General features: G+C 68.7%; 41 protein-coding genes and 2 tRNA genes (2 of these 43 cut by a window edge). 13 read left to right on the top strand and 30 right to left on the bottom strand.

Features of this window, described 5'->3' with window-relative positions:
- From ACFHWU_RS03445 to ACFHWU_RS03425, 5 genes are all read right to left on the bottom strand, one after another.
- Positions 1-413, bottom strand: partial view of a RiPP maturation radical SAM C-methyltransferase gene (locus ACFHWU_RS03445; RefSeq protein WP_416550939.1) — the 5' portion only. 1,540 nt of this gene lie to the left of the window's left edge; only the first 413 of its 1,953 coding nucleotides appear in the window; the start codon lies at positions 411-413; its stop codon lies beyond the left edge, outside the window.
- A 324-nt stretch (positions 414-737) separates the two neighbouring features.
- The gene (locus ACFHWU_RS03440) at positions 738-2,564 is read right to left on the bottom strand and encodes a prolyl oligopeptidase family serine peptidase (RefSeq protein WP_416589789.1); all 1,827 of its coding nucleotides are present in this window, start codon (positions 2,562-2,564) and stop codon (positions 738-740) included.
- Positions 2,561-3,859 (bottom strand): MFS transporter, encoded by a 1,299-nt coding sequence (locus tag ACFHWU_RS03435; RefSeq protein ID WP_416569147.1) that lies wholly within the window; start codon positions 3,857-3,859, stop codon positions 2,561-2,563. The genes ACFHWU_RS03440 and ACFHWU_RS03435 overlap by 4 nt, the downstream gene beginning before the upstream one ends.
- A 438-nt stretch (positions 3,860-4,297) precedes the next feature.
- Positions 4,298-5,494: an McrC family protein gene (locus ACFHWU_RS03430; protein ID WP_416569148.1), complete on the bottom strand. Its 1,197-nt coding sequence runs from the start codon at positions 5,492-5,494 to the stop codon at positions 4,298-4,300.
- Positions 5,495-5,499: 5 nt separating this feature from the next.
- Positions 5,500-7,647, bottom strand: a complete 2,148-nt coding sequence (locus tag ACFHWU_RS03425) for an AAA family ATPase (RefSeq protein WP_416589788.1) — start codon at positions 7,645-7,647, stop codon at positions 5,500-5,502.
- A gap of 117 nt (positions 7,648-7,764) precedes the next feature.
- Here ACFHWU_RS03425 and ACFHWU_RS03420 point away from each other — a divergent pair, with 117 nt between their 5' ends.
- Positions 7,765-8,607 (top strand): endonuclease/exonuclease/phosphatase family protein, encoded by an 843-nt coding sequence (locus ACFHWU_RS03420; RefSeq protein WP_416589787.1) that lies wholly within the window; start codon positions 7,765-7,767, stop codon positions 8,605-8,607.
- A 91-nt stretch (positions 8,608-8,698) separates the two neighbouring features.
- Complete coding sequence (locus tag ACFHWU_RS03415; RefSeq protein WP_416589786.1) at positions 8,699-9,358, top strand: GNAT family N-acetyltransferase; 660 nt, start codon at positions 8,699-8,701, stop codon at positions 9,356-9,358.
- On the opposite strand, the gene ACFHWU_RS03410 is transcribed toward ACFHWU_RS03415, so the two are convergent.
- From ACFHWU_RS03410 to ACFHWU_RS03390, 5 genes are all read right to left on the bottom strand, one after another.
- Entirely contained in the window at positions 9,334-13,386 is a 4,053-nt protein-coding gene (locus tag ACFHWU_RS03410; RefSeq protein ID WP_416589785.1) for an Eco57I restriction-modification methylase domain-containing protein, read from the bottom strand. The genes ACFHWU_RS03415 and ACFHWU_RS03410 overlap by 25 nt on opposite strands.
- A gap of 100 nt (positions 13,387-13,486) precedes the next feature.
- Entirely contained in the window at positions 13,487-14,071 is a 585-nt protein-coding gene (locus ACFHWU_RS03405) for a DUF234 domain-containing protein (protein WP_416589784.1), read from the bottom strand.
- A complete protein-coding gene (locus tag ACFHWU_RS03400) occupies positions 14,007-14,798 on the bottom strand; it encodes an AAA family ATPase (RefSeq protein ID WP_416589783.1) in 792 nt (263 codons plus the stop codon). The genes ACFHWU_RS03405 and ACFHWU_RS03400 overlap by 65 nt, the downstream gene beginning before the upstream one ends.
- 243 nt (positions 14,799-15,041) lie before the next feature.
- The gene (locus ACFHWU_RS03395; protein ID WP_416550929.1) at positions 15,042-15,482 is read right to left on the bottom strand and encodes a PIN domain-containing protein; all 441 of its coding nucleotides are present in this window, start codon (positions 15,480-15,482) and stop codon (positions 15,042-15,044) included.
- Complete coding sequence (locus ACFHWU_RS03390) at positions 15,479-16,393, bottom strand: hypothetical protein (RefSeq protein WP_416569154.1); 915 nt, start codon at positions 16,391-16,393, stop codon at positions 15,479-15,481. Before ACFHWU_RS03390 ends, ACFHWU_RS03395 begins: the two co-directional genes overlap by 4 nt.
- Positions 16,394-16,546: 153 nt before the next feature.
- Here ACFHWU_RS03390 and ACFHWU_RS03385 point away from each other — a divergent pair, with 153 nt between their 5' ends.
- The gene (locus tag ACFHWU_RS03385) at positions 16,547-16,696 is read left to right on the top strand and encodes a hypothetical protein (RefSeq protein ID WP_416589782.1); all 150 of its coding nucleotides are present in this window, start codon (positions 16,547-16,549) and stop codon (positions 16,694-16,696) included.
- Here ACFHWU_RS03385 and ACFHWU_RS03380 read toward each other — a convergent pair.
- The gene (locus ACFHWU_RS03380) at positions 16,689-17,024 is read right to left on the bottom strand and encodes a hypothetical protein (protein ID WP_416589781.1); all 336 of its coding nucleotides are present in this window, start codon (positions 17,022-17,024) and stop codon (positions 16,689-16,691) included. The two genes, ACFHWU_RS03385 and ACFHWU_RS03380, sit on opposite strands and share 8 nt — an antisense overlap.
- Positions 17,021-17,383 carry a hypothetical protein gene (locus tag ACFHWU_RS03375; protein WP_416589779.1) on the bottom strand — a complete coding sequence of 121 codons (363 nt, stop codon included), beginning with the start codon at positions 17,381-17,383 and terminating at the stop codon, positions 17,021-17,023. Before ACFHWU_RS03375 ends, ACFHWU_RS03380 begins: the two co-directional genes overlap by 4 nt.
- A gap of 332 nt (positions 17,384-17,715) precedes the next feature.
- Here ACFHWU_RS03375 and ACFHWU_RS03370 point away from each other — a divergent pair, with 332 nt between their 5' ends.
- The 3 genes from ACFHWU_RS03370 to ACFHWU_RS03360 are packed head-to-tail and all read left to right on the top strand — an operon-like array spanning position 17,716 to position 20,090.
- Positions 17,716-19,035, top strand: coding sequence for a helix-turn-helix domain-containing protein (locus ACFHWU_RS03370; RefSeq protein WP_416589778.1), 1,320 nt, complete (start codon positions 17,716-17,718; stop codon positions 19,033-19,035).
- A complete protein-coding gene (locus ACFHWU_RS03365) occupies positions 19,035-19,571 on the top strand; it encodes a GNAT family N-acetyltransferase (protein WP_416589777.1) in 537 nt (178 codons plus the stop codon). Before ACFHWU_RS03370 ends, ACFHWU_RS03365 begins: the two co-directional genes overlap by 1 nt.
- Positions 19,572-19,601: 30 nt before the next feature.
- Positions 19,602-20,090 carry an Imm1 family immunity protein gene (locus tag ACFHWU_RS03360; protein WP_416589776.1) on the top strand — a complete coding sequence of 163 codons (489 nt, stop codon included), beginning with the start codon at positions 19,602-19,604 and terminating at the stop codon, positions 20,088-20,090.
- A gap of 433 nt (positions 20,091-20,523) precedes the next feature.
- On the opposite strand, the gene ACFHWU_RS03355 is transcribed toward ACFHWU_RS03360, so the two are convergent.
- The 4 genes from ACFHWU_RS03355 to ACFHWU_RS03340 are packed head-to-tail and all read right to left on the bottom strand — an operon-like array spanning position 20,524 to position 33,764.
- A complete protein-coding gene (locus ACFHWU_RS03355) occupies positions 20,524-21,495 on the bottom strand; it encodes a hypothetical protein (protein WP_416589775.1) in 972 nt (323 codons plus the stop codon).
- A gap of 25 nt (positions 21,496-21,520) precedes the next feature.
- Positions 21,521-25,534: an Eco57I restriction-modification methylase domain-containing protein gene (locus ACFHWU_RS03350; RefSeq protein WP_416589774.1), complete on the bottom strand. Its 4,014-nt coding sequence runs from the start codon at positions 25,532-25,534 to the stop codon at positions 21,521-21,523.
- A complete protein-coding gene (locus ACFHWU_RS03345) occupies positions 25,534-28,428 on the bottom strand; it encodes a helicase-related protein (RefSeq protein ID WP_416589773.1) in 2,895 nt (964 codons plus the stop codon). Before ACFHWU_RS03345 ends, ACFHWU_RS03350 begins: the two co-directional genes overlap by 1 nt.
- Positions 28,425-33,764, bottom strand: coding sequence for a DEAD/DEAH box helicase (locus ACFHWU_RS03340; protein WP_416589772.1), 5,340 nt, complete (start codon positions 33,762-33,764; stop codon positions 28,425-28,427). Before ACFHWU_RS03340 ends, ACFHWU_RS03345 begins: the two co-directional genes overlap by 4 nt.
- Before the next feature lie 189 nt (positions 33,765-33,953).
- Here ACFHWU_RS03340 and ACFHWU_RS03335 point away from each other — a divergent pair, with 189 nt between their 5' ends.
- Positions 33,954-34,157, top strand: coding sequence for a CopG family ribbon-helix-helix protein (locus ACFHWU_RS03335; RefSeq protein ID WP_416550916.1), 204 nt, complete (start codon positions 33,954-33,956; stop codon positions 34,155-34,157).
- Positions 34,154-34,552 (top strand): type II toxin-antitoxin system death-on-curing family toxin, encoded by a 399-nt coding sequence (locus ACFHWU_RS03330; protein ID WP_416550915.1) that lies wholly within the window; start codon positions 34,154-34,156, stop codon positions 34,550-34,552. Before ACFHWU_RS03335 ends, ACFHWU_RS03330 begins: the two co-directional genes overlap by 4 nt.
- Here the strand turns inward: ACFHWU_RS03330 and ACFHWU_RS03325 are convergent.
- Both ACFHWU_RS03325 and ACFHWU_RS03320 read right to left on the bottom strand, forming a co-directional pair.
- A complete protein-coding gene (locus tag ACFHWU_RS03325; protein WP_416589771.1) occupies positions 34,542-38,609 on the bottom strand; it encodes a trypsin-like peptidase domain-containing protein in 4,068 nt (1,355 codons plus the stop codon). The genes ACFHWU_RS03330 and ACFHWU_RS03325 overlap by 11 nt on opposite strands.
- Before the next feature lie 17 nt (positions 38,610-38,626).
- Positions 38,627-38,956, bottom strand: coding sequence for a CU044_2847 family protein (locus tag ACFHWU_RS03320; RefSeq protein ID WP_416550913.1), 330 nt, complete (start codon positions 38,954-38,956; stop codon positions 38,627-38,629).
- A 126-nt stretch (positions 38,957-39,082) separates the two neighbouring features.
- Between ACFHWU_RS03320 and ACFHWU_RS03315 the strand changes: the two genes are divergently transcribed.
- Together ACFHWU_RS03315 and ACFHWU_RS03310 are read left to right on the top strand one after the other, a co-directional pair.
- Positions 39,083-40,024 (top strand): hypothetical protein, encoded by a 942-nt coding sequence (locus ACFHWU_RS03315; protein WP_416589770.1) that lies wholly within the window; start codon positions 39,083-39,085, stop codon positions 40,022-40,024.
- The gene (locus ACFHWU_RS03310) at positions 40,021-43,347 is read left to right on the top strand and encodes an ATP-binding protein (protein WP_416568052.1); all 3,327 of its coding nucleotides are present in this window, start codon (positions 40,021-40,023) and stop codon (positions 43,345-43,347) included. The genes ACFHWU_RS03315 and ACFHWU_RS03310 overlap by 4 nt, the downstream gene beginning before the upstream one ends.
- Before the next feature lie 166 nt (positions 43,348-43,513).
- On the opposite strand, the gene ACFHWU_RS03305 is transcribed toward ACFHWU_RS03310, so the two are convergent.
- The 5 genes from ACFHWU_RS03305 to ACFHWU_RS03285 all read right to left on the bottom strand — a co-directional run bounded on the left by ACFHWU_RS03305 (position 43,514) and on the right by ACFHWU_RS03285 (position 46,358).
- Positions 43,514-44,548 (bottom strand): trypsin-like serine peptidase, encoded by a 1,035-nt coding sequence (locus tag ACFHWU_RS03305; protein ID WP_416550910.1) that lies wholly within the window; start codon positions 44,546-44,548, stop codon positions 43,514-43,516.
- 327 nt (positions 44,549-44,875) lie between these two features.
- Complete coding sequence (locus ACFHWU_RS03300) at positions 44,876-45,325, bottom strand: VOC family protein (protein ID WP_416550909.1); 450 nt, start codon at positions 45,323-45,325, stop codon at positions 44,876-44,878.
- A 192-nt stretch (positions 45,326-45,517) separates the two neighbouring features.
- The gene (locus ACFHWU_RS03295; RefSeq protein WP_416550908.1) at positions 45,518-45,655 is read right to left on the bottom strand and encodes a hypothetical protein; all 138 of its coding nucleotides are present in this window, start codon (positions 45,653-45,655) and stop codon (positions 45,518-45,520) included.
- Positions 45,652-45,888 (bottom strand): hypothetical protein, encoded by a 237-nt coding sequence (locus ACFHWU_RS03290; RefSeq protein ID WP_416550907.1) that lies wholly within the window; start codon positions 45,886-45,888, stop codon positions 45,652-45,654. Before ACFHWU_RS03290 ends, ACFHWU_RS03295 begins: the two co-directional genes overlap by 4 nt.
- Positions 45,889-45,893: 5 nt before the next feature.
- Positions 45,894-46,358: a hypothetical protein gene (locus ACFHWU_RS03285; RefSeq protein ID WP_416589769.1), complete on the bottom strand. Its 465-nt coding sequence runs from the start codon at positions 46,356-46,358 to the stop codon at positions 45,894-45,896.
- 56 nt (positions 46,359-46,414) lie between these two features.
- Between ACFHWU_RS03285 and ACFHWU_RS03280 the strand changes: the two genes are divergently transcribed.
- Positions 46,415-47,842 carry an acyl-CoA synthetase gene (locus ACFHWU_RS03280; protein ID WP_416589768.1) on the top strand — a complete coding sequence of 476 codons (1,428 nt, stop codon included), beginning with the start codon at positions 46,415-46,417 and terminating at the stop codon, positions 47,840-47,842.
- Between the two features lie 440 nt (positions 47,843-48,282).
- Positions 48,283-49,320 (top strand): hypothetical protein, encoded by a 1,038-nt coding sequence (locus ACFHWU_RS03275; RefSeq protein WP_416589767.1) that lies wholly within the window; start codon positions 48,283-48,285, stop codon positions 49,318-49,320.
- Positions 49,321-50,059: 739 nt separating this feature from the next.
- Here the strand turns inward: ACFHWU_RS03275 and ACFHWU_RS03270 are convergent.
- From ACFHWU_RS03270 to gyrB, 6 genes are all read right to left on the bottom strand, one after another.
- Positions 50,060-50,132 (bottom strand) — tRNA-Ala (locus tag ACFHWU_RS03270).
- Positions 50,133-50,169: 37 nt separating this feature from the next.
- On the bottom strand, positions 50,170-50,298 hold the full coding sequence (locus tag ACFHWU_RS03265; RefSeq protein WP_282233038.1) for a DLW-39 family protein: 129 nt from the start codon (positions 50,296-50,298) through the stop codon (positions 50,170-50,172).
- Between the two features lie 34 nt (positions 50,299-50,332).
- Positions 50,333-50,406: transfer RNA gene (locus ACFHWU_RS03260), tRNA-Ile, on the bottom strand.
- A 175-nt stretch (positions 50,407-50,581) separates the two neighbouring features.
- Positions 50,582-51,559 (bottom strand): DUF3566 domain-containing protein, encoded by a 978-nt coding sequence (locus ACFHWU_RS03255; RefSeq protein ID WP_416589766.1) that lies wholly within the window; start codon positions 51,557-51,559, stop codon positions 50,582-50,584.
- 3 nt (positions 51,560-51,562) lie between these two features.
- On the bottom strand, positions 51,563-54,091 hold the full coding sequence (gene gyrA / locus ACFHWU_RS03250; protein ID WP_416550902.1) for a DNA gyrase subunit A: 2,529 nt from the start codon (positions 54,089-54,091) through the stop codon (positions 51,563-51,565).
- A gap of 124 nt (positions 54,092-54,215) precedes the next feature.
- On the bottom strand, positions 54,216-56,159 hold the full coding sequence (gene gyrB / locus ACFHWU_RS03245; protein ID WP_278172871.1) for a DNA topoisomerase (ATP-hydrolyzing) subunit B: 1,944 nt from the start codon (positions 56,157-56,159) through the stop codon (positions 54,216-54,218).
- A 588-nt stretch (positions 56,160-56,747) separates the two neighbouring features.
- On the opposite strand from gyrB, the gene ACFHWU_RS03240 reads away from it, so the two are divergent.
- Positions 56,748-57,308 (top strand): hypothetical protein, encoded by a 561-nt coding sequence (locus ACFHWU_RS03240; protein WP_416551098.1) that lies wholly within the window; start codon positions 56,748-56,750, stop codon positions 57,306-57,308.
- A gap of 64 nt (positions 57,309-57,372) precedes the next feature.
- Here ACFHWU_RS03240 and ACFHWU_RS03235 read toward each other — a convergent pair whose 3' ends face one another.
- Positions 57,373-57,671 carry the 3' portion of a DciA family protein gene (locus ACFHWU_RS03235; RefSeq protein WP_416550901.1) on the bottom strand. 283 nt of this gene lie beyond the right edge of the window, so the window shows 299 of its 582 coding nt (coding positions 284-582); the start codon falls outside the window, past its right edge — the gene reads right to left on this strand; its stop codon occupies positions 57,373-57,375.

The raw sequence follows: 57,671 nt of genomic DNA, 5'->3' as shown, positions 1-57,671 counted from the left end.
GAGGTGAATCCGACGAGGTCGGGTGCCCGGTCGACGATCCGGGCGGCGATCTCGTCGATGAACTCCGGCGCGGCCCGGTGCAGGTCCATGTTGCGGCTCAGGTCGCGTTCGGACATCTGGCCCTGGACGACGCGGGTGAACTCGCTGACCCGCCATTCAGGGTCGTCGTAGAGGGCGGAGGAGAAGACCCAGTCACCGCAGCCGGAGAAGTAGGTGAACAGCGAATAGTAGTAGTAGTCGCCGAGGCCGAACTCACGTCGGTCGACCACCCAGTCGACGAAGTCGAGGTTGGCGTGCATCACCTCGACCTCGGCGTCCGGCATCTTCTGGCGGACGCTGTTGGTGAGGATGCCCAGTGCCAGCGACGGGACATCGATCGATGACCACGGCATGTTGACCAGCAGGATCCGCATGTGCCCTTCCCTTCTATGCGAGCCGCGACCGACGAACCCGGTCAGCGCGGGTGTCGGAGGTGGACAGGATTCCCGGTGGGATGGTGAGGTCGGCGCCGATGGGATGGAGGCGGTCAGGCGATACCGGCCAGGGCGCGACCCGCCCGCCTCCACCCCGTACGACCCGGATCAGAACTTGATCTTGACCGAGACCGTGACCGTGACGTTCGCGCTGCGAAGCTGGTCGCGGTTGCCGTTGATCGGGTCGTTCTCGACAACGTTCTTCCGCATACCGTTCACCTCCTCTCCCGATCGGACCGAACCTGCCAACGTGCGGGGAACAGGTCAGCCGACTGGCCGCGCCATGGCGAGCGCGACCGCCGTACCCTCCTCCTGCACGCCGTCGAAGTGCCGCTGCATGAACAGCAGCACGGTCTGCATCAGCGACAGATGGCTGCGGGCGTCGAAGTCGTCGTGCCCGGCCCGGCGGCGGACCAGCTGATGCGGAACGCGGCGGGCGGCCAACAGGCCGGCGTACCGCTCCACCGGAGCCGGCGGGCAGCGCACGTCGTCGCTGGAGACGGCGAGCAGCACCGGCGCGGTGACCTGGTCGACGTAGCTGGCCGGCGACGACCGGGCGTACGCCTCGGGAACCTGCTCCGGGGTGCCGCCGAACAGCATCACGTCGAGCGCTTGGACCGCCGGGGACGCCGCATGAAACGCGGCGGCGTAGTCGGCGATCGGGCTGATCGCCACCCCGAGCCGCCACAGCCGGGGCTGCACACCGAGGGCGAGCAGGGTCAGATAGCCACCCCACGAGGTGCCCCACAGGGCGACCCGTCCCGCCTCGATCAGCCCCTCGGTCACCAGATGCTCGCGGACCGCCGCCAGATCGGCGACCTGGGTCAGCCCGACGCCGGAGCTGAAGTCGTTACGCCAGGCGGAGCCGTAGCCGCTGGACCCCCGGTAGTTGGCACGCACCACCGCGCAGCCGGTGCTGGCCAGGATCTCCACCAGCGGGTCGTACGCGTCCCGCGCGTGCTGCGACGGTCCGCCGTGGACCAGGAACACGGCGGGACGGGTACGCCGGTCGTCGTTCGGTGTGGTCAGCAGCACGTGGATCGGCCCGCCCGGCCCCGGCACCCACAGCTCCTGCCGCTGGTAGTCGTCGACCGTGGCGGACGCCGCCGGGTCCGGGCCGGCGCCGCTGTCCGGCAGCCGGACGTCACGGCCCGACCGCAGCTGCGGCGGGGTCAGCGAGTCGGTCCAGATGTAGACGACGTCGCCGTCCGGCCAGACCGCCGCGTCCAGCACACTGCCCGGCGGGGTCGGCAGTACCGCGCTGGCCCGCACCGTCAGGTCGGCCTCGTGCAGGATCGTATGGGCGTGCCGGTCCTGACGAATCAGGATCCGCCGGCCGTCCGGGTACCAGCTCGCGGTGATCTCGGTGTCGAACCAGCACCAGCTGTGCGGCTGCAGTCCGTCGGCCCGGGTCCAGGTCGCCGGGAAATACCGGTCGTCCTGCTCCAGCACGAGCAGCAGCCTGGGTTCGCCGCCGCCGGGGGCGAAGCCGAGCGCCCAGACCCGCCGATCCGGCCGGCCGGACACCACCCCGACCGTGGCCCCGTCGCGGCCGACCACGGTCACGGCGTCCGCGGCGGCCGAGTCGGTGCCGACCGCCGCCAGCTCACCGGTCGGGTCCAGGTCGACCAGGTACGCGTACCCGGCGGTCCGGGTGACCTCGGTGATTCGCCCGTGCGGGTCGCGCCGGTGCAGGGTCAGGCCGTCCTCGTCGGCGAGCCCGACCAGGGCGGTTCCGTCGTCGGCCATCGCGATCCCGGCGTGCCGCGCCGGCGTCACCCCGGGCAGCGCCGGAGCCGAGACCGGCGAGGTGACCTGGTCGGTGGCGATGTTCGGGAAGTCGCGGGTACGCCAGACACCCACCCCGGCGAGGTCGTCGTCGAACCACCACACCGTCTCGCCGGCCGGGTCCAACGCGGCCCGGATCGTTCCGGTCGCCCGGTCGGTGAGCTGGGTGACCGTGTCGGCCCGACGGTCCCAAGCCAGGATCTGGCATCGACCGTCGGCGTCGCCGACGTAGACCACCCGGTGCGGCGCGTGCTCGGCGACCGCCGGAAGCGCCGGGTAGAACAGTCGGTATTCACGGCTCATCGGCGTGCCTCCTCTGCCACGGGTTCGGTCGACGTCACGTCGGGTTCGGTCGGCGTCGCGTCGTCTGATGGGTCCTCCGCCCCGGCGCGCAGTTGGCGCAGGTTGACCGTCGTGTAGACGGCCAGCCCGGCCAGTGCGGCGGCGAAGATCAGCGCAACGGCGGTCGGGCTGTACCAGGCGACGAGCAGGCCGGCGAGCAGCGGCGCCGGGGTCTGCAGCACCTCGCCGGCGGTGCCCATCACGGTGCCGACCCGGCCCTGTAGCTCGTCCGGCGTCAACGCGATGACCCGCGACTGGAAGATGACCCCGAGCAACGGGCTGAGCAGGAAGACCAGGCCGAAGAGCAGGCCGTACGTCCAGGTCTGCCGGGCCTGCGACATGGCCGCGACCAGGGCGACCATCGCCCAGGAGGCGACGACGATGACGGTCATCGGCCGGATCCGGCTGAACACGGCGGGCGCCAGCAACGCGCCGGTCAACCCGCCTACGCTGGCCACGGTCAGCACCAGTCCGATCGACGACGCGGCCGCGCCCTGCTGCCCGGCGGTCAGAATCGCGTAGTAGATGAGTGCGCCGAAGGTAAAATTGATCCCGGCAGCCCAGATCGTCACGAATCGCAGAAACGGCTGCCGCCACACGAAGCGCAGGCCGTCCCGCAGATCGGTGAGGAACGACGTGCGTTCGGCACGGTCCGGGGTGAGATCGGTGCGGATCGCACCGACCAGAAATGCGGACACCACATATGACACGGCGTCCACCAGGAATGGCACCCACCGGCCTATCTGGTAGAGTGCGCCACCGAAAACCGGACCGACGATCTGTACGGCGTGATTGCGCGCCTCCAGCCGGGACAGCGCCTTCTTGTCGTCAGCCGGCAGCACCCGGCGAATCGAGCCCGCGCCGGCCGCCTCGTAGCCGCTCTGGGCGAGCCCTTCGACGAAGGCGGCGGCAGTGAGCACCACCAGGGTCGCCGTACCGCTGGCGACCGCGACGAAGAGCACCGCCATCGTGGCGGCGGCCAGCAGTAGTGACGCCACCATCATCCGCTTGCGGGGCAACCGGTCGGCCAGTACGCCGGCCGCAGGCGCGGCGACAAGTCGACCGGCCAGGGCCAGCGCGCCCACCAGACCGGCGGCGGCGGGCGAACCGGTTATCGCGAGGGTGACCAGCGGAAAGACGATGCCGGAGGTCTGCGACCCGAGTTGGTCGACGGCCCCGGCTATCCAGTACAGCCGGAAATCCCTCTTACGATCTCCATCAGTCGGCGTTGAATCAGCGGTTGAGGCAGCGGTCATCACTTCGGCCACATCGTCGACATGAACGTCCCAAGGGGTGGTTGATTGAGACTGTCTTGGCGGGCGTAACTCAGGTGAAATAAATCGACCTACCGGCCCCTGACCGGGCCACGGACAGAAGGCTAACAGCGCCCCAACCGGAGCGCAAGCATGTCAATACTTCAAGTTGACCCAGAAGCAGCCAGCGGATCGTTCAATCCGAACTTGAGGATAATCGTCCCGCAAATGAAGCTATGCCCACAGGACGAATTATTACCGCCCTACCCGGGCGTAACAACGACTCGTTGTCATCTTTGCCGTTAAGTAGGCGATGTCAGCCGCAAACCCGGCATCGGCGCTGTTGTCGCGACAAAATCGACAAGGGCGGCTGGCGGCCGCCCGAGTGGGCGGTGTCAGCTCACCGGCTCAGCTCACCGAGGACCACCAGGTACGCCGCGTTCACGCCGCTGACTCTATCGACCCGCGTCCCGGGCGTCGGCCCAGCGTCATCCCGGCACCGACCCGCCGTACCTGCTCCAGCAGGTCGCCAGTGGACCCGTCCAGGTCGATCCGGTGGCAGACGAGCCGGATCCCGGTCCGGCGGACCACGTGCGCGGTCGGACCGCCCTCCCCGGCGTAGATGAGATGGCCGGTGTCCAGACCGTACGCGACGCAGTAGGCCAGCATCTGATACAAGTCGTCGACGGGTGTCCGGGTCTTGTACTTGGTGTCGGCCACCGCAGCTACCCGGCCCTCGTCCCACCAGGTCAGATCGGGGCGGATGTCGATCAGGCCGGCCTCGTCGAGGTGATCGGTTGTCTGGGTGCGCAGCTGGCCGGCGGGCAGCACGGCCCGCAGCGCGGCAGCGACGAACGACTCGAAGACCCGCGCCATGTCGAGCAGCAGGCCGTTCGCGGCCCGGTCACCGGCGCGGGCGTCGAGCGACGATCCGGCGAGGACCAGCTCGGCCAGCCACAGGGCGGTGTGCAGCTGGGCGTTGCTGCGGCCCGGACGCCAGATCGGCACCGGGGCACCGGGACGCAGCCGAGCGACACCGGGGAACCGCTCAGCCAGCTGGCTGAGCCGGCGACGTACCGACGGCACCAGCCCGGGAACGCGCAGCATCCGTTCGACCGCGCTGACCAGGATGCGGTTCTCCGGCGTGTCGGCGGTGAACTCGTCGTAGCGGACTTCCAGCGGCAGCGGCTGGCCGAGCCGACGGGTCAACTGCCGGGCCGGCATCATCCGCCCGCGCAAAACCGTCGATGCGGCGTCGACCTCCTGGTAGCCGTGTCGCAGCCCGCCCCGGATCGCCCGGTCGACCTGCCGACACAGCGCCTCGGCGAGCGCCGGAGCCAGCTCGTCGCTGGCACCCAACGGCAGGCTCGCCGGCTGCCAACGGTGCGGGTTCCGCGCGTAGCCGAACAGGAACAACAGCCGCGCTACCGGCACCTTCGGCGCGACGTACACATCGAGATCGCCGATGCGGGCGGCGCCGACGAGCCGGGTGGCGCGCAGCAGCCAACGCCCGGCCGACGGGCCCGGGCGTACCTCGACGACCGGTTGCCGGCCCGCGCGGGCCGCCGCCAGCTGCCGGGCCTGCTCGCCGGTCAGTGCCACGTTCAGCGCCGGACCGGCCTCCCGCAGCTGGATCACCCGGGTCACGGTGGCGGCTGCCGATCAGCCAGGGCGGCCCGCAGCGCGTCGAGCCCGTACCGGCCGGGTACGTCCAGGTCGTCGGCGTAGTGGTGGTCGGCGAGCAGCGGCAGGATGTCATGGCGCCAGACCCGGTCGAGGCCGTCCGGGTCGCGGTGGTCGGCCTCGTCCAGCAGGTACGTCGGCCCGACGGCGTAGTCGGCGTCGGCGAGCCGGGCGTTGAGAGCGTCGAGCAGGTCGGCGGCCTTGGCAGGCAGGTCGCGGGCGGTGAGCCAGCGACGCAGCAGGCCGGCGACCGGCGGCCGGTCCGGGTGCATCTCGACGAACGCGAAGCGGCGGCGCATCGCGGCGTCGATCTGGGCGATCGACCGGTCGGCGGTGTTCATCGTGCCGATCAGGTAGAGGTTGGCCGGCAGGGTGAAGTCCTTCGCCGAGTACTGCAGCGCGATCGGCTGGTCACGGTATTCGAGCAGGAAGTACAGCTCGCCGAAGACCTTCGCCAGGTTCCCCCGGTTTATCTCGTCGATGATCAGCACGTACGCCGTGGACGGGTGTTCCCGGGCGGCGTCGGCGAGCCGGCGCAGCGGCCCGGAGGTGAGCTTGAACCGTAGAGTGCCGTCGTCGCCGGCCTCGGGCCGGAACCCTTCGAAGAAGTCCTCGTAGGTGTACGACGGGTGGAACTGGATCAGCCGTACCGCGTGGGGTTCGGTGAGCCGGGCGGCGAGGGCGCGGGCGACGTACGTCTTGCCGGTCCCGGGTGGGCCGTACAGGATGATCTGCCGCCGCCTGGCTAGCAGCTCCCGCAGCTCCCGCAGCCAGTCGAGGTCGAGCAGCAGCGTGTCGGCCAGGTCGGCGGGGACGTCACCGAGTCGCGCTTCGGCCGCTGGCGGCGGGGTCTGGGTCGCCATCGGACCTGGCGGCGGCGTCGCGGGGGTGGCCGGTGCCGCGGTCGGCGCCGGTTCGCGCAGCAGCGGCGCAGCGAGGTGTTCCAGCGCGGCCAGCCCGTCGGTCAGGTCGACCACGTCGTCCTGGCTCTGCAACAGGTTGGACAGGGCGGCGGGCAGCGCCGACAGGTCCACCGGCGGGTCGAGCTCCAGCCAGCGCACCGGCCGGCGCAGGTGGGACGGTAGCTCCTCGGCGCCGGTGAAGCTGGGCGGGCCGGTGACCAACCCGAGGTGTACGTCGCCGTGGTGCGCGGTCGCCACGAAGTCCCCGTCCCGCATCAACCGCAGGAAGGCGTTGAACTCGCCGGTCAGCTTCTCCCGTACCGAATAGCTTTTGTGCCGGTAGGCGTCGGCGACGGCCTGGGTCAGCTGCTGTTCGTCGATGCCGGGGCCGAGGTGCGGCAGTTGGGAGGCTGCCAGCGACACCCAACCTTCGGCTAGCCACTGCGGCACCAGGTCGGCGCCGTCGACGTTGCTGCCCCGGACCAGCCAGGCCCGCCGCGCGACGGGTTCAGCCGCGAGGGTGGCGGTCTCGGCGAGTCGCTCGGCGAGGAAGTCAGCGGTGATCCGCTGTTCGGCGTTCGCCCGACCGCCGACGAACTCGATACCTTCCTCGCTGAGCCGGGCCGCCAGGTCGCTACCGCGTAGCCGGGCATGCTGGTGCCTGGCATCGGGGACCCGACCGGAAGCGTCGAGGACGCGGTGCGCGTTGTCGACGTAGGTGTCGGCCAGTAGGTGGGCGATGTCGTCCGGCGTGCCGTCGACCAGCTCGGCCAGATCGTCGTACGCTGTCCAGGAGCCGGCCGGTACAAGCTCCAGGGTGCTGGTGATCTTCTCGAGCCGGTCGTCGTACTTCTTCCGTGCGGCCTTTCGATCTCGGACGATGCCGTTGTATCGCTTGTTGATCTCACTCAAGAGGGTGTCCGGGTCGGGAAACATGTCTAGGGCGGCCAAGCCGTCGTCGGTGATCCACCACAGCGCGTCCCGTTTGATCAGCCAGCCGATGGTGGCAGCGTCGCCGGCGTAGAAGCGGGCCGCGACCGCCCAGGCCGGTGAACCGTTGCGGTGCGGTCGCATCTCGGCCTCGTTGAGATCGATCCGCTCCGCGACTTGGTCGAGCACGTCCCTGCCATGCAGCCGCTGCCCGCTGTCGCGGAGAACTTCCAGGCAGGTACGCACCAGCAGCCCGTTCCGCACACCGTCAGCCACGAGCGTCCCCCTCCTCGATCTCAAGGTGACCTCGCAGCCTACGACCAACGAACCACCGACTCGAAACTCGGATGTCGGAGAGCGGAATCCCGTGGTCCCATGGGGTCCGGGGGGACGATGCGGATCGTGAGTGTGAACGCCTGGGGTGGGGCGCTGGCCAACGAGCTGTTGCCCTGGCTGGCCGAGGGCGCGGCCGATGTGGTCTGCCTGCAGGAGGTGACCCGGACGCCGGGCCTGACCGGGTGGACCCGGTTCGACGACGGCGACCGCGCCCTGCCGCAGCGCGCGAACCTGTTCGACGATGTCCGCGCCGTACTGCCCCGCCACCAGGGGTTCTTCCTGACCAGTGACTCCGGGCCGGTGACCGACGCGACGGGTGCCCGGCACCGGCAGGACTTCGGCGTGGCGACGATGGTCGCCGAACGGCTGCCTGTCGTCGGTGTCGACTCGGCCTTCGTACACGGGGAGTTTGTCGCCCATGGCGAGTGGACCGTCGCGGACCGTCCACGGGTGGCGCTCGCCGTCGGCGTCGTCGGGCGCACGGACGGCCGGCAGGTGTGGGTGGTGCAGGTGCATGGGCTGCGCGACCCGGCCGGCAAGGCGGACACCCCGGCGCGCCGGGCCCAGGCGGTACGGCTGACCGAGCTGGTCCAGCGGATACGCGAGCCGGACGATCTGGTGGTGGTGTGCGGGGATTTCAACGTACTGCCCGACAGTGAGACGTTCGACGTGCTGGGCGGTATCGGGCTGACTGAGCTGGTTGGCACGGCGGACACCCGTACGTCGCATTATCCGAAGCCGGTCCGGCACGCGAGCTATCTGCTCGTCTCCGACGTCGCCGCCGTCGAACGGTTCGAAATCGTGCGTCAGCCGGAAGTCTCCGACCACCGCGCCCTGCTTCTCGACCTGCGGGCCTGGCCCCGTCGGGCGGCAGATCCAGCCCTCGCATGTCCACCCTGACGGCGGGTACTCGTAGGCCATGATGGGCAGCGCCAACACTCTGACGCGGTCCCGCACCCCGGTGACGGGGTCGGGCCGCAGCGGAGCCCTCGTGCGGCCAGCCGAGCACGCCGACCTGGCGACGACGGCTCGCACGCATGTGGAGTTCCTGCCGGTCGGGCTGTTTCCGTCTCTCGGGGCAGGCTTCGTCCGCCATTGGCACCGTACCTACCTCGACTCCCGGCACGGCGTCGGCTACGTGGTCACCAACCCGACGACGCCCGACGGCGACGTTGTCGGATTCCTGCTGGGCACCACCGACCAGGCCGCCCACATGGCGGCGCTGTTCGCCGACCGGCGGGCGCTGGCCGCACTGTCAGTTTCCGGCGTAGGTGCGGTGGTCCGCCGTCCATGGTTGGCCCGCCAGCTGTCCTCCCGGGTTGGACCGTGGGCCCGGCAGATCGCGCAGCGCCGGTCCGGCCAGCCGACCCCGGCGGACGCGCCGTCCGAGAATGCGCAGGTCGCGGTGATGGTCGCGGTGGCGGTGCAACCGAAGTGGCGGGGCAGTGGCATCGGGGCGGAGCTTGTCCGCCGGTTCGTTGCGGACGCCCGGCGCGCCGGGGCGGCAGAGGCCGAGCTGGTTACCCCGGTCGGGTCGGCCGGAGCGACCGGCTTCTACGAACGGCTCGGCTGGGAGCTCGGGCCGTGCTGGCACACCCGCGACGGTGACCAGCTTCAGGCGTACCGTCAACGCCTCGTCTCCGCGGTCTGATCGGACCGCCGGCCACGCCCAGGGGGCGGGTCGAGCGGGCAACGGTACGGCGTACCGGTGCGGACGGCAGCGGCCATCGCGTCGTAGCGCTCCAGGATCAGGCGTTTGGTGCGGTACTCGCCGTGCGCGTTCTCGTCCTTGTCCCGGACGACCTTGAAGGTCTCCATGATGTGGTCGACGTCGTCACGGTCCACCCCGTACAGGTGGAAGTAGGCGGCGTCGAGTTCGGCGCGGATGAGTTCACGTCGCTGCGGGTCCCACCGGAACGGCGGGCCGTCGTCGCCGAGGTCACGGGCGTACGGTGCGAGGTCGTGCGCGGTGTAGGTCAGCTCCAGCGCCCGGGGCCGGATCCACTCCGACAGGTCGACGACATCCGGATCCCAGGGCGCCCGATCGGCGTACCGCTGCGGCGGCAGCACCGGCAGTTGGCGAAGCACCGCGTAGGTCAAGTGGGTTCCGGACAGCTTCTGGCGCGCGGCGTAGTCGGTAACCAGCGTGGCCAGGTTGGCCGCCAACGACCCCACAACCACCCGCTGCTGGTCGGAGATCAGGAGCGGATTGGTGTGGCCTACCGCAGCTAGCGGAATGACGGCGGGGATCAGGGTGCGTTCGTTGGTACTGGGGGCGATGTCGCGCCAACCCAGCAGCCAGTCATGCGACCAGCGCCCGGCCAACCGATCGTCCACCGCCGACTTCGGCACCCAGTAGCGTGGCAGCGGCAGCCGCGCCGGATCGTCATGATCGGCGTCGGTAAGGCGGGGCAGCGTCCCGACGTTCAACTGCGCCTGCGTCGCACCCTCGTACGTACCCAGCCGGTGGTCGTAGAAGTGGACCATCTTTGCCTCGTACAACGGCAGCATGCGCTCGTCGCCTCGGACGAAGTGGTAGCCCTTCAACGTCCAGCCATCCTGGACCAGGTCGTCGTAGCCACGGAACAACCCCGAGTCGTTGGCCATGTGCAGCATCGCCAGGAACGACACACCCCACGGGTTACCGTCCGGACGGTCCTCGCGCCACAACACCGGCACCCGCCGGTAGATCCCCAACGTGATCTCCGCGTCCCGCCGGGACATAAACACCGGACACGTCCCCGTGTTCGGGTTCAACAGACTGATCTCCTCCGGCGACAACACGTACGCCCGCCGCACGATCTGATCCACCTGCCGCACCCGGAACACCAACGACACCCGATCGACCGGCCGCCGCACACCCGCCACCGTCAACAGAACGAACCGGAACGAGTGATGCACCTCCGAGAAGACCCGGTCCTCGTTCTCGAAGTCGAACAACGACACCAGACTCCGACGGCGTACCAGGTCCTTGAAGAAGTCCTGGGTGGTCGCATCGGTGGCGATCCCGGTCGGGACGATGATGCCGACCTGGCCGGTGGTGGCGAGCAGCGTCCGGCTGGTTTCGGCGAAGACGGCGTACGTGTTGATGTCGCCGCGTCCGGTGAGCCGGTGCCGGCCGGCGGTCCGCAGCAGGTGGCTGATGCCGCTGGCGGTGCGCAGCGCCTTCGTCCAGCTCAGGTGCAGGTCACGCTCGGCGGGCTGCTCGCTGTCGGCGAGTGCGGCGATCAGCTTCTTGCGGGCGGCGGCGTTCGGCGCACCGGCGATCGCTTCGTGCTGGCCGTCGAAGAACTCCTGCTCCTGGAGTTTGACCCGCTCCCAGGGCGGGTTGGTCAGTACGCAGCTGAAGCCGCCGCGCCAGCCGGTGGCCGGGTCGACGCCGGCCCTGTCGGCGGGAACCCCGTCGGCGGGGACTTCGAAGATGTGCGGGAACTCGATGTGCCAGTGGAAGAAGCCGTACTGCCGGACCATCGTGTCGACGAGCTGCCGGGCGCGCTCGACGTCGTCGCTGCGCTCGTCGGTGGCGATGCGGGCCAGCATCGCGTTGGTGAGGCCGTACGCCCGGTTTCTGGGGATCTTCGGGGCGACGAACGCGGCGCACCAGGCGTCGGCGATCTGCCGCAGTCGGCGCCGGTGCGGGTCGAGGGTGCGGTCCCGCTGGGCTTGGATGTGTACGTCGGCGAGGGTTTCGCAGGGTGCCAGGTGGGCGATGGCGGCGGCTTCGGCGGCGAGGTCGAGGTTGCCGGCGCTGCCGGCGGTCAGTGGTCGGACACCGGGTGACTGGTTGGCGTTTTCCCGGCGCAGGGCGGTGACGACGGCTCGGTTGTCGCCGTCGAGGGCGGTGTACGCGGCGTCGGGGATGCCGGCGGCGAGTTGCGCCGGGGTGGCACCGAGCAGCGAGTTGCCGACCCGCAGGTGCGCATCGAGGTAGCCGAGGGGTTTGCCGGGTTCGACCGCTTCCAGCCAGAGGGAGAGTTTGGCCAGTTCGACGGCCATTTCGTTGCTGTCGACGCCGTACAGGCAGCGGGTGGTGACCTTGCGCATCGCGGCCTGGACGGCGTCGGGGTGGGGTTCCAGGTCGTCGGTTTCCTCGATGGCGATGCGGCGGGCGATGCGGCGGGCCGCGCCGATGAGGAAGTGCCCGGATCCGCAGGCCGGGTCGCAGACGGTGAGGCGTTCCAGGGCGGCGACGCGTTCGGCGGGGGTCTCGGCGTCGCAGGCCTCGTCGAGCAGTGGCTCCAACGTGGAGTCGAGAAGTTCGTCGACGAGGGACGGCGGGGTGTAGTAGGCGCCGGTTTTCTTCCGGTCGCTGCCTTTGACCTTGACGAAGCAGAACCTGCCGGTGTGGGCGTCCCAGCAGGGGTGCAGCTCCAGCAGTGCCTCGTACACGCTGCCGAGTTCTTCCGCGCCGAGCCGCGCCCAGTCGACCCACTGCCGGCGGTCGGCCCGCCGGCCGGTGAGGACGCTGAGCTGGGTGACGGCGGTGAGCAGTGCTGAGTTGGTGAGCTGGGCGCGGCGTAGCGGCAGGTCGAGTTCGCTGGTTTCGAAGACGCCGCCGAGGGCGGGCAGGCCGATCACCTGGCCGCCGGCTTCCGAGCCGAGCAGCTGGAACACCAGGGCGGTGCTCTGCCACAGGTCGCCGTGCCAGGAGTGGCGGCGGGTGTCGGCGAGGCGGCGCAACCGGCGGGAGGAGAAGTAGGTGTCGTAGCGGTCGCGGGCGGCCCGGCTGGCGTGCGGGTCGAGCAGGACGCCGCGGTCCTCGACGACCATCCAGAAGATCAGCTTGTAGACGAGTCGCAGCAGGGAGCGTTTCAGGTCGGCCAGGGTCAGCCGGCCGGCGGCGACGTCGTCGCGCAGTTGCCGGTTGTGCGGGTGGCTGAGGAAACCTTGTCCGAGGGTTTCCAACGCTTCGTGTACGCCGTACCGCAGGCTGGTGAGGGCGCGTTCGCCCTGCCGAGCGCCGTAGGTGCGCCACTCCTCCAGCGGGCAGGAGGCGGCACCGGCCTGCGGGTCGCTGATCTGGAACCGGCTGGCGTGGGCGATCCGGTAGAACAGCAGGAAGTCGGCGAACAGTTCGCCCTGGAAGATCGCCGCCAGGTCGAATTCGAGGTACGCGCTGCCGGCGAGGTTGGTGGAGTCGCGCAGCAGTCGCAGCTGCGGCCCGTTGCACAGCACCGCCCACAGGTGCTGGTCGCTCTGGTTGAGCAGCCGTTGCACCATGACGTGTGGTGCCGCGTCGGCCGGGGAGCGGGTGCCGCGCGGCACTCCGGCGGCCCGCCGGTCGAGGTCGGCACCCCAGGGGGCCAGGTGCACCGGCAGGGCCTGCTGCCATCGGTGGCTGACCGGGAACGGCTGTTCGTCGACGACGATGCCGCCGGGTAGGCGTTCGATGCCGTCGAAGTCGAGGGTACGCAGCAGGGTGTGCCGCCAGTCGTCGGCGGCGCGCCGCCGGGTGCGGCGGCTGCCGGTGCCGGCCTGCTGGTCGGCGTACCGGTTGAATTCGTCGCGCAGGTAGCCGAAGTCGCGGTTGGCGATCCGGCGGACGGATTCGCCGGCGGTCAGGTGGTATGAGCGGGCGTCGATGCCGGGCACGGTCGGGTCGCCGTCGCGGATGCGACCGAGGACGCCGCCGGGCAGCAGGCTGCCGACCAGGTTGACCGCCGAGTGCGCCAGCGCCATGCTCGTCCTCCCCAGGCCGAGCCCCCGCGTCTACATGTGGCGATCATTCAGTCACGATCAGCAATCTTTCGCTGTCGAGTAGCCGACAGATCACCGCGTGCTACCGGTCCTGCCAGGCGGCAAGTAGGTCGGTGGGCTGGTAGAGCACGTCGAGGCCACGGCAGGACGCGCCGCTGCGGGAGACGGCGACGGTCGGCACCGGCTCGTCGGTCAGCGATGCCCGGTGCCGGAACAGCGCGGACAGGTCGTGCCCGTCGAACGGCGACTGGTCGTGCCGTTTGATCGAGCCGACGAAGTACAGTTCGCGGGCGATCGGTGCCCGGTCGGCACCGACGATGTCGATCTCGACGTCGTTGGATCTGGTCCAGTACGCGCCGATGGCGGGTGCCGCCGGCAGCGAGTCGTCGGGCAGCAGCCGGGCGAGCGCGTCGCGGATCAGTGGCTCGACGGCCCGGCCCCGCCAGCTCGGAAAGCTCGTCCGGATGCGGGTCAGGGTCAGGTCACCCCGGCCGCGTTCGATCTCCGGCATCGCGGGGGCGAGAAACCGCAGCCAGAAGCGCAGGTACGGGTCGACGATCCGGTAGCGGCGGTCCTTCGACGGGCGGGTGGACAGCGGCAGTTCACCGGTGACGAGCCGCTTGGCCTGCAGGGTTTCCAGGGATCGTTGCAGCGACGTAGCCGACATTTCGCCGGCCGTACGGGCGATGTTGGTGAACGTCCGTTCGCCGGAGCCGATCGCGGTCAGCACCTCGCGGGCCTGGAGCTGGGCGGGGAACTCGGCGGCGAGTGACCGTTCCGCGGAGAGCGGCGTCGATCGCGTCGGCGGGTGGCAGGTCGAGCATGGTGGCAAGGTCGGCCGGGTTGAGCGGGCCGAGCACCATCTCGCGGCCACGCTGGTGGAACGGCCGACGGTAGTCGTTGAGCGCCTCCATCATCGCCAGGTCGGAGCCGATGAGGACGAGCAGCACCGGCTTGCGGGACAGCAGCCGGTCCCAGGCCCGCTGCAGGATGCCTTCGAACTGCTGCTCGGGATCCATCAGACAGGGCACTTCGTCGAGGACGACGACGCTGGGAGTGTCGTCGGGCAGCGCCGCTGCCAGCAGCCGGAACGCGGCGTCCCAGTCCGACGGGTTGGCGGCGGCGATCAGGTCCCGGCCGGGCAGGGTGGATTCGGCCGCGTCGGCGACGAGTTGCCGCAGTTCGGTGGCGGTGCCGGCACCGGCGGCGGTGAAGTAGAGGTACGGCACCTGCGCGACGTCGACGAACCGCTCGACCAGCCGGGACTTGCCGACCCGCCGCCGCCCTCGGATGAGCAGGCAGCGGCCGGGCCGGTCGTCCCGGGCCGAGGCGATGCGGTCCAGCTCGGCAGCGAGGGCGCCTAGTTCCCGGGTACGCCCGACGAAGCTCGCCACGCTAACTCCCATGTTAGTAACACTGATGTTAGTAACATCCAGGTTATCTCAGGCGTGAACATGGCGGCACAGCCACCGCGAGGGCTGCGATATTTGGCTCAGCTACTGCAAAACTTGCCTGTACGACTAATATTGCAGAAGGCAGCGAAATTTTGCAGCAGGGAGCGGTGGCTAAAACGAACAAGTCTCACAGTCCTTGCTGACCCTGCCACACCCCACACAGACCGTCCGGAGATCGCAACCTCACAGATCAGGGTGAATGAGTCTCAGGTCAGGGAAAGATTTCGAGATCGTCCCGAAGTCGCTCAGGTTGTTCGTGGCGACCGGCAGTTGCGGGCGAAGCGCCAGGGCACACGCAGCGGTCCAAAGGTCGTTCGTGCCGCCCTTCTGTAGGTGCCCGGAGAGCTTCGCGTGCATCTCTGCCCAAAGCTCTACGACCTGGGACGTGTAGGGAACCACGACGAAGGACTTGAGCCGCCTGCGCAGATCCTCTATGCGACGAGCACCCCACCGTCGACGGTGGGCGTTGGCGAGCAGCTCACCGTACGTAGCGAAACTCACGGCCTGCTCGTGACCTGCGGTGAGGCTAATGAACGCCCTGCCATGATCGGCTCCCATCAGCCAGTAGCTCACGACGTCCGTGTCAATGAGCAGTGGCCCATTGGGGACGTCCTCCGGCCTCATTCGGCGAGAGCCGCGAGGAATGCGGCTCGCTCATCGTCCGTCAAATCGGTCATCCCTAGCTCGGCCGCGTTGACCCAGCCGTCCGTTCCTTGTGCTGTCTGGAGTCCAGCAAAGGTCTGGGGCTCCCAGAACGAGTCAACGTCAAGCTCCAGTTGGGTGCTTCGGGAGACAGCGCGCAGGTCGACGCTGGTAGCCTGCGCTGTCCGAGGGTGGTAACGCACGTAGCCCTCAAGATTCGCGCGGGAGCGCAGTGCCTCCTGAATCTGGTCAGCAAGCTCGGAGGAGAAGTTGACTGCTACAGCGTCGCCGCTGGCAAGACGCAACCGAGCGGTGTGGCTTTCGAAATCTGCCTCGAAAAGCACCCCGGTCAGGGTCTCATCCCTGCTCGTGGGCACCCGGTCACCGATGCGCTGCAGGCGTTCCCGAACTGCAGCATCGATAGTCGCTTGGCGTGAAGCCTGTCCCGTCGACATCGGGGAGTCATCGATCAAGGTCATCGCTATGTTTCGGTCGCCGATCCCTAGATCTGCGGCTAACCGAGCGACCGCAGCGGCCAGCTCCGCGTCTGTTTCCGGGCCACCGCCGGTGATCACGGCTAGCAGCCGATCAAAAGCAAGAGAACTCAGGTCCGCGACGGAGATAGGCAGCTCGTCGTCGTTTGGCTCTGCCGCTTCCGGCAAGGCGAAGACTCCGACAAAGCTTCCGCTCTGGATATCTACCATGCGAAGGCGCGCCGCGCTTTCGATAGCCTGGACGTGCCGACCGGTCCCACGCCGGGCCTTTCCGAGGACCAGGTACGCCGCGTGGGCTATGGCACGTTCAAGACCAAGAATCATGCGGGCGACGTCGGCCGCCGCGACGCGGCCGGGCTCGGCGTTGACGCCTTCCAGCTTCGCCCGGACGATCCTCATGAGCCGCGACTCCTACATCTGATCCCTGTCGTCGAGGACCTGGTGCCTCGCCATGCAGTCTAGAAGGAACCACGCAGGGTCGTGGTCCCCTGACCGACCGACGACGAGCCGAATTCGGTTGCCGGGGTGGGTGGGAGCTCTACCGTGGGCGGGGTGTTGACGCCCGCAGACCGGGCCGTACGCGCGGGACGCCGCCCGCACACCGGCTCGGTCGACGACGCGGCAGGGTGGCAGGCCCTGCGTGACTATCTCAAGCCGATGAACGGCGACGGCGCTGCGGTTGAGACCGGCCGACTCACCTGACGGTTCGTCGGGCCTGTTCGGCTCGCCACAGCAGTTCGCCCTGCTCGGCGGCTGCCTCGTTGGCGGCGATCCATTCGTCGATCTCGGCCCGGTGGTCGGCGTAGTAGCGCAGCGCGACGTCGACGCTGTGCCGGCCCAGCCCGGTGCTCGCCATCATCTCGGTGACCAACTCGTCGCCGTCCAGCTCCGGGGACGCGGCCTTGATGGCCTGTCGCGCGGCGATGACCTCCCACACGTCGGGGCCGCCGGCCAGCGCGGCCCGCTGCCCGGTCGGGCCGTCGCGCAGCAGGATGCCGGGGTACGTCGCCCCGTCGTACCCGCTGCTCACCGTGCGCCCGCGTAGTAGTGGTGCTGGCCGTTGGCCTGCCGCTGCGGGTCGAACCGGGCCTCGAACTGCTCGGTCTGCCATGCGCGCAGCGCGTTGCGCACCCGGTCGGCTTCGGTCCAGGCCATCCGCAGCTCACGGCGCAGCTCGTCGACCTCGTCGGCGACCCGTTCCAGGTAGCCGTACACCTCGTCGGGGTCGAGGCCGCCGCGCCAGCGGCGCGGCAGGAACCGCATGGCGCGCACCGCCGGCCCGGTCAGCCGCGACCGCCGTACGCCGCTGTGCCCGCTGTTGCTCCGGTAGTCGCCGCCGGTAACGGCTGCCAGCCGGTGCCGCACGGTCGCCGCGTTACGCCTGAACACGTTGTGCCTCCTTGGGGGGAGAGAATCGTGGAGAGGCGCCGGGGCGGGCGGGATCACGCCAACCGAGTTTGCAGACCTGGGAGCCGCGTTGCCGGGCACCCGCCCCGGGCCGTGCCACCACAATGCCGGGCGCACACGGCCGGAGAACAGCGCATGTTTGGTGCACGCTGTGCCGAGCTCGTGATGCACGTTTGTAGCGGCACCCGCACCGAGCTGCACTATCACGCTTTCCTCGGTTTCGAGCCGTGGAACTTCCACGTAATCCACAGCGCTAGAAGGTTATCCACAGCCCGTTGCATTGATCTTGTTCTTCTGTGTGTACTACGTGCACCGTGGACATTGATCCGACGCGACGGGAGGGCGTCCAGGTGACGACGACACGGCGACACCGGTTCATCCAGCACCGCAAGGCCGCCGGTTTCACTCAGGAAGGGCTCGCCGCACACCTGTACATCGACCGCACCACCGTCGCCCGATGGGAGCGCGGGGAGACAGATCCACACCCAGCGGTACGCGCGCGACTCGCCGAGGCCCTTGACCTGCCAATTGATCAGCTCGACGCGCTGCTCAGCGCCGAGCCGACGAATCTCGCTCTGGACAGCACCGATTCCGGCGGTACGGTGGCATTTGGGGATACCGATGGAGGTGATCTTGTGAACCGCCGTGCTTTCGCGATCAACACCACTCTCGCCGGCCTCGGCATCGCCACACCACTGCGCGACTGGATCACATCGCCGCAGGTGCCACAGCATCTCGGCATGGAGCACATGCAGCAGGTCTCCGAGACGATCCTGGCCTTCCGGCGGGCCGACGCGGCGGTCGGCGGCGACAGCCTGTGCGACGTCGCAATCGCCATGCACCGCCGCCTCACCCGCTGGGAGCGCGAAGCGAGCTACAGCCGCCAGGTCGGCGAAGCCCTGCAAGACTGCCTCGGCAATCTGGAAGCGCAAACCGGCTGGCTCGCCCTTGATGCCGAGCGCCACGACGACTCGCGCCACTACCTTCACGCAGCTTTCGTCCGTGCCCGGCTTCGCGACGATCCCCGCCTTGAGGTACGCGCGCTCCAGCAACTCTCGATGCTCCTGCGCGAGACGGACCCGCAGGAAGCCTTGCGGTTTTCCGAGGCCGCTCAGCGGATCGCCGCGCCGTGGGCGACGCCCCGCTTGAAGACCCTGCTGCACCTCCGCTCCACCCTCGCTCACGCACAGGCCGGGGACGTCTCAAGCTTCGGACGGGAGTTGGTCAACGCCAAGATCCAATTCGACCGTGGTCTGAACGACGATGATCCGGTCTACATCGGGTTCGTCACCATCCACGAGGTCAATGCCGCCGAAGGGCTCTCCCACCTGGCACTTGACCGCCCCGACCGGGCAGCAGCCAGCTTCATCGGCCGACTCGAACGCCCCGATCCGGTCTTCAAGCGGAACGAGTACCTGGGAAAGCTCAACATGGCTACGGCCCTGTACCAGCAGGGCGACCATGCGGGATCCGGCGTGATCGCGCTCAACGTTCTGCCTGCCGTCGCGTCGCTCAAGTCTCGGCGCACGCGGAAGCGCCTGGCGTCCCTGCGTGCCGACCTCGGGCGGACGGCTCCCCACGTGCCGGCAGCTCGGGACTTCATCGAGGCGTACGACGCCGCGAAGGTCGCCTGATGGCGGTCGACGGTCTCAAGCTCGACGTCTACGACGCTGACCAGGCGAAGGCAATCCTTGAAGACCTGGTCGCCGTCTACATCGAGATCTACGACGAGCCGGCCGACGCGTTCCACGGCGAGGACCGCTACCGCAGGCAGATCAACGGACACATGGCGCTGCCAGGCTGGAAGCTCGTCACCGGCACAGTCGGCAACGAACTCGTCGGCTACACCTATGGCTTCCCGCTCTCATCGGACCGCTGGTGGGCCGGGCTGCTCACGCCCGTACCGGACGGATTCACCTCAGAGGACGGGCGGCGCACCTTCGCGATCAGCGAACTCATGGTCCGCGAGTCGTGGCGGCGGCAGGGGATCGCCCGCGCGCTGCACGACGCGTTGCTCGGCAACCGGGAGGAGCCCAGAGCAACCCTGCTCGCCGACCCAAAGAACGCCCCGGCGCAGGCCGCATACGCCTCCTGGGGCTGGCGCATCGTCGCCCAGCTCCGCCCCAACTGGGACAACTCCCCCACCTACGACGTCCTCATCCGCCCGTAGCAGGGCTCACCACGCCCCCTGGATGAGCAGATGACGACGTACGAGGTCACCTGGCTCGGGACGGGTCGCGCTGCTGTGAGCGACCCCGCACAGATCGGCGAGGTGCTCCGCGCGCTCCACGACGGTGGACAGCCCTGCGTGGTCGACGTGTTCCGTCACCGGGACGGTAGACCTGACGGTGGTGCCCAGGTCGGGGTAGGTCATCCGGACCGGTCGTTCGTGCTCTACTTTGGCGAGCCAGACGGCGGGTACGCGGTCGAGCCTGGAATTGAACCCTGGGGTTGTGACATCGAGTTCAGCTATGGCGGCCAGCCAACCGACTATACTTCCTCCGAAACTCGGATCACGCCTGACCGGGCTATTGCACTCGTCCGCCAGTTGGTCGCTACGGACAGTCGCCCAGCCGGTGTGGATTGGGATGAAGGCGTCGATCCCAACGCCACTCCGACCGATGTCCAATGGGAGTTGGTAGACGACCAGAGCTCAATTATTAGAGTTGATCACTACCACCAGGACTAGCCAGGTCGTCAACATCGCTTGCGTCTTGGTATTCCTGAACAACGGAAAACCAGTGGTTTACAAAAATAGGCGATGAGTCGACTTGAACTTGCTCGATTGACCCAGAGTTCTCGTACCGGATCACAAACAACTTGGTGATACCCGCACTGTGCGGACTGCGTCCGATCATTCTTGCATCGACGAGAACAGCGTGTGGAAGCGTGAAGCTCCACCCAACCGGACCACGTGCACGGAAAACGAAGCGATCCGATGTCAAGAGCATCTCACCCTCAGTCCAGTCCCGAATGCCGCAGAACATCCCGACGTTGCTGTCGTACGCTTCCTCGTTCGGCATCAGTTCGCCGACACAGAATGCAACCCTCCGCGCGAGCTTCCGGTCACGCATACGCTGAAACACGCTATTACCACCAATCTTAGCCAAACATAAGAGTCTCTAGTCAATCAGCGACGAAAACCTAGCCCAAGCCGATCCGTCGTCTTCTCGTGTCGAATCCTCCCATCCCTCATAGCGATCTTCTTCGACGCTGCGTTGATGAACGCGCCGGATCCCAGCCGCCGCCACGGATGAAGTATCTGGCAGGTTCAGCTTACAAACCGGACAATCGAAGGAACGCGCTACAAATATCACGTCTTGCACAAACTGATTATCCTCTTCATCGAACCGCCGCTTCACGGTCCGACCAGGGACAAGTAAAAGATCTCCTCGACTCTTGCAGACCGGGCAAGGATATGGCTCCTCATGATTCGGCGATGGGTCAGGTCGCAGACTGAAGGTCGACCTTCTAGCACGGACCTCGCCCTCTGTCAGGTCCGCAAAGAGATGTTTGGCTCTCAAGAACTTTTCCCGCACTTGCCTTTCTATTTCTTTGTCAATCTTGACCTGAAGAGCTGAGGCCTCACGGAGGATATCCTTGTCAACGAGATCCTCGACCGGAACGTCCAAGTGGCTACACAACACCCGCGCGACTCCCGCAAAACGCGGAAGCCACGACTCATCCGCGCTCCGCAGCGCATCGGCCGACGTGTGCAACTCGCTGTTACGCAGGTTGACGAGATAGGATGCATCAGCTTGCCTGTCCGCACCAAAGTCGTCGACAATATACTGGAGTCTGTCGATCACGTCGCTAATAGTTGCCGACTTTGGTCCCGTTCTTGAGTTCGTCCTCACGCCATTAGCATGCAAGATGCTGTCACCATTATTCAGTGCAACCAGAAGTGACGGATGAAGTTTGGCCAACGGCGCTCTAAGGAGAAATTCGAGACCAAGAAGTAGCCACAAAGAAAATTCGTCATCCACCCTATCATGGTTTGCCGAGCGCTTGAAATACAGCTCAGCCTTGGCAACAAACTCATCGTAAGACCACATCAGCTTTACCTCACAAATTGAGTCGGGTTCGCCCAGCAATTCGATCCTGGTGACCGATCCGATCTCAGTAACCTGCGCTCTGGTGGCGCGGGCCTTGGCCAGGTGGGGGGTCGAGCGGGGTTTGGTACGGCGTACCGGTGCGGATGGCATCGGCCATCGCGTCGTAGCGCTCCAGGATCAGACGCTTGGTGCGGAACTCGCCGTGTGCCCTCTCATCCTTCTCTCGGACGACCTTGAAGGTCTCCATGATGTAGTCGACGTCGTCCCGATCCACCCCGTACAGGTGGAAGTAGCAAGCATCCAACTCAGCTCGAATCAGCTCCCGCCGAGCCGGAATCCACCGGAACGGGGAACCTTCATAGCCGAGATCACGGGCAAATTCGGCCATATCGTAAGCAACATAAACCAATTCGAGCACTCTCCTGCGGATCCACATTGCGAGAGTAACGCTATCATCCCAAGGAGTCTGACTCGCATACTCACCGGGAGGCAGCAATGGGATCTGCTTCATCACATAGTACTTGAGGGAACTCCCGCCAAATTTCTGACGCACAACATAATCGGTTATCATTGAGCTCATGTTGGCCTGCAGGATCGCCGCACCATTCTCCGGCATTGCCAGAAGGAACTTGTCTCCAGCGGCAACTCGGGGAATAGCTGTGGAAATTAGAGTGCGCTCGTCGGTGCTGCGGACGATGTCACGCCAGCCGAGCAACCAGTCATGCGGCCATCGACTGAACAGACGACCATCCACCTCCGCCTTCGGCACCCAATAACGCGGCAGCGGCAACCGCACCGGATCATCGTGATCGGCATCGGCAAATCGCGGCAGTGTACCCTTGTTCAGCTGAGCTTCAGTCGCATCCTCGTATGTGCCGAACCGATGGTCGTACAGATGCGTCATCTTCGCCTCGTACAACGGCACCATCCGCTCCGAGCCTCGGACGAAGTGGTTACCTTCCAGCATCCATCCGTCTGACTCCAACACATCTCTCTTCCGGAACAGTCCGGAGTCGGTAGCCATGTTGAACAGACCTTGGCTAAACGAGACTTTCCACGGGTTTCCGTCCACTTTGTCATCTTGCCAAAGGATCGGCACTCGCCGGTAAATCCCCAACGTGATATCTGCATCTCGTCGGCTATTGAAGACCGGACACGTTCCTGTATTTGGGTTCAGGAGGCTGATCTCCTCCGGTGTCAACGAGTACGCCCGCTCGGCAATCTGGTGCACCTGGCGGACACCGAACACCAGCGATGAGTGATCGATCCTTCGATCACGACCCGATATCGAGAGCAGCGCGTAGCTGGCGCGGTTGGTGACGGCGGGGAAAAGCTTCTCTTCGTTGTCGAAGTCGAACAACGACACCAGACTCCGACGACGTACCAGGTCCTTGAAGAAGTCCTGCGTGGTCGCATCGGTAGCGATCCCGGTCGGGACGATCATGCCGAGCTGGCCGGCAGGTGCAAGGATGATGCGAGATGACTCCGCGAACATCGCATAGGTGTTGAGCCGGCCCTGGCCGGTCAGTGGATAACGTCCGGAGCTGCGGATCATGTGGCTGATCGCCTCGACTTCGCGGACAGCGGTCAGGTAGTCCCGGTACAGCGACTGATACGAGAACTCTTCGGCGTGCTCCAGTGCGGCGATCGCCTTCTTCCGCGCTGAGGCGTGGGCCGCGTTCGCGATGTGTGGCGCCGGAGCCGCGAAAAACTCTTGCTCCTTGAACTCGATTTTTTCCCACGGCGGGTTGCCGAGGACGCAGGAGAAGCCGCCCTGCCAGCCGGTGGCGTCGTTGACCGGGCCGTGGTCGGGCACCCGGAAGATGTGCGGGAACTCGATGTGCCAGTGGAAGAAGCGGAACTGCCGGTGCAGCCGCTCCACCTGCTCCTCGACCGCGGCCAGGTCCAGCGACGCCTCACCCTTGCCGAGCCGCTCCAACACCGCCTGCGTGATCGCCGTACCCCGGGAATCTGGGGTTTTGGCCTGCACGAACGCGGCGCACCAGGCGTCCGCGACCAGCCGGGCGTGACGGCGCTCCTGCTCCAGGACCTGCGCCCGTTTCGCCTGCACGTGCACGTCGGCCAGCGACCCCGGCTCGACCCGGGTGAGCTGGGCGGCCTCCTCGGCGAGCGTGGCGTTGCCGACCTGGACGCCGCCGCTCCACAACAGCTCCGTCTGGCCGCCGGCCTCCTCCGCGTTCTGCTTCTTCAACGCGGTGGCGACCTTCTTGTCGTCGCCGGTCAACGCGGTGAACGCCGCGTCCGGGATGCCGTCGGCCAGCAGCCGGGGCGTCACCCCGAGCAGCGAGTTGCCGACCCGGATGTTGGCGTCCAGGTAGCCCAACGGTCGGCCCGGCTCCATCGCCTCCAGCCACAGCGACACCTTCGCCAACTCGGCGGCCATCTCGTTGACGTCGACGCCGTAGATGCAGCGGCCGATCACCCGGCGCAGCGCCGAGCGGACCGCCAGCGGCGTCGGCTCCAACTCGTCGGTCTCCTCCGCGGCGACCCGCTTCGCGATCCGCCGGGCCGCCGCGATCAGGAAATGCCCCGACCCACACGCCGGGTCGCAGACCGTCAACTCCAGCAGCGCCGCCACCCGCTCCGGCGGGGTCGGCCGGTCGCACGCCTCGTCGATCAGCGGATCCAGCGCCGACTCCAGCAGCGACTCCACCAGCGAAGACGGGGTGTAGTAGGAGCCGGTGGTCTTGCGTTCGTTGCCGGCCAGCCGTTCCGTGCCGAACCGCCACGCTGACGCGTCCCAGCGGGGCCGCAGCTCCAGCAGCGACTCGTAGACGCTGCCCAGCTCCTCCGCGCCCAGGTGCCGGAAGTCGACCCGCTGCCGGCCGCCGCCGCGCCGCTGCGGCAGCACCGCCAGCGCCTCCACCGCCTCCAACAGATGCCGGTTCGACAGCTTCGCCGCCGCCAACGGCCGGTCCAGCGGACCCGGCTCGAACAGCCCGCCGATGCCCGGCAGACCCAGCCGGGGCTGGCCCGCCTCCCGGCCCAGCGAGTCGAAGACCAGGCGGACCGCCTCCCACAGGTCGCCGTGGCGGGAATGCCGCCGCCGCACCGCCAGGTCCCGCAGCCGGGCCGCCGAGAAGAACGTCGCGTAGCGTCGCCGGGTCGCCGCGTCCGCCCGCGGATCCAGCAGCGAATCGCGGTCCTCGGCGACGAACCAGAACAGCAGCCGGTAGATCACCCGCAGCAGGGAGCGTTTCACGTCCTCCAGGCGCAGCGTCGCGTCGGCGACCTGGCCGCGCAGCGCGGCGTTCTCCGGATGGGTCAGCAGCCCGGTGCCGAGGATCTCCAGCGCCCGTTCCACCCCGTCGCGCAGCTGCTCCAACGCGCGTTCGCCCTGCTTGGCACCGGCCGCCCGCCACTGCTCCAGCACACACGACGCCGGCCCGGCCGCCGGATCGGCCGGACGCATCCGGGACGCGTGCGCCAGCCGGTACAGCAGCACGAAATCGGCGAACAGCTCCCCGTCGAAGATCGCTTCCAGGTCGAACTCGATCGACGCCGAGCCGACCAGCGTCGTCGAATCCCGCAGCAGCCGCAGCTTCTGCCCGTTGGACAGCACCGCCCACAGGTGCCGGTCGCTGCGGTTCAGCAGCTGCTGCACCATCGAATGCGGGGCGGCGCCGGCCGCGCCGCGCACCCGCGCCGTCCGCCGGTCCAGGTCCACCCCCCAGCCGAGCAGATGCACCGGTACGGCGTCCCACCGGTGCGACACCGGGAACGTCAACTCGTCGACGGCGATCCCACCGGTCACCGGCGTCAACGGGTCGAAACCCAGCTCCCGCAGCAGCACCAGCAGCCAGCGTTCCCGGGTCAGCCGGGCCGGTGCGCCGTCGCCGGCCCGCTCCCGCTGCCGGCTGAAGTCCCGCCACACCTCCTGCAGGTAGGCGAACGACCGGTTGGCGTAGCGGCGCACCGACTCACCCGACTGCAGGCCGTACGCGGCCGGATCCATCCCCGGCAGCTCCCGGTCGCCGTGGCCGATGCGCTGCAGCAGACCACCGGGCAGCAGACCGCCGTCGACCCGTACCGCCGGATAGATGCCCGCGCCGCTCATCACTGCTGCCCTTCGGGGAGGTAGAGGTAGACGCCGAGCACGTCGGCCGGTTTCTGCGCGGTCACCGTGACCTGCCGGCGGACCCGCTGCCCGACCGCCTCCCGGACCCGCAGATGCGCGGCCCGCAGCCGGTCGGCGAGCTCGTCGGCGGTGGCCGACAGATGGTCGGTGACCGCGTCGAGCTGGCCGACGACCCGGGTCAGCAGCGGTGTCGCCGTGTCCGGCAGCACGTTGCCGGTCGGGGTCGCCGACAGCAGCGCCGCCGTCTCCTCCTCGGTCAGCCACTCGGCCGCCCGCGGGGCACCCCGGAACGCCAGCACCCGCGCCTCCTCGGCGACCATCGGACGCGGCTCACCGCCCGCCGCCGCGCCGGCCGGCAACGTCAGATGCAGCCGGAACCGCACCAGCAGCAGCGTCGTGCGTTTCGACACCGCAGCCGTACGCATCACCCCGGCCCGCCGCGCCGGCCGCTTCTCCGCCGACAGCTTGTCCGCCGGCAGCGACGGATTCAGCGCCGACTCCAGCACCTGCCGGGCCAGCGCCGACACGTACGGGTCGGTCCGGTCCAGATGCGCCGCGCCCGGCGGCGTCGGCAGCTCACGGCGCAGCTGCAACACCCCGGCCTTGCCCTGCCCCGCCTTCGTCGGCCGGGACGGGAAGGCGTCGGTGACCTGGCCGGGCAGCCCGGCCAGGTCGGCGTCGAACCCGTACGGCCGCTCGACCACATCGGCGCCGAACGCGGCCAGCGCGGTCGCCGCGAACTCGGCCACCTCGGCCGGAGTGCCCAGACTGGCCCGGATCTCGGCCAACTCGTCGGCCACCTCGGCCGGTTTGATCGCCCGCTGGGCGTACTTGGTGCGCGACTCCTTCTCCCGCTCGGCCGCCGAGTCCCACTGCCGGTGCAGCTCCTCACGCGGGCCGGCGGCCAGCGCGTCGATGGTCAACTGCTCCGGCTGCTCCGGCGCCACCAGCAGCTCGTGGGCGATCGTCTGCAACACGTCGTCGCTGGCGTCCGGCACCGGCACCGAAATGCCCAACGTTTCGCGGATCCGGTTGTGCTTGCGCAGCAGCACCTTCAACACGATCTCGTCGATCCGGTTGTCCGCGCCGTAGATCATCACCGCGCGTACCGTCGGGGCGACCTGGCCGAACCGGTCGACCCGGCCTTCCCGCTGCTCGTGCCGGGTCGGATTCCATGCCAGGTCGTAGTGCACCACCGCCTGGAACCGTTCCTGCAGGTTGACCCCCTCGGACAGGCAGTCGGTGGCGACCAGCACCGGGCGGCGGCTGGTGTCGGCGGTCAACTCGGCGATCCGGGCGGCCCGCTCCTCCGGTGGCAGCGCCCCGGTGACGCAGCCGACCGCGAAGTTACGGCCCAACGCCGCCTCCAGCCGCTGCGCGACATACTCGGCGGTGTCGATGTAGCGGCAGAACACCACCGGGTTGAAGCCGTCGCCGAGCAGCGTCTTGACCTCCTTGACCAGCAAGGTCAGTTTGGCGTCGCCGGCTCCGGCCAGCGCCTCGGCGCGCCGGGCGAACTCCCGCAGCCGGCGCTGCTCGGCGCTGCCGCCGCCACTTTCTGCTCCTGGGTCCGCGCCCGGGGTCGCGTCCGCCGACTCCTGGGTCTCGTCGTCGGGCAGGTCCAGCACCGCCGCCCGGCCCAGGTTGTCCGCGTCCTCGGCGCTGTCGGCGTCGGCGTTCGCCGCCCGGGTCCGCAGCGTCGCCGCCGCAGCGGCCGGCGACGACGCCAACGCCCGCAGCAGCGCCAACGCCGACCAGTAGCGCACCCGCTGGCGCACCTGCCCGCCGAGCGGATCCCGCACCACCTGCCGGGCGTACGCCACCACGTCGTCGAACAGGTCGCGGTACTCGCCGGACAGCCGGTAGGCGCGCTCGGCGGTGTGCCGGTCCTCCGGGAACGGGGTGTCCTCCAGGAAACCCCGGATGTCGGCGCGGCGACGCTGCACGAAATGCCGGGCCAGCCGCTCCCGACCCGTCACCTGGTGGAGATCCACCGTGGCCAGCTCCGGATCCAGCAGCCCCAGCAGGTTGCGGAACCCGGTGTCCTTGCCGCTGTGCGGCGTCGCCGTCACCAGGATCAACTGCCGGGCCGGGTCGGCGGCCAACCGGCGTACCAACTCGTAGCGCAACATCCGGAACTTGCCGGCCCGCCGGTCGTCGTCCGGCACACAGCCGTGCGCCTCGTCGACGATCACCAGGTTGGGGCAGCTGCGGACGAACTGCTCGCGCAGCTCCGCCCGCTTGATGAAATCGGTGGAAACCACCACGTGCCGGTAGCGGTCGAACACCGAATCGGTCGAGCCGACCAGCGACGCCTGCAACCGGCGTACGGTGCCCGGCAGCACCAGCTCGGCGGCGATGCCGAACTTGGCCGCCAACTCCCGCTGCCACTGCTCGGCCAACGCCGGGCTGCACAGCACCGCCAGCCCGTCCGCGTCACCCTGGGCCAGCAGCTCGGCCGCGATCAACCCACTTTCGACGGTCTTGCCGATGCCGACGTCATCGGCGATCAACATCCGCACCGGATCCTGACGCAACGCCATCAGCAGCGGCACCAGCTGGTACGGCCGGGGCTCCACCGCCACCGCGCCCAACGACCGGAACGGCCCGCCGGAGGAGCGGAACCCGATCCGCAGCGCCGTCCGCAGCAGGCCGGCCCGGCTGGCGTTGCCGGCATCGGTCGGATCCGGGTACGCGAACGTCGCCGACCGGACCTCCTCCACCTCCGGCAGCACCGCCGCGCGTTCGTCGTCCGCCCCGCCGAGCGGACGCAGCACCAGCACCTCCGGCTCCGACTCGGGCAGCACCACCCACTCCCGGCCCCGCGCCGTGACCAACGTCCCCGGCTCGAACCGCTGCGCCGCCACCGTCACGCACTGCCTCCCTGCCGCCGCCCGAACACACCGGGATACCGATCCACCACGCCCTGCCAGTCACCGGCGGTCACCCGGATCGGGGTCCAGCCGGCGTCGATCACACTCTCCTCGGCGTCCACGTCCCGCCCGGCACCCGGCTGCGCGCCCGGCTCGTCGACGAAAACCACCGCCCGCTGCTGCCGGTAGGTCAGATCCGGGCTGGCCCCGGCGACCGGTTCCGCCACCGGATCCGGCCCCCGGTACGACTCGCGCGCCAGCCAGGCCACGAACTCGGCAACCGACCCGCCGACGCTACCGGCACCAGCCGGCCCGTCGCTGCCCACTGGTGGGCAGTCGCCGCCCGGCGTCCGGCCGGTCGCCGGCTGGTCGGTCGCCGGCTGGTCGGTCGCCGGCTGGTCGGTCGCCGGTCGCTCAGCCGTCGCCGCCGCCGACGCGAACGACACCAACAGCTGCGCCACCAGGTGCCGGTTGATCCGCCGGTGAAACCCCTGATTCGAGTACGACAACAGACAGTCGTAGCAGCCCTGGACACAGTGGTCGGCCCCGGCGTCCGGCTGGTCCACATCGACACCGGCCGGGTCGAAGTGCGCGATCTCCAACGCCTTCGCCGCCACCCGCGCGACCGCGTACGGCTCCTCGACCAGCCGACGCAGCACCCCCGCCCCGCCCTCGGCGCTCTCGATGAACAACATCCGGCCACGGTCATCCGGATCCGGCAGCAGCTCACCGGTCAGCTCCGAATCCTCCAGCTGGAAATGCGCCTCGATGCCGCGTTCCACCGCGTACAGCAGGGTCACCGCCATGTCGTCGGACACCCGCTCGGCCAACCGCAGCACCAGAATGTTGCGCCGGTCCTGCACGTACGGAATTACCCGCTCCGGCGCGGCCACCTTGTCGATCCCCGTGATCGCCGCCTCATCCGAGGTCAGCTCCTCGTCGTCGGCCCGGTTCTTCTCCGTCGCCTTACGCTCGGACAGCCAGTCACCGGTCGCCGGATCCAGGAAGAAGCCCCGGACGCTGGCCTCCTTGCGGCGGCGCAACCCCAGATTGGCCCGCCGCACCGTCGCCGCGTCGCCGTAGACCAGCTCAGCCAGCGGGCTGCCGTCGGCGGTGGTCACCGTCGCCGTCAACCGGCCCGGCCGCCGACCGTGCTCATGGAAGCGGTACGACGTCTCGATCTCGAACAGCGACCGACGCCGCTCCTCCTCATCCGACGAGATCCGCTCCCGCCGCTGCGTACGGACCGTGTACAGGCGCAGCAGATTGGTGTCCGTCGCACCCAGCCCCTGCCCGCAGTTCACACACACGTCCCAGCCGACCTCGTCGTCGTGCAGATGCCCGCACTCGGCGCACCGCCGCGCCGACGAGGTCAACACCCCGTCGGCGTTCGACGCCACCTGATGCAGCTGCACGCCGCGCACCAGGTAGCGGGCGCCCTCGTGGTAGATCAACGCACCCGGGCCGAACTCGCTGATTCCGATGAACCGGGGTCGGTGGATGTAGTCGCCCTTGCGCCCACCGGCCAGCCCCGGCACGTACGCGGCCAGCGGCAGCCGGGGGAACGAATAGCCGGGCAGGAAGCCCTCCGACGCCAGGTAGCGGAACGTGTAGAAGTCGGTCTGCGGCTCGTCGGAGTCCTCGTTGGCCAACAGGTTCAGCTGCACCCGGGCGTCGTTGGCCCGCCGGCTCGCCTCCTCACGTGCCTTGCCGGTCACATTGGTGTCCACCGCCCGACGGTTCTGCACCTCGTACTCGCGCAGCGCCGCCTGGTAGAGCTGCCGCCAGCGGCCCAACGCCGCGTCGAACTCGTCGTACGCCTGCTCCACCGTGTCGGCGACCCAGCGGTCCCGCCACCAGGGTGCCCCGGCAAGCGCCCCGCCTGGGGTCCCACCGAACGCCCCGCCGACATCGCCGGCCAGGACCGCTTCCGCGCGGGCCAGCGTCCGCTTACGGGCATCGTCGTCGCGCAGCTTGCGGACGAACTCCGGCCGGATCCGCAGCGCCGGGGCCTCCCCACCGGTCTCCAACAGCCGCACCAGCGAACTGGGCAGCTCGGCACCGGTCTCGGCCAGCCAGATCGCCTGCACGTGTGACCGCACCAGATCCTCGTTGGCCAGATCGAGCCGGGGCGCCTGCACCGCACCGCCGACCATCAGCTGCGGGCGTCGAAAATAGAACTGGTCGTGCGCGTTGCCCGTCGAGCAGTAGGTGACCACCAGCGCCGGCTGCCCGGACCGGCCGGCCCGCCCGGCCCGCTGGGCGTAGTTGGCCGGCGTCGGCGGCACGTTACGCATCGCCACCGCGTTGAGGTCCTTGATGTCGACGCCCAGCTCCATCGTCGGCGAGCAGAACAGCAGCGGCAGCGCCGCTTCCTGGAACTGCTTCTCCCGCTTCTGCCGGTCCGCCGCCTCCACCTGGGCGGTGTGTTCCTTCGCCTGCAACCCGGCCAGCAGATGCGAAGTGTCCCGGTACAGGTCCCGGAAGAAGGTGTTGACCCGGGCACCGGCCTCACCGGAGAGCACCTTGCGGACCCGGTCCTCCGCGCCCACCGTGCCGTCCCCGGCCTGCCAGATCAGCGCGTCCGACTTCAGCCGGTAGCCGCTGACCAGGTCGTCGCCGTCCGGCGGCACCTCGATGACCAACGTGGCCTCGGCCAGCACCGCCAGCAGGTCGCGGATCATGTCCTGCGCGTCGGCGACCGTGCAGCCGTCCTTGCCGTACTGGCGGATCAGGTACTTGCCGAACGCGCCCCGGCCGGACAGGTGCAGGTGCAGCAGTTTGCGCCGCTCACCCTTGCCACTCGGCTTCGGGAAGGCGACCCCGGCGACGACCGCCCGCTCCCGTTCACCCAGCTTCCACGGCTCGGCCAGCTGCTGGCGGGACAGCTGGTCGATCTCGTTGAAGCCGCTCTCGGTCAGGCACCGTACGTCGATCGCCAGGTTGCGGCGCAGCTCGTCCAGCAGTGTCGAGGCCACGTCGTGGCGGCGTTCCGGTTTGTCGTCGCGCAGCAGATGGTGGCTGCGTGACCAGATCTCCTCGTCGACGGCGACCTCGTCGAGATAGCGGTAGCCGATCCGCAGCAGGCCGGTCTGCTCCAGATTCGGCATGGTGACCCGCCAGCCGCGTTCCAGATCGAGGTAGAGCCGGTAGTTGACCACCTCGCGCAGCGCCCGCCAGATCTCGTCCTTGCCGTACCGCACCTCCGGTGTCCGGGCGAACTGCCCCAGCTCCAGGCGCAGCGCCTCGGTGACCCGCTGCGCCACCCGTTCGTGGGTCAGCCCGTCCGGAGTTGCCGCCACCGCCCGGTAAAGCGCGCCGCGCAGCTGCACCACCTGGACGAAGTCGTTGAAGTGGCCGGCCTGCAGCGAGGCGTCCTGCCGGTTGTCGACGAAGGCGAGCAGCTTGCGGGCCTCCGCCGGCAACTGCGGGGCGGCCCGCAACGCGCGTACCACGCTCGCCCCGACCACCGACAACGCCGAACTGCGGCCCTCGACGGACAGCTTCGCCAGCTGGGCGAAATCCTTGCCGCGCTGGCGTTCGTAGGACACCTGGCAGCGCAGACAGAACCGGAACGGCGACGAGATCCAGGCCGCCGGCACCCCCTGCCCCGGTGCCTGCTCGGTGCCCATCGGGTCGAGATACACCAGCTCCGGCAGGTGGCGTTCCTTCGTCGGGGCCACGATGGTGCGGCCGTCGTCGGCCAACAGCGTCCACGAGTACGGCAGCCGGGCGTCGCTGAGCACCGTGTCGAGATCCGCCGGCCACGGCTGGTCGTCGCTGATGTAAAGGTAGCCGGCGTCACCGGTGGCCGACTCCACCTCGCTGCCCGCCTCGAAGCCGTGGTCGGCGCGCCGGACGATCAGATAGTCCTGGCCGCATTCGCGGCAGAAGGCCAACGGCACCAGCGCCTTCGCCTGGTCGACCGTGCTGGTCGGGGAGAGCGCCTGGTAGCGGCTGGTCACATGCCGCACCGACGGCGGCTCGATCGTGGTGTAGACGTTGTCGCCCTTGGACAGGAACTGGTGCAGCCGGAACGCGAAGAACGGCCGCCCGGTCCCCGGGTCGTCGAGCCCCGCACCGGCGGCCAGCACCGCCTCGATCGCGGTGGCGCACTCCCGGCCCGGCACCCCGGTCAGCCCGGCGAGCAGATCCGCGGCCTGCGGGACCGTCCGGGGCCGGCGCAGCCGCACCGGCCGGCCGGTTGCCGGGTCGGGCTCCACCCCGAACGCGCCCTCGACCCACGCCGCCAACGGATCGGTACGTAACCCGTCGACGTCCGGCCGTGGCGGCTCGACGGCGGCCCACCGCAGGACCCGGCCGCGAAGACCGGCGGGGTCCGCGCCGGCACCCGCCGGCACCCCGGTGGCCGGTGCGCCACCGGCCGGCGCTCCGGTGGCCCGCTCCAGCGTCTCGACGATCACGTGGCCGGGGTCGACGGTGGTGCCGAACAGTCGGCTCGCCACCTCGGCCACCTTGATCCGCTGGTCGGTGCCGGTGGTGTCGGAGGCCATCGTCGCCGAGGTGCCGACACACTGCACCTGCGGCGCGGCGAAGGCGTCCCGGGCCCGGCGGACCAGGAACGCCACGTCGGCGCCCTGCCGGCCGCGATAGGTGTGCAGCTCGTCGAGGACCAGGAACCACAGGCCACGGGCGGCCCGGGTCAGCGGCCCACGTTCGGCGTGCCGGGTCAGCACCAGTTCCAGCATCACGTAGTTGGTGAGCAGGATGTCCGGCGGGTCGGCGAGGATCCGCCGCCGCTCCTCGGTGTTCTCCTGCCCGGTGTAGCGGGCGAACCGCACCGGCGGGGCCCCGCCCGGCAGGCCCCAGCTGAGGAACTTCGTCAGCTCGTTGAGCTGGCTGTTGGCCAGCGCGTTCATTGGATAGACGATGATCGCCTTCACCCCGGGCCGGTAGGTGCCGTCGGCCTTGGCCCGCAGCACCCGGTCGACGATCGGCACGATGTACGACAGGCTCTTGCCGGAACCGGTGCCAGTGGTCAGCACGTAGCTGTGCCGGTCCCGGGCGATCTCGATCGCTTCCCGCTGGTGCTGGTGCAGCCGCAGCGGCCGCGCCCCCGGGTCGTCCGGCTGGCGCTTGATCCGGAAGATCCGCTCGTTGTCGGGGTGCAGCAGGCCCTGCTGCACCAGCTCGTCGACCCTGCCGCCGGAGGCGAAGTTGGGATTGAGCGACAGGAACGGTGCCGGCCACTGGTAGCCCAGGGCGGTCAACTCCGCGAGGTGTTCGGCGATCTTCGGGTCGCGGGGGTCGACGAAACTGGACGTGAACTCCTTGTAGTCCTCGATGAGCTTGTCGCGTACATCGAAGACGTCCACCGCTGCTCCCCGGCCCGGCACCACTGACAGTCCGTCGATTCAATCACCGCCCGGGTACGCACGGTAAGTCCCGCCATCTGGTGCATTTCCGACCCGATCATCCGACTCGGCAACGCCACCCGGTTGATCCACTCCAGGTCACCGGTCCGCCGCAGGGCCAGTGTCACTTGTAAGTCGTATGATTTTCCTATGATTACCACAGTCAACCTGCCGGACGATCTGCACGCGCGGCTCAAGCAGATCGCTGAGACCGAGCACCGGTCGGCCAACGCCACCATCGTCGTCGCGATCGAGGAGTACGTCGCGAGGCACAGCAAGCGCTCCAAGGTGCGTGGGTTGGCCGCAGACGTGGCCGAGCGCCACCGCGAACTGCTCGACCGACTGGCCCAGTGACCGTCCACCTCGACGTCGAAGACCTGCTGGAGATCGGCTCGATCGTCTTCGGCACGCCAGTCAAGGTCCGCGACTACGGGCTGCTCGCCTCCGCCGCCGCCCGACCGACCACGATCGTCTTCGGGCAGGAGGCCTACCCCGACCTCGCAGGAAAGGCAGCCAGTCTGCTGCACTCGATCTGCGGCAACCACGCACTCGTCGACGGCAACAAACGCCTGGCGTGGGCCGCCGCGCTGGTCTTCATCAACCTCAACACCGGGACGCCGATCCCGGACGTCGACGTCGACCGCGCTGAGGAATTCATGCTCGCGGTCGCCGACGGCACCCTGCACGAGGTCGATGCGATCGCCGCAGAGCTGCAACGGCTCGGGCTCCTCGATGCACTCAACTCGTGATCGTGAGCGCCAGCAGGCCCTGGTCCAGCCCGATCAGTAGCGTGTCGTCGACGGTGCAGCAGGCCAGCGCTGGATGGAGCACGGGAATCGTGCGTACCGCGCGAGCGGTCGGTGGGTCCCAGACCCGGACGGTGCGGTCGTGGCTGGTCGAGGCGAGCAGGTCACGCCCACCCACCCGGACCAGGCTAAGCCCGGTCACCGGCCCAGTGTGCCCGGTCAGCCAGTGGATCGGCTGACCCAGCTCGGCGTCCCACAACCGGATCGTGTGGTCCGCGCTGGCCGATGCCAGCGCCGGACGGCCGGCGACCACGAGCCCGCAGAGTGCGTTCACCGCGTCCTGATGCCCCTGCTGCGACCAGAGCTGCGTGCCGTCGGTGTCCCAGAGCATGACGGTGCCGCTCTTGTCCGCGGAGGCGAGCAGCTCGCCGGCCGGCCCGGCGACCGTGGCCAGCGTCGTCACCCAGGCCAGGGTCACGTGCCCGAGTAACACCTGGCGCACGTCGCCCGAGTACGGACGCCACAGCCGGACAGTCTGGTCGTCACCGGCAGAGGCCACCAACAGCTCCGCGTCGTGCCGCACCGGGCAGACGGCGGCGACGCGCTCGTAGTGGCCGTTCATCTCCCCCTGCAGTGTCCCGTCCCGCGCGTCCCACAGCTTGACGGCTCGATCATCGCCAGCGGTCAGGATGCGCGGCTCCTCCTCGTCGGGTACGACACACAGCGCATTGACCGGGCCGTCCGACGCCCGGAACTCGCGCAGTTGGGCACCGGTGACCGCGTCCCAGATCCGTACCTGCCCGTCCAGTCCGGCGGATGCGACCAGCCGGCCCTCGGCGCCCGGCACCGGGCACACCGCGGTCACCGCCCCGATCCGGTCGTGCTCGGCGACCGCTCCCGGCGGTCCACCGCCCGGGTCCCACAGTCGCACGGTGCCGTCGTCGCCGGCGGTGGCGAGCATCCGGTTGTTCGCCGTCGGCAGCTCGCAGACCGCCCGGATCCAGCTGGCATGCCCGCGCAAGCTCGGTCGGGGGATCCAGGTCTGCTGCGGGGCGCCGGTCGGCACCTCCCACATCCGGATCAGTCCGTCCTCACCGGTCGAGACCAGCAGACAGCCGTCACTGGTATCGACTGTGCACAGATCGGTCAGCGGACCTCCGGTTCGCAGGACCTGGACGCACGCCCCGGCCACGGGATCCCAGATTCGCACCGTGCCGTCATAGCCCGCCGAGGCGAGCAGGGTACGGCCGGGGGTACGCACCGCGTACAAAGTGTTGACCCAGCCGAGGTGACCGGTGAGGACTCCGGTCGGCTCCCCACCGGTCGCTGGGTCCCACAGCCGCACCGTGCCGTCGTAGCCGGTGGAGGCGAGCAACTGTCGGTCCCCGACAGGAACGTGGGTCACCGCCGTCACCCAGCCGGTGTGCCCGCTCAGCACATGGCCCGGTCTGCCCGTGCCCGGATCCCACAACCGCACCGTCCGGTCGTCACCGGCGGAGGCGAGCAGGTCACCGTCGGGCATTGGGATCGCGCAGATGTTGCGTACCCAGTCGCCGTGGCCACGCAGCTCGTGCCGGCGGTGCCCGGAACGCGGGTCCCACAGGCCGATGGTGCCGTCGTGGCTGGCCGTGGCGAGCAGCACCTCACCGGTGGCGAGGCGCACCGCGCAGACACCGTGGATCGTGTCGTCGTGGCCGGTGAACGTCTGCTCGGCCTGGTTGGTCAGCGGATCCCAGAGTCGCACCGTGCCGTCGTCGCCGGCCGAGGCGAGCAGCCGACGCCCGTCGATGACGATCGCCGCGACGTCGTAGACGGCCTCGGAGTGTCCGTCAAGGATGCTGCGTTCCTGCCGAGGCGGGGTGTGCGCCCAGCCTGCCCGGTACGGGGCGGCCGCCGCCGTGATCCCGTTGTCCAGGCCGTCGAGCCGGTCGACGACGGAGAACAACGCCGCCCGCTCAGCCGGTGCGGCTGCCACCGCCAGCGGGGTCCGTTGCAGGAGCCGGGCACGGGTGACGGCGAGCGGCGCCTCGGCCGCGTCCGCCACCGTGAGCAACCGGTCCAGGTGGGCGTGCAGCAGATAGTCGTCGTCGGTGAGCAGCTCGTCGACTGCGCCGGCGCCGGCCGCGTGCTGCGGCAGCGACCGCAGCAGGTAGTCGAACGCTGTGGCCCATCCGGTAGCTCGCGCGATGGTGGTCCAGTTCGCCAGCAGCCGGGCGTGGTCGTCGCACCGCGAGGCCTGCGCGTCGCGATCGGCCAGCAGCGCGTCGTTGAGCGCCTGGTGGAACAGCCGGTACGCGGGCTGAGCGCCGCCGCCCGTTTCGACGAGGAAGTTCGCCGCCGAGGTACGCGCGAAGTCCGCGAGTTCCGGCTCGGTGACCGCTCCGCCGAGGGCTTCGATCGCGGACTGCCACAACGGCAGCGGCAGTCCCGGCGTCTCGGCGTACGCCAGGGCGGTCAACGCCAGCCGGGCCGATGTCCGACCGGCGGTCGGCAGCCCGGCCAGGTAGGTGTCCAGGGCGTGCGCCACGGTAGCGGTGAACGACACCTCGTCCGGGTCGATCGCGGTGTTGTCGCGCAGTGCGTGAGCGCGGGCGACCAGGCCAGCGACCAGGAAGTTTCCCTTGGCGAGCGCGGCGATGCGGCGGGCGAGCGGCGCGGCGACGGTCGGATCGGCGTACGGGTTGCCTGGTCGTTCGGCACCGATCAGTTGCAGCGTCGCCTGAGCGTAGTCGGCCAGGTCGGATTCGGCGAAGTACTCGGGCGCGTCCAGGTCGACGAGTTCCGCGTTACCGCCGAAGCGGCTGATCAGGTCACCGTGATCGTCAGAGCGCCGGGTGCCGATCACGATCCGCAGGCCCCGAGGGCCACAGTCACGGGCCAGGGGCATCAGGATGTCGTCGATCACCATGCGCGCCTGCGCCGGGTCGGTCGCCTCGTCGAGCGCATCTAGGATCAGGGTGAACCGGGTCCGCCGGTGGTTCAGCTGGTCACGCACGGCAGGCATCAGATCAGCCGGTACGCCGGGCAGCTCGACGGCGACGGCACGGGCGATCTCGGCGGCGACTTCGAGGGCGGTCTTGCCCTTGACATGAACCGCGCAGGAGACCGCACCGACCGGAGCTCGGACGGCCACGTCGGTGTCGGCCAGCTCCCCGCTGATCTGCTGGTCGGCGGTGGTGACGATCCGCCCGAGTACGGCTGACTTGCCGACCCCCGGCGACCCGGTGACGATCAGCGGCCGGCGGACCGGTTCGGCGCTGTCGATCCAGTCAACGATGCGGCGCAGGGCGGCGGCCCGGCCGCGGAACCGCGCGCCGCCCTCGGTGTCGACCGCGACCCCGCGTGCCCTGGGCAGCCAGTGTCGGCCAGCCTCGCCGTCGGTGGCCAGGGCCCATCCCCAGGCGGCGAGGGCGGCGTCGTCCGCGTCGGCGGCCCGCCAGGCGGACAGGGTCGCCAGCTTCATGTCCGGTAGTTGCTGGTCGGCGTAGTGCAGGGTCACGGCTTGGCCGCCGCCCTGAGCGTCAGCGGTGACAACGACGCCGACCACCGCCTGGTACTCGGATGACCAGACCGCACCGCCGCTGAACCCTTTGCTCAGCTGGGTGGCCGGCGAGGTGTGGATCATGACGCGGCCCCACCCACCGGGCTGGCCGACACTACCTTCGGCATGGCAGCCGCCGACCACGTGCGTCGGGAACCCGTACGTCCAGTAGGTACTTCCCGCCAGCGGCTTGGGGGGCAGACAACGAAGTCGGGCCGGGGTCACCGAGGCCGGCACCCGCTCCACGAGTTCAAGCATGACCAGGTCGACCTTGGCGCCCCGCATTCCGTCGTGCGGGCATCCGCCGATCCGGCGGCGGTCGAACCAGGTGACCTTCTCGGCCAGTGGAAATGAGATCCAGAGGTCGTCGTACAGCTGCCCGTCGTTGCCGAACGCGACATGGTGGCAGGTCAGCACCAGGTTGCTCTCCACAACGACGCCGGTACCGACGGGGGTGTCCTGGTGCTGCCCACGGTGCAGGGCGACCAGCCAGGAGCAGTCGTCGGGTCCTGCGGTCACCAGCCGCTCCGTCCCGGTCAGCGCCGCATCGTGGTGCCGGCGTCCGGCGGCCCACCCGGATACCAGCCGAGGGTGACTTCGAAGTTTCCTTCAGCCGCCGCCTTGGCGACCACCCAGTTGGTCGTGCCGGTCGCCTTGATGCCGAACTTCACCTCGACGGCGTCCGGGGAGACCGCCTTCACCTGGTCCAACAACACGCTGGCGGCGGCGATGGCAGGTGCGGCGGACTCCCGTACCCAGCCAACGACGTCGCCGACCCCGGCCGGCTGAAAACCAACCGGCGGATCAATCTCGACCATCGCTACCGTCTTGTCGTCGACCTGGTAGCGGACCACTTCGGACTGCACCGCACACCTCCGCTGCCCGCCAGAAACGGGCATAAGACCGCAGCCCGCGCTTTGCGGACCGCCACCCGGGTTGCACCGACCAGCCATGCTGCCTCTCACCGACGAGATTTGGCAACGGTTCTATTCATGATCACTTTCCGACCCCTGCGAACAGGTGTTTCAGGTGACCTCCTGCCCTGCGACATTGAAGATCAACTCATCGCGGAGTGTCAGCTATCTGCGCCGCACGGACGGACCTTGCGCCGATCCGGCGGTATCGGCAGAATCGGCCAGTGCCCAGCCGCCCCCCCCCGGCCCAGCACCCATCTTCCCGGCCACCCCGAGCTATTGATCATCGCCATGTCGATGCGACCGCTCACGCCCCTTGAGGAGCACCGCATGTCGGAGAAGGAACTCACCCTCGTCGAGCGGTGCGTACTCATCAACCTGATGGTCAAGGCCGCTCCACTGCAGCAGAGCTACCTGATCAACGTCGCGGGCGTCACCGGGTTCAAAGCGACCCATCGCCGCGCCCTGAAATCCCTCGGGCTGATCGAGGTGACGGAGAAGCCGATCACCCTGCACCTGACCGACAGCGGGTGGCGGGCGGCCAAGGCGGAGTTGAGCAAGGACGAGCCACCGAAGGGTGCCGGCACCGCCGGTGCGACGCTCTACACGGTGCTCGACTTCGTTCGTCGGCTGATCGACCACTCGGGCGTGCCAGCCGACGACCTGTTCCGGATGCAGTTCAAGCCCAACGAAATCGCTTCCACCACTGACCCGGCAGAGCCGGTCGCGACGCCGGCCAACGGCAGCGAAGCGAGCCAGGTCGACGCGGCCACGCGGATCCGGCGGGCGTACCACGAGCTGATCGACAAGCCCGGCGACTACGTCATGCTGGCCGCGCTGCGGGCCGCGCTCGCCGATCTGTCTCGCGACGATCTCGACGCCGCGCTGATCAAGCTCAACCAGGACCCCGACGTTGACCTGATCCCGGAATCCAACCAGAAGTCACTCACGCCACAAAACCGTGCAGCAGCAGTGAGCATCGGCAACCAGGACAAGCACCTCATTGCCATCTCGTCATGATGACGGAGCAGGAACGGCGCGCCCTCGCCGCGCTCCGGTTCAACTGGGCACCCACCCCGGACGACGTCTGGAAGCCAGCCCCGTTTCACGTCGACGGGCTGCACCACGAAATCGTCCAGCTGGTGATGGAGAGCTTTGCCGAAGCCCACCACACGATCGACTCCAGCCCGGTGGGACTGGCGATCCTCGGGCAACGCGGCACCGGTAAGACGCACCTGCTCGGCGAGGTGCGCCACCGCGTACAGGGAGCCGGAGGCTTCTTTTTCCTGGTAAGCCTGCTGGAGGCTAGCGCCTTCTGGCGCAGCGCGGCGCTGTCGATGATAGATGGTTTCGCTCGGCCGCTGCCCGACGGTACGACCCAGGTGCGCAGCTTCCTTCTCCGGCTGGCAGACAAGATCAAGGCGCCGAGAGCCGTCCGCCGGGCCATCACCGGCGATGGTGAACTCACCCGGCATGCCCTTGATGCCTTTGTTGATCAGATCCGTAAGACCGACCGCCACATCGGCACTGAATGCCAGGACACGGCACGGGCGCTGGTTCTGTTCGCCTCGGACATCGGCACCGCGCAGGATGTCGGCCATGACTTCCTCTGCTCGAACGACGAGGAGGAAGTCGGCGCTCGGACCGACTGGGGTATGCGACGCCACCGGCGGGCTCCCCAGGAAGTGGTTCGCGACACGTCCCGGCTGCTGGCGATGGTTGGCCCGACAGTCGTCGCAGTCGACCAGATAGACCTGCTTGTCGCGCAGTCAGTGAAGTCGACCAGCCTCGAGACCCGTGGTGAGGTCGACTGGCAGGCTTCGCTGCTCCTGGAGCAGGTGGCGACCGGGTTGATGTCGCTACGGGAAACAATGCGTCGCTCGCTGTCAATCGTCTCCTGCCTGCCGCACACCTGGCAGAACATCAAGGAACAGGCCACCGACACCGTGCAGGATCGGTTCCGCGAAGCGGTACGGCTCAAGAAGATTCCGTCGCCGGAGATCGGCCGAGAGCTGGTGGAGAAGCGGTTCGGCCTGGTCTTCGACGAGCTGGGCTTCACCCCGCCGTACCCGACGTGGCCGATTCACCCGTCCGCCTTCGCTGAGGTAATCCAGTTCACGCCGCGCGAACTGCTCCGTCGGATCGACACCCAGGTGCGCTCCTGCCTGGCCGACGGGCAGGTGCGCGAGCTCGCCCACCTGCTGCTCGCGCAGTCCGGAAACGACGGCCCGGCCACGAGGTCCGATGCCGTTTCCACACCCGATCGGTCCGACAAGTCCGAGGTGCAGGGCGCCGCGCAGCCGGTGCCGGCCGAGTCCGACCAGTTCGTCAAGATCGACATCAGCTACGCCGAGTTGATCGAGTCAGCCGAGACCGCAAGCGCGGTGCAGCCGTCCAGCGAGGACCTGAGCGTGCCGGCGCTGCTACAGGCCGGGTTGACCGCGTGGATCGCCGCCCAGGGCGGATCGGCCGCTGAGTTCAGCCTCGACCCGCTGCCGTTCAGCGGCAAGCCGGCTCTGCACGCCCGGTTACGGCGGATGCTCGACGAGGAGACCGAGGACGAAGAGCACTGGTCGTTCCGGGCCGTCTGCGCCCCGCACCACATTGCGGCGCTCAACCGGATCCGCAACGCCATGACCACCGCCGGGTTGACCGAGGGGGTCACCAAGCGGCGACTCTTCCTGCTCCGCAGCGCGGACTGGTCGGCCGGTGCACGTACCCGGGAACTGCTCGACGCGTTCACCAGAGCCGGCGGGCGGACGCTTCCCTTCCCCACCGCGGACATCAGGCGCCTTGCCGCCCTGGAACGGCTGATTCAGCAGTACGGGTTGGAACGGCTGCGGCCATGGTTCGCCACCCGGCAGCCGGCCTCCACCGTCGCCTTCCTACGCGACGCGCTCGATGGCGGTGCCGACGCCGGCAGGTACAGCCATGCTGACAGTCACGACACGACGGCACCAACCGAGCCCGATCCGGCCATGCAACCGGTCGGCCCGCCGGTGCGGGCGGTCGGCCGGGCCTCCGTATCGGTGCGGCCGGCGGCTAGCGGGAACTCGTCCGCTGGTCGAGGGGGGCCCGCCGAGAAGCTGGCGGTGCCGGCCGGGATCGACCCGCCCCAGTTGACGATCGGGTCCGTCGCCGGCCGGGCGGAACCGGTCCGGATGGGCTTGGAGTCACTGCGTCGGCACACGGTGATATTCGCTGGCTCGGGATCCGGCAAGACGGTGCTGATCCGCCGGCTTGTCGAGGAGTGCGCGCTGCGTGGCGTGTCCGCGATCGTGCTGGACCCGAACAACGACCTCGCCCGACTCGGCGATGCCTGGCCGGAGCCGCCGACCGGCTGGGGTCCGGAGGATCCTGATCGGGCTGCCGCTTACCTGGCCGGCACCGACGTGGCCGTCTGGACGCCTGGGCGTCGTGCTGGCCGCCCGCTGAGTTTTCAACCGTTGCCGAACTTCGGTGACGTGCTCGACGACCCCGACGGGTTCCGCGCCGCCGTCGACTCAGCCGTCGCCACGCTCGCGCCACATGCCCGGGTCGACGGCGGCACCGACAAGGCGAGGCTGGGGCGGGCCGTGCTGCGTGAGGCGCTGACCGGGTACGTCCAGAACGGTGGCAGCGACCTGCAGGCGTTCACCGAGCTGTTGAACGATCTACCGGACGGGGTCAGCCAGCTCGACAGCGCGCCGAAGCTGGCAGCAGGCATGGCGCAGCTACTGAAGGCAGCGTTGATCGAGGATCCGCTGCTCGGCGGTGACGGCACTCCCGTCGACCCGGGCACCTTACTCACGCCGCCGCCGGGGCGACACGCCCGCGTCTCGGTGATCAGCTTCGTCGGACTGCCACACGACCACCAGCGGCAGAGTTTTGTCAACCAGTTACAGCTCGCCCTGTTCACCTGGATCAAGCGAAATCCGGCCGGCGACCGGCCACTCGGCGGACTGTTCGTGATGGATGAGGCCCAGACCCTCGCACCATCCGGCTCGGTCACCGCCTGCACCCAGAGCACCCTCGCGTTGACGTCACAGGCCCGTAAGTACGGGCTCGGTCTGGTCTTCGCGACCCAGGCCCCGAAGGCGCTGCACAATCAGATCCCCGGCAACGCTGCCACCCAGTTCTTCGGCCTGTTGACCGCACCTGTGCAGATCGAGGCGGCCCGTGACGTCGCGCGGGCCAAGGGTACCGACATCCCTGACGTCGGCAAGATGGCTACCGGACAGTTCTACGCAGCGGTGGAGGGCGCGCGGTTCGTCAAGCTGCAGGCGCCGATGTGCCTGAGCCACCACCCGCACAGCCCGTTGACGACCGAGGAGGTCGTACAACGAGCCGCTGAGCACCGGTGACCGTACCGGTGACAACGACGTTGGTTCGCGGCGGAGGACAGGCCACGCCAATCAGCGGCTGCCAATCAGCGGATTGGCAGCCGCTGACGGACTGGCAGCGGGGGTAGCCCCGGCCGGATCGGCCGAGGCTACCTTTGGACGGGACGGATAAGGTGGACGGTTCGGATCAGGCCGGCGAAAGGCCTTCGGCGAAGTCGTACAGGCTCTTGATGTCGTTGTCGAAGTACGGGCCGTCGAACTGACCATTGCCCGGGTTGTCACCGTGGCTGACCACGCTGTTGATGTACCCGTAGCCGGTCGAGTCGTTGTATTCCTGCAGCCAGGGTCCGCCGCTGGAACCGTACGTCATGTTGCAGTACATCCGGATCTGCTGACCGCCGGGGTTCCACGTGGTGCCCTGGCAGTAGTACTGGCTCTCACCGCCGCCCAGGTTGGACGGGTATCCGAGAGCGGTGACATAGACGCTGTAGCTGTAGTTCCAGCGCAGTCCGTGGCCACCGACGGTGTCGACGACCTTGGCGCCGAAGATGCCACCGTTGTTCATGATGGCGATGCCCATGTCCTCGGCGAAGCTTCCGCTGGTGATCCACGCGGTACGGGTGTTCAGGCTGTTCGCCACGAAAGTGCCGTACGGCCGCACGCCGTTGCGGTAACGCGGGACGAACTGCCAGTTGCTGTACCACTGTCCGCCAGGGCCCTGGTGGACACAGTGCCCGGCGGTCATCACCAGCCGGCGCTTGCCGCTGGCGACGGTGCTGGCTGAGCAGGAGGCGGTGCCACCGGTGGGGGTGGTGAAGTAGACCTTGCCGACGGCCTGCGACTCGTTGAGCATCAGTCCGACGTCACCGCGGCTGCCGAGGCTCGGCGCGACCGGCGCCACCGCACCCGCCGGCCCGTCGGGCTTGGCGTCGACGATCGTCGATTCGACACCCTTCGCCGACCTCGCGAAGGTCAGGTCGACCGCCGATGCCATCCGCTCCTCGGTCCAGAAGTCGGTGACCTCCTTGGCGATCTTCGCGTTGGTGATCGCCCGGCCGTCGAGGGTGCGGGCGACGGTGCTCGTGTTGCCGTCCGACTTGAACGGCGACGACTCCGCCTGGGCCGCCGGCGCGCCGGTGACGACCAGCGCGAGTGCCAGGCCGGCCATCGCCGACCAGCGCAGTGTGGATTTCAAGAGACCCTCCCTTGTCTTGGTACCCATCTGGGCGCTAGCAGCGTATTGGCAAATTTCCATTGATCACAACGCAAGCAGAATGACTGATCACGGACACTCGCGGAACCCGCCGCCTGAGCTGGGTAGATGCAAACCAGAACCGCTGGATCCAAATTTCACCAAACGCTTCGACATCATGTGATCAGAGAGCGCCACAGAGAATCAGAGATTTCACGTCTCATTTATCCCATAGCATCGCGATATACATCCGAAATACAAGCCATATGAGTTTCCGGAGGCAGCGACGAACATTTGTGACAGGAATCCGACGACGTGTTTCAGAACTGACCGGTAGCAGTCAGAAAAGAGCCCTAGCTAGTTGATCTGATCGACCGGGCCGAGCACGACGGTGCCATCCGACTCGACCCGCCAGCCCGGGTTGCAGGCGACCTCCCAGACCGTGCCGTTCGGGTCGGCGAAGTGCCCGTGGTAGCCGCCGAAGTCGGCCCGCTGGCCCGGGTTGAGGACCGTCCCACCGGCCGCCCGCGCCTCCGCGAGCACCCGGTCGACGTCCTCCGGCGTCGGCACGTTGTGCGCCAGCGTGAACCCGCCCGGCCGGGTCACCACCGCCGCAGCCGGGTCGATGTCGCGGCCGAAGGCGTCCGCGTCGAACAGGCCGAGTATCAGGCCCGGCCCGATCTGAAAGAAGATGATCTCCCCGGGTACGTCGAGCGTCGGACGCCAGCCCAGCCCGTCTCGGTAGAAGTGCCGCGCGGCGGCCAGGTCGGCGGTGGCCACGGTGACGAAGTGAACCTGCTGCCGCACCTGCCGCCTCCCCCGCTTCGACGAACCGGTCCCCAGGCTGTCATGAACAGGACAGCCGCGCGAATCCTGCCAGCCCGGACGGCGCCGGGCGCGACGCAGCAGTCGCTGCTGCTTCTCGATCGCCTCGAAGCCCAGGCCGCGCTGGCCAGCCGCTCGGCGCGGCGGGCCAGCACCCGCAGGTCATGCTCGACGTCACAGGGCCACCGTCACCCAAGGCAGCACCGACCCGAGCACCAGCAGCAGTCCACCGCCGGCCGCCGATCCGGCGGTGAGCAGCCCACGCAGCGGTAGGCGTACCCGGTTGACGAACTTCAGTACGGCGCTCGTCATGACGGCAGCCGGATCAGCAGCGTCACCACCGACGGCAGGCAGCGGGCCGGGCCGGCACCCAGCCGGCGCGGGCCGCTGGACCGCTGTCCCTCCTCCAGCCGCCGTTCATGTTCATGCCGTTGGCACTCCGGTTCGCGCCGGTACGTCTCCTGCTCGGCGCCAGCCCGCTCACCCCACCGGGCACTGCTGGGCTCGGATTCACTCAACGACTGCAACGGCTTGTCCGGATCCATCGGCGTCACCCCCTACCGATCTGGTCACACCCGGGCATCGGCTCACGGTCGCAGTCACGGTCGGGCCCCCGGCTGGTCGCCCGCTGCCGGAGTATCAGGGTGACCAGGCAGACCAGCAGTCCGGCGGCCGGGCCGACCAGACCTGCGGCGGCGGCCCGTCCGTCCGGCTCCGGCGGCAGCGGACCGACGGCGAACCCGGCCACGCCGTCACCGGCGTACCGCTCGGCGTCGGCCAGCGTCACCCGGTACTCACCTGGGACGAGCGCCATCTCACCGACGCTCCAACCGAGCAACTGCGCCGACCCGGTCGTCACCCGGTGGTCGTAACCGAAGGCCGGCCCGACCAGCACCGGCTCGCCGTCGGCCGTCGTCACCTCTACATCGATCAGCCGGGGCGGGGCGGCGTCGATCAGCCGCTGGACCGCGTCGGGGCGGTCGGCCCCGGCGACGGTTCGGCGCAGCCCTGCCACGGACCCGACAATGGACCGGAGCCGGTCCACCCACCGGCAGGAGGAGAGTCGGGAAGATGGCGTTGCTAAACCTCACGCAACCGGCCGGCCGGCCGGCCGCGGTCACCGTCGGCGACCAGTCGATGTCCGGCGACGACCTACTCGAAGCCGCGACGGCCGTCGCCGGGCAGGTCGCCGACGCCGACACCGTCGCAGTCGACGCCACCGCCAGCCTCGACACGGTCGTCGCGCTCACCGGTTGCCTGCTGGCCGGCACCACGCTGGTCCCCGTACCGCCGGACGCCGGCCCGGTCGAACGCGGCCACATCCTGCGCGACTCCGGGGCCCAACTGCTGCTCGGCCCCGACCCGACGATGCCGGCCGGGGGTGGCTCCGACCGGGGCAGGCCCGGCCAGCGTCTGACCGTCGCTCCAGTCGATCAGCCGGGCCACTCGACCGGCCGGACACCCAACGGGCCCGGGCCGGACACTCCCGCGCTGATCCTCTACACCAGCGGCACCACCGGCGCACCGAAAGGTGTACCGGTCACCAGCGCCAACATCGCCGCCGACCTCGACGCCCTCGCCGAAGCCTGGGCGTGGACGCCGGACGACATCCTGGTCCACGGCCTGCCGCTGTTCCACGTACACGGTCTGGTGCTCGGCGTCATCGGCGCGTTACGCGTCGGCTGCCGGTTGGTGCACACCGGCCGGCCCACCCCTGAGGCGTACGCTGCCGCCGGTGGCACGCTCTACTTCGGCGTACCGACAATCTGGTCCCGGATCTGCGCCGACCGGCCCTCCGCACGGGCGTTACGCGCCGCCCGGCTCCTCGTCTCCGGTTCGGCGGCCCTGCCCGCCTCGGTCTTCCACACGCTCGCCGAGCTCACCGGACAGGCACCGGTCGAACGGTACGGAATGACCGAAACCTTGATCACGGTCAGCAGCCGCGCCGACGGCGAGCGGCGACCCGGCTGGGTCGGTACGCCGCTCGCCGGTGTACACACCCGGCTGGCCGGTGAGGGTGGCGAGCAGTTGCTGGCGGACGGCGAAACGATTGGCGAACTGCAGGTTCGCGGCCCGATGGTGTTCGACGGCTACCTCGGCGCCGCCGGGCGCGGCGACTTCACCCCGGACGGCTGGTTCCGCACCGGCGACGTCGCGGCGATCGACCGGGTCGGCTGGCACCGTATCGTCGGCCGTGCCTCGACCGATCTGATCAAGAGCGGTGGTTACCGGATCGGTGCCGGCGAGGTGGAGAACGTGCTGCTGACCCATCCGGCGGTACGCGAGGCGGCGGTCATCGGCGCACCCGACGCCGACCTCGGGCAACGGGTCGTCGCGTACGTGGTGGCCGAGGGCGTGTCCCCACAGTCACTGATCGACTTCGTGGCCACCGAACTCTCCGCCCACAAGCGGCCACGCGAAGTGCGCATCGTGGACGACCTGCCACGCAACGCGATGGGTAAGGTGCAGAAGAAGCTGCTGCACGACGACCGCCGGTAACATCCGGCCACTACCGACAGTAACTACACCGACATCAGCCGTTCGGGTGATGTCGAGCGTTCAGGGCCGGTGCCATAAGTTTTCTTTACTTGCGCCTCAAGAAATCATCATTTCTGGCGCTGAAGTTGATTCTTGATTGAACCGCTCCCTAACGTGTGCGTATGGCCTGGGACGACCAGTCGTCCGCTCCCGGTAAACCCCCGCCGGCACCGTCGTACCCGAGCCTAATACAGAAATCACAGCATGGTGAGCATTCGGAAGGTGTGCACATGGGACAACCGGCTCACAGACGCGCCGCCAGACCCGCGAAGGGCGGACGGGCGCGCCGCGCCGCCATCGCGGTCGCAACACTGTCCGCCTTCGGGGTCCTGATCGCTGTCAGTCAGATCTCCAGTGCTGGAACGGATCGCAAGGCTAGCGAGCAGGTCAACGGACTCGATGTGCTCGGTACCGGATGTGACGACAGCTCGTTGGAGCCGCACGACGGTTTCCAGGTGGGCAGCCGCTGCGTCTCGACAGCGTTCGGCGAGGTCGGTGCGGCAGAGCAGAACCCGACGCTGCTGATCACCGAGTCGCCGGAATCGGTCGGCGTCGGCGAACCGTTCCAACTACGGGTCAGCACCCGCAATCTGGTCCGGGACCGCTTCCTGCCGGCGGCTCAGGGCGGGTACTACGTGGAGTCCGCGCTGCTGACCGGTGACGGGCTGACCCGCGGCCATTTCCACACCGCCTGCCGAATGCTGACCAGTACCACCGAGGCACTCGACCCGGAGCCGGTGCCGGCCTTCTTCGTCGCGACCGAGGACGGTGGCGGCGGTGCCGAGCCGGATGTGGTCACCATCCAGGTGCCCGGGCTGCCCCAGGAGGGGATCGCCCAGTGCGCATCGTGGGCCGGTGACGGATCGCACCGGATCCCGATGATGCAGCGGGCCAACCAGACCCCGGCGATCGACGCCGTCCGTATCGAGGTCCGAGCCGGCGGAGCGGAGGAACCGCCCGCTGAGGAACCACCCGCTGAGGAACCACCCGCTGAGGAACCACCCGCTGAGGAACCACCGGCCGAGGAACCACCCGCCAACGAACCGCCCGCCGAGGAACCACCGGCCGAGGAGACACCGGCGCCGGCCAGCCCCGAGGCGGAGATCACCGACGATCCGGCACCGCCGACGCAGGACGCCGAGCCCACGCCGGAGCCGACCGAGCCCGCTGCCGAAGAGGAAAACGAAGCCGACCCGACCCCAGAGCCGACCGCACAGCCGAGCGCGGACCCGAGCCCGACTGCCGCCGCCGGCGGAATCAATGCGCCGGCCGTGGACAACCTCGCAAACGAAGCGGACGCTGACGAGTCAGCCAGTCCGCTGGCACTGACCGGTGCGAACACAATGAACTTCCTGGTCGTCGGCCTGGTGCTGATCGTCGGCGGAGTGATTCTCGTCCACCTGACCCAACGTCGCCGCTATCCGAACCGGGAGCGCTGACGGTCAACAAGCCCACACCGCACAGCTGTGCCCACCACGCTCGACCGCGCGGTGGGCACAGCTGTGCCGCCCCAGATCGTCGTCCGGCGCACGGCTCAGGCGCTGAGCTGGACCGTCAGCTGGTAGTCGTCGATCAACCCGGTCAGTACGCTCACGCCTGCCTGGTCGGCCACCTGCCAGACCACGGACACTACCTAGTTCCCCTGGCCTACCCGCCGGCAGGCCTGGGTGGCGTTGGACTGCCCGATGTCCGTAGTGAACACCAGACTGCCCGATCGTTGCGCAGCTGCGTGCGCGACTCGGCGCACAGCCCGCAGAACCCAAGCCGGCCGCGCTGGTGTTCGCCACGCGGGACGGCAGCCCACTCAGGCGGTCGAACCTTCGTCGACAGGTCTGGCGTCCAGCGCCGAATTGCTGGCCAAGTTCGCGACCGAGCGGGAAGCCGTCGACCAGGTCGCGCTCAAGGCCGCTGGCGGGCTCCGCTTCCACGACCTGCGGCACTCGTATGCCACGTGGCTCATCAGCGACGGGGTACCGGTCAACGCCCGTTCAGCGGGTGATGGGGCGCGAACGCGCGTCAACGACTCTCAACCTCTACGTGCACCCGTCTGCCGACCACGACGACGTACGGGACGTGTTCGGCGACTTCTGCTGACGATTCGCTGATTCTGGTTCATGGCCCGGCTGGTCAGCGTGACCAAGGTCAATGCCCTGGCACACTGACCAGCCAAAACGTGGGTGGAGCCAAGGGGACTCGAACCCCTAACCCCTGCCTTGCAAAGGCAGTGCTCTGCCAGTTGAGCTATGGCCCCGAGCGGTCCCGCGCCAACGGTGCCGACCGCCGTCGAATCAGCGAAGGTCAGGAGCGGTGGTCGCCTCGTGCCAGAGGGCACGCTCGTCGCTGGTCTCCTTGACCTTCTTGGCGATCAGCGCGGCTACGCCGATGACCCCGGCGATGATGAGGAGCTTCTTGACCATGGGGCGTGTCCCCTTACGCTCGACTGTCGTGGAGTGGGGCTAGCTGGAATCGAACCAGCGACCTCAGAGTTATCAGCTCTGCGCTCTAACCGACTGAGCTATAGCCCCGTACGCGACGAGCAAGGTTACCGCACCCGTGCCCTACACCCCAACTCGGGGCGAAAGCCACCGGCGTCCCGGCGAACGGAGCGCCGGACCATGGGGAGACTACCGGATCGCGGACGGCCGGGGCCAATGGGTATCGACCCGCCCGGCCGTCCTCCACTTCCCTGCGTGGGCCAGGTCAGTCCCGCTCGGCCAGGGTCAGTTCGATCCCGCCGACCAGGTCGGCGCAGACGTTGTAGATGAACGCGCCGAGCGTCGCCAGCGCGGTGTAGAGCACCACGTTGATCAGCCCGAACAGCGCCGCCGTCCCGATCACGCCCTGGGCGGTGATCCGCAGGCTCGGACCGTCCCCGGCTCCGGTGCCGATCAGGTCACCGAGGCTGGCGTTGACACTCTGGAACACGCCCATCGCGTCGAGCGCCAGGTAGAGCACCGAGGTCGCGACGATCACCACGATGAACAGCACCAGCGAGACCGCGAACGAGAACTTCATGACCGACCAGGGGTCGATCCGCTTCAGGTTCAGTCGAGCACGACGAGGCCCTCGCGAGGCAGCCGAGCTGACCCCGGCTCGCGCGGTCCGGGCACCGTCCGGGCCGACTCGCGCCGCGCCGGCGCCGGCACCACCGATCGTGCGTACGGTCGGCGAACCCAGCCCGGTCCGCGAGCCGGGGGTGGCCGTTCCCACCCGGGCCGTGCCGCCGATGGTGCCGAACTGCCCGGTGGGTCCGAGCCCACCGCCCGGTCGGGTGCCACTTGCCGCAGTGGCGCCGAGCGCTCCACCGGTGAATCCGCTGCCGGAGCTGGCCGGCGGAGCGGATGAAACAGGAGGTGCCGACGTCACAGGAGGTGCCGATCTTCCGGAAGAGGCGGAGCTGCCGCCGAGCTGAGTGGCGCTGTCGCCGGTGCCGCCGGCGCGGGTCGAACCGTCGACGGAGTCGCCGGTGTCACCGGCTGAGTCGTCGGCAGGTCTGTCGGGCGGGGGAGGCATCCCTGGCGCCCGGGTGAACTTGGGCGACGGCGAATCACCGGGCACGCTGGCCCGGCCGACAGCGGCGCGGCCGGTGGCCGTTGATGTGCCTCCGGCGGCGGATTCCTCGTCGACCGGAGCCGCCGAGGATCCTGTGCCCCCCGACTTCGCCTGGGTCTCCGTCATCAACTAGTCCTGTTCGTCAGGCTCGTCGGCATTGCGAGCAATGGCCACGATGGTCACGCCGTCTGGGAGGTCCATGAGCTTGACCCCCATTGTGTTCCGGTCCCGGGTACGTCGTACAGGCTTCACCGGGGTCCGGATCACGCCACCGTTGCTGGTGATCGCGAAGAGTTCGTCGCCCGGACTGATGACGACCGCGCCGACGAGACCACCGCGGCGCTCGGTGATCTTTGCAGTCAGCACGCCCTTACCTCCCCGGCCCTGCACCGGATACTCCTCGATCGGAGTACGTTTCGCGTACCCGCCGTTGGTGGCGACCAAAACATCCAGGTCCATCCCCTCCCGGACGACCGCCATGGCGAGCAGCTCGTCGGTGTCGGTGAACCGCATCCCGATCACCCCCGACGTGGCCCGGCCCATCGGGCGCAGCGCCTCGTCGGTCGCGGTGAACCGAATCGCCTGGGCGTTCTTGGAGACCAGCAGCAGGTCGTCGGCCCCGCCGGCGAGAGCCGCTCCGACCAGTTCGTCGGCGTCCCGCAGGTTGATGCCGATGATGCCACCGGACCGGTTCGAGTCGAACTCCTCCAGCCGGGTCTTCTTGACTAGGCCGTTGCGGGTCGCCAGCACCAGGTAGGGCGCCACCTGGTAGTTCGGGATCCGGATGACCTGGGCGATGTGTTCGTCCGGCTGGAAGGCCAGCAGGTTGGCCACGTGCTGCCCCCGGGCGGTACGCGACGCCTCCGGCAACTCGTACGCCTTCGCCCGGTAGACCCGGCCCTTGTTGGTGAAGAACAGCATCCAGTCATGGGTGGACGCAATGAAGAAGTGGCTGACGATGTCGTCCTGGCGCAGCGTCGCACCGCTGACGCCCTTGCCGCCCCGGCGCTGCGAGCGGTAGAGGTCGACCTTGGTCCGCTTGGCGTACCCGGTGCGGGTGATGGTGACCACCACGTCCTCACGGGCGATCAGGTCCTCCATCGAGACCTCGCCGTCGAACGGCACGATCTTCGTCCGCCGCTCGTCGCCCCACTTGGCGACGATTTCGCCGAGCTCCTCCGAGACGATCCGCCGCTGCCGCTCGGGCTTGGCCAGGATGTCCTTGAGGTCGGTGATCTCCAGCTCGATCCGGGCCAGCTCGTCGATGATCTTCTGCCGTTCGAGGGCCGCCAACCGGCGCAGCTGCATGTCCAGGATCGCGGTGGCCTGGATCTCGTCGACGTCGAGCAGCCGCATCAGGCCCTGCCGGGAGTCCTCGACCGTCGGCGACCGCCGGATCAGGGCAATTACCTCGTCGAGCATGTCCAGCGCCTTGACCAGACCGCGCAGGATGTGCGCCCGCTCCTCGGCCTTGCGCAGCCGGTACGCGGTGCGCCGCCGGATCACGTCGATCTGGTGCTCGACGTAGAACCGGATGAACTGCGCCAGGTTCAGCGTGCGTGGCACCCCGTCGACCAGGGCCAGCATGTTGGCGCCGAACGTCTCCTGCAGCTGGGTGTGCTTGTAGAGGTTGTTGAGCACCACCTTGGCGACGGCGTCGCGCTTGAGCACCAGCACCAGCCGCATGCCGGTACGCCCGGACGATTCGTCGCGGATGTCGGCGATCCCGCCGATCTTGCCTTCCTTGATCAGCTCGGCGACCCGCTCGGCAAGGTTGTCCGGGTTGACCTGGTACGGCAGCTCGGTGACGACCAGCGACGTCCGGCCCTTCTTGTCCTCCTCGACCTCGACCACGGCGCGCATCCGGATCGACCCGCGACCGGTGCGGTAGGCGTCCTGGATCGGGGTGGTGCCGACGATCAGACCGGCGGTCGGGAAATCCGGACCCTTGACGATCTCGATCAGTGCGTCGAGCGTGGTGGCCTCGTCGACCTCCGGATTTTCCAGGCACCACTGCACCGCCGCCGCGATCTCCCGCAGGTTGTGCGGCGGGATCTTGGTGGCCATGCCGACCGCGATGCCCTCGGAGCCGTTGATCAGCAGGTTGGGGATCCGGGCCGGCAGGATCACCGGTTCCTTGGCCCGCCCGTCGTAGTTGTCCTGGAAGTCGACGGTGTCCTCGTCGATGTCCCGCAGCATCTCCATCGCCAACGGGTCGAGCTTGCACTCTGTGTAGCGCATCGCGGCTGCCGGATCGTTGCCCGGGGAGCCGAAGTTGCCGTTGCCGTCGACCAGCGGGTACCGCAGCGACCAGGGCTGCGCCATCCGGACCAGCGCGTCGTAGATGGCCGAGTCGCCGTGCGGGTGGAACTGGCCCATCACGTCGCCGACGACCCGGGAGCACTTGACGTAGCCCCGGTCCGGCCGGTAGCCCGAGTCGAACATGGCGTAGAGGATCTTGCGGTGTACGGGCTTGAGCCCGTCCCGTACGTCCGGCAGCGCCCGCCCGACGATCACGCTCATCGCGTAGTCGAGGTACGAGCGCTGCATCTCGACTTCCAGCCCGACCGGCTCGATGCGGTCGTGGCGGGCGACCGCCGCCGCAGCGGCTGCCACGGGATCCGGCTCGCTGCCAAAGGACTCGGGAGTATCCGTCACAGTTAACCCTTATCAACCTTTAAACCGTCGTACCGTGCTGGACAACGGCTGTGGAAGCTGGCGAAGTTGCTGATGACGCGGCCGGGCCGGCACCGGTTCGGGGGTCGCCCGGCCGCGCGGGGCGCTAGATGTCCAGGAAGCGGACGTCCTTGGCGTTGCGCTGGATGAAGGAGCGCCTCGCCTCGACGTCCTCACCCATCAGAACGCTGAACAACTCGTCGGCGGTTGCGGCGTCGTCCAGAGTCACCTGACGCAGCGTACGCGTCGCCGGGTTCATCGTCGTCTCCCACAGCTCGGGGTAGTTCATCTCGCCCAGGCCCTTGAAGCGCTGGATGTCGTCCGGCTTGGCGTTCGGCTTCTTCTGCTGGCGCAGCACAATCAGTCCGTCGCGCTCCCGGTCGGAGTACGCGTACTGCGCGTCGTCGCCCTTCCGGTTCCACTTGATCTTGTACAGCGGCGGGGCGGCGAGGTAGACGTGGCCCAACTCGACCAGCGGACGCATGAACCGGAACAGCAGGGTCAGCAGCAGCGTCTGGATGTGCTGGCCGTCCACGTCCGCGTCGGCCATCAACACGATCTTGTGGTAGCGCAGCTTCTCGATGTCGAAGTCGTCGTGGATGCCGGTGCCCAGCGCGGTGATCAGCGCTTGGACCTCGTTGTTCTTCAGCACCCGGTCGATCCGGGCCTTCTCCACGTTGAGGATCTTGCCCCGGATCGGCAGGATCGCCTGGGTACGCGGATCCCGCCCCTGCTTGGCCGAGCCGCCGGCCGAGTCGCCCTCGACGATGAAGACCTCCGACTCGCGCGGATCGGTGGACTGGCAGTCGGCCAGCTTGCCCGGCATCGACCCGGACTCCAGCAACGACTTGCGCCGGGCCAGCTTGCGGGCCTGCTGAGCGGCGATCCGGGCGCGGGCCGCCTGGGTGGCCTTCGTGATGATCATTTTGCCTTCGGCCGGGTTACGGTCCAGCCAGTCGACGAGCCACTCGTTGCAGACCCGCTGCACGAAGCTCTTCACCGGGGTGTTGCCCAGCTTGGTCTTGGTCTGGCCCTCGAACTGCGGGTTGGCCAGCTTGACCGAGATGATCGCGGCAAGCCCTTCCCGGATGTCCTCGCCGGAGAGCTTCTCGTCACCCTTGAGCAGCTTCTTGTCCATGGCGTACTTGTTGACCACGCTGGTCAACGCGGATCGGAAGCCCTCCTCGTGGGTGCCGCCCTCGTGGGTGTTGATGGTGTTGGCGAAGGTGTAGACCGACTCACCGTATGATTCGTTCCACTGCATGGCGATTTCGACCGACATGCCCTCCTCCTCCGCGCCGAACTCGACCACGCTCTTATGGATCGGGTTCTTCGAGGCGTTGAGGTGGCGGACAAAGTCCGAAATGCCACCCTTGTAGCAGAAAGTCACCTCACGGTGCTTCCCGTCGTCATCAGCCACCCGCTCGTCCCGCAGCTGAATGGTCAGCCCACGATTGAGGAAGGCCATCTCCTGCAACCGGCGGTAGATCGTCTCGAACGCGTACTCGGTGGTTTCGAAGATCGACGGATCCGGCCAGAAGGCGACCGCGGACCCGGTCCGGTTCGTCGCCTCGCCCTTGTCCAGCGGCGTCGGTTTCGAGTTGGCGTACTGCTGCCGCCAGACGTGGCCGTCCTTGTGGATCTCGACCTCCATCTTCACGGACAGCGCGTTGACCACCGAGACACCGACCCCGTGCAGACCGCCGGAGACCGCGTACGCCTTACCGTCGAACTTGCCGCCGGCGTGCAGCACGGTCAGGGCGACCTCGACACCCGGCTTCTTCAGCTTGGGATGCAGGTCCACCGGGAAACCGCGGCCGTTGTCAGTGACCCGCACCCCGCCGTCGGCGAGCAGCACCACCTCGATGGTGTCGCAGTGCCCGGCCAGCGCCTCGTCGACCGCGTTGTCCACGACCTCCCAGACCAGGTGGTGCAGGCCGCGCTCACCGGTCGACCCGATGTACATGCCCGGTCGCTTGCGGACCGCCTCGAGACCCTCCAGCACGGTGATCGACTCGGCGCCGTACTCCTGGTTGTTCTGCGCTGACACCCTCAGCCACTTTCTCGCACCTCTGGGCCGCGACGGCACAGGGGCGCGGGGTTCGGCGAATCTTCCGACGGCGGACGGACGCGAACCGGCACCATGGCCGACAACCCGCATCTTCCGGGTGGATCGCCGACGGGTGGCGAAACGCGCCGTACGCCGCAGCAGACCCGCGGATCACGAACGGCTGGGCCCCGTACGGTCTGGCGATCACGGCTGCTGGTGGTCACCTCGTCGGTGATCCTGCCAGGCGGGCTCCGGATCGTCGCGCCGCGCGGGTCTCCCTCGTCTCTGTCTCCGATCCTACTGTGCCGAGCCGACATAACCGGGACGCGGCACCCCCGTAAAGCGGCTGAGAGGTTCGTAGCCGGCCGCACCCCACCCACCGCGACCACCCCCACACGCATCAGATCCGTCATTCGGACGGCCACGGGGCACCGCAACGTCGGTCCGGCGGCCCGCTGGGCCACCTGAAGGTGAAACGACTACCCGGATGCCGCTACAGTGCCGCTACCGCACAGGCTCGCACCGGACAGCAGCATCTCGGATGCGCACCCGGCCCGGGCCACCAGCTGGAGAAGGGTGACGCTTGCGATGGGGCTGGACAACGTCGCGGTGCAATGGCCACGGGTCGGCGAATTCTACGAACCGGTCGCACCGGCCGAGTTCGTCGACTTCGACAAACTGGCGGAGCAGGCCGACGTCGCGGCGCCGACCGCCGCGCTCGCCGGTTACATCGCGAAGACCGGCAGTGTCCGGGCCACCGCCTACACCGAGCTGGTGGACCTGCTGCTGGGGCTGACCGGAGTGCTGTACGCCACCGAGGCAGCCGCCGAGGACGAGGACCCGGTGATCGACCCGGACGGCTGTGCCTGGATCGCCGGCGGCCTGGAGCGGTTCGTCGACGGCCATGACCGGTACGGCGACACCGTCACCTTCGACACGGTCGGAGCGGTGCTGCGCGACGCCCTCGCCGGGGCCCGGCTCGCCGAACAGCAGCTGCGCTGGCTGGCCAGCCGGCTCGACGCGCTACGCGACGACGCCGGTGACGCGCCGCAGTGGAGCTTCCCCCGGTCGGAGCTGGCGGTGCTGTCCCGCTTCTACCGCCGCTGCGCCGACCGCGGCTTCGCCGTCTACGCCGACGCAGAAGCCTGATTTCGGGCGGCCGGCGTCTTCCGGGCGACCGGCGTCGGCCAGGGAGCGGACCGGCCGGATGGGATCAACCGTACGTGTCCCGCGGGCCACGACCGCGGACCCGCCGCGGACCCTTCGACCAGGACGGCGCGGCCGGGCCGTGGATGTGCAGTTTCGTCACCACGTTGTGCCCGACCTCAGCGGCGATCTGGCGCAGCAACGAGCGGGCGAGCAGACGTAGCTGGGTCGCCCACGCGGTCGACTCCGCCTCGACCGTCAACTCGCCGTTCTCCAACTTGACCGGGCGGCTGTGCTTGGCCACCTCCGGCCCGACCACCCGTTCCCAGGCACCGAAGACGGTCGCCTCGGCAGCCGGCCGTTGCC

Origin of the sequence: Micromonospora sp. LOL_015, from assembly GCF_048060275.1 — a bacterium.
In the GTDB taxonomy this organism is placed as follows: Bacteria; Actinomycetota; Actinomycetes; order Mycobacteriales; family Micromonosporaceae; genus Micromonospora_E.
Note: the sequence above shows the minus strand (reverse complement) of the source record. Positions and strands in the feature narration are given on the sequence as shown.

Bases quoted from the DNA above. Each gene is read 5' to 3' on its own strand.
- ACFHWU_RS03440 (WP_416589789.1), bottom strand. From the start codon at position 2,564: ATGAGCCGTGAATACCGACTGTTCTACCCGGCGCTTCCGGCGGTCGCC.
- ACFHWU_RS03435 (WP_416569147.1), bottom strand. From the start codon at position 3,859: ATGACCGCTGCCTCAACCGCTGATTCAACGCCGACTGATGGAGATCGT.
- ACFHWU_RS03420 (WP_416589787.1), top strand. From the start codon at position 7,765: ATGCGGATCGTGAGTGTGAACGCCTGGGGTGGGGCGCTGGCCAACGAG.
- ACFHWU_RS03410 (WP_416589785.1), bottom strand. From the start codon at position 13,386: ATGGCGCTGGCGCACTCGGCGGTCAACCTGGTCGGCAGCCTGCTGCCC.
- ACFHWU_RS03405 (WP_416589784.1), bottom strand. From the start codon at position 14,071: ATGTCGGCTACGTCGCTGCAACGATCCCTGGAAACCCTGCAGGCCAAG.
- ACFHWU_RS03395 (WP_416550929.1), bottom strand. From the start codon at position 15,482: ATGAGGCCGGAGGACGTCCCCAATGGGCCACTGCTCATTGACACGGAC.
- ACFHWU_RS03390 (WP_416569154.1), bottom strand. From the start codon at position 16,393: ATGAGGATCGTCCGGGCGAAGCTGGAAGGCGTCAACGCCGAGCCCGGC.
- ACFHWU_RS03365 (WP_416589777.1), top strand. From the start codon at position 19,035: ATGGCGGTCGACGGTCTCAAGCTCGACGTCTACGACGCTGACCAGGCG.
- ACFHWU_RS03360 (WP_416589776.1), top strand. From the start codon at position 19,602: ATGACGACGTACGAGGTCACCTGGCTCGGGACGGGTCGCGCTGCTGTG.
- ACFHWU_RS03350 (WP_416589774.1), bottom strand. From the start codon at position 25,534: ATGAGCGGCGCGGGCATCTATCCGGCGGTACGGGTCGACGGCGGTCTG.
- ACFHWU_RS03335 (WP_416550916.1), top strand. From the start codon at position 33,954: ATGATTACCACAGTCAACCTGCCGGACGATCTGCACGCGCGGCTCAAG.
- ACFHWU_RS03315 (WP_416589770.1), top strand. From the start codon at position 39,083: ATGATCACTTTCCGACCCCTGCGAACAGGTGTTTCAGGTGACCTCCTG.
- ACFHWU_RS03310 (WP_416568052.1), top strand. From the start codon at position 40,021: ATGATGACGGAGCAGGAACGGCGCGCCCTCGCCGCGCTCCGGTTCAAC.
- ACFHWU_RS03305 (WP_416550910.1), bottom strand. From the start codon at position 44,548: ATGGGTACCAAGACAAGGGAGGGTCTCTTGAAATCCACACTGCGCTGG.
- ACFHWU_RS03295 (WP_416550908.1), bottom strand. From the start codon at position 45,655: ATGACGAGCGCCGTACTGAAGTTCGTCAACCGGGTACGCCTACCGCTG.
- ACFHWU_RS03290 (WP_416550907.1), bottom strand. From the start codon at position 45,888: ATGGATCCGGACAAGCCGTTGCAGTCGTTGAGTGAATCCGAGCCCAGC.
- ACFHWU_RS03280 (WP_416589768.1), top strand. From the start codon at position 46,415: ATGGCGTTGCTAAACCTCACGCAACCGGCCGGCCGGCCGGCCGCGGTC.
- ACFHWU_RS03265 (WP_282233038.1), bottom strand. From the start codon at position 50,298: ATGGTCAAGAAGCTCCTCATCATCGCCGGGGTCATCGGCGTAGCCGCG.
- ACFHWU_RS03255 (WP_416589766.1), bottom strand. From the start codon at position 51,559: ATGACGGAGACCCAGGCGAAGTCGGGGGGCACAGGATCCTCGGCGGCT.
- ACFHWU_RS03240 (WP_416551098.1), top strand. From the start codon at position 56,748: ATGGGGCTGGACAACGTCGCGGTGCAATGGCCACGGGTCGGCGAATTC.